A 57,232-nucleotide genomic window follows, 5' to 3' on the forward strand; every position below is an offset into this window, starting at 1 on the left:
CGGAAACTACGCTGTTGCCCCCTTCGCGCAGGTCAGCTCATCAAAGCCATCTTCGCTCTCCAAGCCCGCGAATCAGGATGAAATACGTTCAGTGACGGTGACGGTGAGGGTGAATGCCGAGCCTCGTTGGCCAGGGTTCCATCCCTGTGCGACGGCCCGCCGGACGCATCCGGTGACGAGGGCGGGGCGGACCGCGATCGTCCGTTCTCCGAGCCAGTTGTCCGGCCGGGCGCAGGGGAGTGACACCGCGAGAACACGCCTCGGTTCCTCGGCCCGCTCAACGGTGACGGTGAGAGGACTCCAGCCGTTGCCCTGGTGGTAGGTGGGCTTGTGCCGGACGCGCCAGCGGAAGGCGGTGCTGTCGACGCTGATGAGCAGTGAGCCCTTTCTGGGCATCGCCATGGGCGCCTCCAGTTATTTTGCGCATGATAACGTTCCTTCGAAAACAGCGTACTCGTAGGTCCATTAATTTGCCGTGGATAATGCACCTGACGAGTGTTGGGGTTATGTCGTTCCGGATGCCACGATCGGCTCGGCGGGTCGCGTCCGTACGGAAAAACGGCAATGTCGAACCTGTTGAAATCGTTCGTGAGACCCTTGTCGGGTCCTGTGGCGGCCATGGTTCACCGTGAGTGCATGCGGAGTTGACGCCGGAGTCGGGAGTCTGACATCGCGCCGCTGGTGTGCGAGCCGCTGGGGACCTCGCGGGCGATGGCTCACCGCCCGACGGGTGCGACGGATGAAAGTTTCACAACATCTCATCGCGACGGTGAGGGCGCACCGCGGAAGAGTCCAGGTAATGCGCCGACGGCACTCGGATGTCCGAGAAATCCGATCCACTGTCTTGACACGAAGGTCGCCGTTGAATGTACTCCACAGTATCTTCAGCCGCTAATCGCTGTCAGGCGAGCCATTTATGTTAGCGCTAACATCACGACCTGGCCTGTCGTCCCGGCGCTGTCCGATCGCGATTTCTTCATCGAGAGAAGAAGGCATGATGCTTTTCGGGACCCTGAGAAGGTCGCTCGCGATCGGTGCGAGCGTGCTGATCGCCATGACGTGGCCGGTCGGCGCCGGTACGGCCAAGGCCGCGGCGGCGCAGTCATGCGACATCTACGCCGCGGGCGGCACGCCGTGTGTGGCGGCGCACAGCACGACCCGGGCGCTGTACGGCGCGTACAACGGCCCGTTGTACCAGGTCAGGCGTGCCTCGGACAACACCACCCGCGACATCGGCGTGCTGAGCGCAGGCGGAGCCGTCAACGCCGCCACCCAGGACTCGTTCTGCGCCAACACGACCTGCGTCATCACGATCATCTACGACCAGTCGGGCCGCAACAACCGTCTCACCCAGGCGCCACCCGGCTACTGGCCTGGCCCGGGACCCGGCGGATGGGACAACCTCGCCGACGCGAAGGCGGCCCCGATCACCATCGGCGGCCAGAAGGCGTACGGCGTCCGCGTGGAGCCCGGCACCGGCTACCGCAACAACAACACCAACGGCGTCGCGACCGGTGACCAGCCCGAGGGCATCTACGCCGTCGTCGACGGCACGCACTACAACCAGTGGTGCTGCTTCGACTACGGCAACGCGCAGACGGACGGTCAGGCCGACGCCCGCGGCATCATGGAGACCGTCTACTTCGGCGCCAACAAACAGTGGGGCTACGGGGCCGGAGCCGGTCCCTGGATCATGGCCGACATGGAGTGGGGACTCTTCTCCGGGGTGAACGCGGGCTACAACAACCTCCCGTCGATCAACCACCGCTTCGTCACGGCCATCGTCAAGGGCGAGCCGAACCACTGGGCGATCCGGGGTGGGAACGCGCAGTCGGGCGGTCTGACGACCTACTTCGACGGGCCGCGCCCCCAGGGCTATCACCCGATGAAGAAGGAGGGCGCCATCCTGCTCGGTATCGGCGGCGACAACAGCGTCTCCGCCCGCGGCACCTTCTTCGAGGGCGTGTTGACCTCCGGTTATCCGACGGCCGCCACCGAGGACGCCGTACAGGCCAACATCGCCGCCGCCGGCTACGCGCCTGCGGGCGGCGGCAACCCGCAGCAGAACGTCCAGATCGTCGGCGGCCAGTCGGGTCGCTGCGTCGAGGTGCCGAACTCCAGCACCGCCAACGGCACCCAGACGCAGATCTGGGACTGTGGCAGCGGCACCAACCAGCGCTGGACCTACACCTCGGGCAAGCAGTTGCAGGTGTACGGCAACAAGTGTCTGGACGCCTACGGGCAGGGCACCGCCAACGGCACCCAGGTGATCATCTGGGACTGCAACGGCCAGGCCAACCAGCAGTGGAACGTCAACGCCAACGGCACCGTCACCGGCGTGCAGTCCGGCCTGTGTCTCGACGCGAACGCCGCCGCCACAGCGAACGGCACGAAGATCATCCTTTGGTCCTGCAACGGCCAGGCCAACCAGCGATGGACCCTGCGCAGCTGACGCCGACCAGCCGGTTCGGCGCATGAGAGCGATCGGGTGAAGCGCCTCGGGCGGAGGTCCGGACACCTGGGAGGGCTACGGCTCCCCGGGACGGGCCTTCGCCCGCTGTCGTGAATACGCGGCCGGGACGGTTTCGAGGTCGGTGAGTGGTCTCACGGTCGGAACGTGCGGCGGTAGGCGTCCGGCGGTACGCCGATCGTGCGGTGGAAGTGGCGGCGCAGGGTCGTCGCCGTGCCCATGCCCGCGGCCGAGGCGATGGTCTCGACGCTGTCGTCCGTGCTCTCCAACAGCTCCTGCGCGCGGCGGATCCGCTGTGTCAACAGCCACTGCAGCGGGGTGGTGCCGACCACCGAGCGGAAGTGGCGGGCCAGGTGGCGCGAGCTCATGTTCGCCTGACGGGCCAGGTCCTCAACGGTGAGAGGCTGGTCCAGTCGCCGCATCACCCAGGTGAGCAGCTCGGCCAGGGGGTGGCCGTCCTGGGCGGGCACCGGTGTGGTGACGAACTGGGCCTGGCCGCCGGCCCGGTGGGGCGGTACGACCAGGCGGCGGGCGACCACGTTGGCGATCGCGGAGCCGTGGTCGCGGCGTACCAGGTGCAGGCACAGGTCCATCGCCGCGGCCTTGCCCGCGGATGTGAGCACGCTGCCGTTGTCGACGTAGAGCACATCCGGGTCGACCTCCACCCGGGGGTAGCGCGCGGCCAGTTCCTCGGTGTGAGCCCAGTGCGTGGTCGCGCGCAGCCCGTCCAGCAGGCCGGCGGCGGCGAGCACGAACGCGCCCGTGCACAGGGAGACCACCCGCGCGCCCGACGCGTGGGCCGTGCGCACCGCCTCGACCAGGTCGGCCGGCGGGTCCTCGTCGACGTCCGCCAGGGCGGGGACGATCACGGTGTCGGCGTGCGCCAGCTGGTCGAGACCGCAGTCCGGCTCCAGCAGGAACCGGCCGACCCGGACGGCGTGCGTGCCGCACACCTGGACGTCGTACCAGGGGCCGGGCAGAGCGGCGGGGGCGGAGCCGAAGACCTCGTAGGCGAGGGCCAGTTCGAAGTGGAGCATCCCGTCGGTGGCGGCGACCGCGACGGAGCGCGGGACAGAACTCATGTCGGGAATTGTACGGGTCATGTCATTCCAGACACTGGCCTCGATGGGGCAACGAGGACAGGATTTCGGCGGTGGATCACTTCGAGTACGGGGGAGCAGGCATGGAAATGGGTCGGAACGTGGCGGTGTTCGGCGCCTACGGGCACACCGGGCGGTTCGTGGTCGCGGAGTTGCGCGAGCGCGGGTACGTCCCGCTGCTGCTCGGCCGTGATCAGGACAAGCTGACGGTGCTGGCGGAGGCCCACCCCGGAGTTGAGACGCGGCGGGCGTCGGTCGACGATCCGGCCTCGCTCGACCGCGCGCTGAAAGGCGCGGTCGCCGTGATCAACTGCGCCGGGCCCTTCGCCACGACCGCCGCCCCGCTCATCGAGGCGGCATTGCGCGCCGGCATTCCGTATGTCGACGTGGCCGCCGAGATCGAGGCGAACGTCGACACGTTTGCGCGCTTCGCGGAGCGCGCCCGCGCCGCGGGCACCCTGGTGGTCCCGGCGATGGCCTTCTTCGGCGGGCTCGGCGATCTCCTGGTCACCACCGCGATGGGCGACTGGACGGCGGCGGACGAGGCGCACATCGCCTACGGCCTGAGCAGCTGGCACCCCACCGGCGGAACGCTCGCCTCGGGCGTGGTCTCGGGGCAGCGGCGAGGTGGTCGCCGTGTTCGCTTCACCGGTGGACGGCTGGAGTATCACGACGACGCCCTGCCGACCCTGGAGTGGCCCTTCCCTGCTCCGCTCGGCTCCCAGAGCGTGATCGGAGAGTTCACCATGGCCGACGTCGTCACCGTTCCCAGCCACCTGGCGGTCCCGGAGGTGCGCACCTACATGACCGCCAAGGCGGCCTCGGACCTGTCCGCTCCCGACGCCCCGGCTCCGACCGCCGTCGACGAGCGTGGCCGTTCCGCGCAGACCTTCGTCGTCGACGTCCTCGTCCGCTCCGGCGGCACGGAACGCCGGGTGACCGCCGCCGGTCAGGACATCTACGCCATCAGTGCGCCGCTCGCGGTGGAGGCCGTCGACCGTATCCTCAGCGGCCGGACCAGGGGTGTCGGCAGCGCCGGGACCAGCGGAGGTACCGGAGGCGTCGGCGGCGCTGAGAGTTCCGGCGATGCCAAGGGCAGAGGGAGCACCGGCGGCACCGGGAGCGCTGGGAGTGCGGGCGTCGCCTCCGCGGGCGCGGTCTTCGATGCCCCGGACTTCCTCCGCGCCCTGTCCCCGCATCTCTCGCTGTACGCCCCGCTCGACGGTCGTCGCTGAGGTTTCGCGCGGCTGCGGCCACGGGTGCGGGTGCGGGTGCGGTCAGCGGGTCGGAGGCCGGGGGCGGTTCCACCAGAGGGAGAGGGCGAGGGCCGCGGCGACGAGGAGGCCGCCGCCGGTGGCGAAGGCGGCGGCGGTGTCGACCTGTTGGCGGATGACGGTGAAGGTGCCGGGGAGGGCGTCGAGGGCGCTTTGGAGCTGGTCGGCGTTCTCGGCGCGGTGGTAGGAGCCGCCGGTGGTCTGGGCCATCTGTTTGAGGGCGGGCTCGTCGATGGTGCGGGGGTTGCGGCCCCTGTCGAATCCGCCACGGCCGCCTCCCCAGCCGCCACCGCCCCAGCCGCCGAAGCCGCGGCCGTCGAACTGCGAGTTCTCGCAGACCATCGGGGCCGGGTCCGTGGTGCCGAAGCCGATGGTGAAGACGCGGACGCGGCGCAGGGCCGCCTCCTGGGCGGCGACCTGCGGGTCGACGCCCTGGATGTTGGCGCCGTCGGTGAGTACGACGATCGCGGCACCGGCGTAGCCCGACCCGCTGTCGCCGGGGTCCGCCCCGGTGGGGGCGACCGACGGGTCGACCTCCGCGATCGCGTCGATCGAGGTGAGCACGGCCTGCCCGATCGCGGTGCCACGGGACACGGTGAGATCGTCCAGCGCCTCGATCAGCGAGTCGGTGTCGTCGGTGGGTGGGACGAGCAGGCCCGCGGTGCCCGCGAAGGTGACCAGGCCGATGCGCGGCCCGTCCCGCTGTGACTCGATGAACTCGGCGGCGGCCTTCCTCGCGGCGGTGATGCGGTTGGGGTCGACGTCCGTCGAGCACATGGAGCCGGAGGTGTCGAGCGCGAGCAGGATCGTCGCCGAGGTCTGCGGCACCGGGACCGACGCCTGCGGTCGCGCGGCCCCGACCGCGAGCAGCGCGAGCCCGACCGCGAACAGTGCCGTGGGGATCTTCCGCGTCCAGAGCGTACGGCCGGGCAGGGCGCCGCGTACGAGCGCGATGGAGGTGACGCGCACGGCGGCCCGCCGACGGCGGCGGCGCGCCCACTCGCGGACGGCGAAGATCAGCGGGATGACGAGGAGGGAGAGCAGCGCCCACGGCCACGAGAACGACATTCAGATCACCCGTCCGGTTCGGAGTACGGTGAGCGTCGCGCCCGCGGTGAGCAGGGCGAGGGCGAGCCCGATCAGCCCGCCGGCGAGGGGCAGGGGTTCGTCGGAGACGGTGACCCGCAGGTCGATCGTGTCGGCGATCCCGTCGAGTCGCGCGGTGTCGGAGGCCGGGTGGTAGGCGCCCCCGGTTGTCTGCGCGATCAGGGTGAGGGTGTCCTCCTCAAGCGAGGTCTGCAGATGGTAGCCGTCGACCTTCACCGTCGCCCCGGCCGTGGTGCCGACCCCGACGGTGTGGATGTGGACGCCCGCCCGCTGGGCCACCGCGGCGGCCTGTTCGACGTCCCCGCCCCCGTTCTGGCCGTCGGAGAACATCACGATCGTCGCGGACGGCCAGTAGCCGATGTCGGGCGCGGGGCCGTCGCGGCCGACGGTCACCTGTTTGCCGGTGATCGCCGACAGGGAGGCCGTGATGGCCGTTCCCAGCGAGGTGCCACCGACGACCTTCAGCCGGTCGATGGCCTTGAGCGCGACGGAGTGGTCGGCGTCGGGCCGCGCGGTGGTGAGCGCACCGCGTTCGAACGCGACGACTCCGATGTCGACGCTGTCGGGTTGCGCCGCCACGAACGCGCGGGCCGCCCGTTGCGCGGCCGCGAGCCGGGTGGGCGCGACGTCGTCGGCCCCCATGCTGTTGGAGACGTCGACGGCGAGGATGACGGTGCCCGCGGTCCGCGGGACCGGCACCATCGCCGCGGGTCCGGCCGCGGCGACCGCGAGTATCCCGACGCCGGCGATCACCAGGCCGACGCCGAGGTACGCCTGGCGGCCGCAGGGCACCGCGACCCCGGCGGCGGTGAGGGCGGCCGTTCTGCGGCGTGCCGAGACGACGGCCGCCCAGGCGAGCGCCGCGGTGAGGAGCAGTCCGACGGCGAGCAGCGGCGGGAAGGACAGCGTCACGAGGCCTCCTTCGCCGGTCTCGGGCGTCCGTTGACGGACTCTCGGTTCCCGGTCATGGCGACCGGTCCTTGGTCCGGGCGACGACCTCGACGAGCGCCTCGCCGAGGTCGCGGTCGGTGTCGATGCGGTGGACGGGCACCCCCGCCCGGCGCATGCCCGCCTTGAGCCGGGCGTCGCGGGCGTCGACGGCGGCGCGGAGGCGGACCCGTAGCAGCGGGTCGGCGGAGTCGACGACGAGTTGCTCACCGGTCTCGGCGTCCTCGACCACGATCAGCCCGGCCTCGGGCAGTACGTCGTCGGCCGTGTCGACGATCCGCAGGGCGACCACCTCGTGCCGTCGGGCCAGGCGTTGGAGTGAACGCTCCCAGTCGCCGTCGCCGATGAAGTCGGACAGGACGACGATGAGCGCGCGGCGGCGCGCGAGTCGTCCGGCCGCGTCGAGCATCTCGGCCAGGTCGGTGGTGGTGCCGGAGTGGGTCGTGAAAGCGCGTTTCGGCTCGGCGTCGGCGCGTACCTTGAAGGCGCGTTTCAGCGTGGCGCCGACGCCGAGCCTGGGAGGACGTTCCGGTTCCGCGTCGATGCCGTTCTTGGGAGGACGTTCCGGTCCGGTGCCGCCGTGCGTCGTGGAGGCGCGTTCCGATTTCGCGCCGTCGCGCACTCCGGAGGTGCGTTTCGGTCCTGCGCCGTCGCGCACTCCGGAGGTGCGTTCCAGTTCGGCGCCGATCCGCAGCGCGTGCCGCCGGGAGGTGCCGGGTGGCACGACGCGCGGCTTCCCGGTGTCGAAGAGCAGGGCGCCGACGCGGTTGCCGCCCCGGCCGAACAGCCGGGCGAGGACGAGCGCGAGTTCGGCGAGTACGTCGTGCTTGCCGCGTCCCGGTCGGCCGGCCGTCATCGACGCCGACCGGTCGAGGACGAGCCACACCGTCAGTTCGCGGTCTTCGGTGAACACTCGCAGGTGCGGCTCGTCCAGCCGTGCGGTCACGTTCCAGTCGATGTGCCGGGCGTCGTCGCCTTCGCTGTAGGCGCGCAACCCGGTGAAGTCGATTCCCGAGCCGCGGTGCGCGGTGCGGTGGGCGCCCTGGAGCCGGCCGTCGAGCCTGCGGACGACCTTCCACTCCAGGCGGAGCAGGAGTTTCTCGGGGGCGGTGGCCATGGCGGGTCAGCGGTTCTGCAGGACGACGTCGGGCGCACGGACGGCCCCGAGCACCGCGGTGATGATCGCGTCGGTGTCGACGTCGTCCGCGAGGGCCTCGTAGGACAGCACGAGGCGGTGGCGCAGCACGTCGAGCGCGATCTCGGACAGGTCGTGCGGCAGGACGTAGTCGCGGCCGCGCAGGAACGCCAGAGCCCGGGCGCCCGTGACGAGCGCGATGGACGCCCGCGGGCTCGCGCCGTGGGTGACGTACCGTTTCAGCTCGCCGAGCCCGGCCATCCCCGGGGAACGGGTCACGGAGACGAGCCGTACCGCGTAGTCGACGATCGCCAGGTCGACGTACACCTGCTGGGCGCGGGCCCGCATCGCGATCAGGTCCTCGGCCGTCACCGTCGGCTGCGGCGGCTCGGGCGGGCGCAGCGCTCGTTCGACGATCGCCCGCTCCTCGACCTGGGTCGGATAGTCGACGACCACCTTCATCATGAAACGGTCGACCTGCGCCTCGGGCAGCGGGTAGGTGCCCTCCGACTCGATCGGGTTCTCCGTCGCCATGACCAGGAACGGCTCGGGCACCCGGAACGTCTCGCGGCCGATCGTCACCTGGTGCTCCTGCATCACCTCCAGCAGGGCGCTCTGCACCTTGGCGGGGGCACGGTTGATCTCGTCGGCGAGCAGCAGGTTCGCGAACACCGGGCCGAGTTCGGTTTTGAACTCCCCGGAGTGCTGGTGGTAGACCCGCGTGCCCACGAGGTCGGCCGGTACCAGGTCGGGGGTGAACTGGACGCGCTGGAAACTGCCGGCGATCGCGGCGGCCATCGACCTCACCGCGAGCGTCTTGGCGAGGCCGGGTACGCCTTCGACGAGCAGGTGGCCACCGGCGATCAACGCGACGGCCATGCGTTCCAGCAGGACGTCCTGCCCGACGATCGTGCGTTTGACCTCGAACAGCACCTGTTCGAGCGGGTGGGCCGACTCGGAGAACCTGGTCGAGGTCATCGTGTTCCTTCCGGCGTGGAGGCCCCTGCCTTGAGGTGCGGGGAGGACGCGAATGGTGTTCCTTCTCGTGGCGTCGCGGTCAGATCTGGGGTCCGTCACCTGGCGGCCCGTCGCCTTCGCCGCCGCCCAGGGCCGTACCGATCGGCACCGCGAACGCGATGCCGGCGAACGCCTCGTCGTTTCCCGGGTCGGCGATCGAGACGACGACCCCGATGACCAGGCCGCGGGCGTCGAGGAGGGGGCCGCCGGAGCTGCCGGGGTTCACGGAGGCGTCGAACTGGATGAGCCCGTCCGGGCCGCCGTCCTTGGCGGTCCGGTTCAGGCCCGATACGACGCCGGTGGAGACGCTGTAGGTGAGGCCCAGCGGATTGCCGATCGCCACGACGGGCGCGCCCACGGCCGCGGTGCCGCCGAGCGTCGCCGGGACGACGATCTCGGGCAGCTTCTCGGGTTTGAGGGTGGCGACGTCGAGCTTGGGGTTCGACGACGCGACGACGGCCTTCGTCCTGGTGCCGTCGGCGAACGTCACGGTGACCTTTCCGGCGTCTTCGCCGGAGCCGCCTTTTCCTGAGGCGCCTTTGACGACGTGGTGCGCCGTCAGGATCGTGCCGTCCTCGGCGGCGATCACCCCGGTGCCGAGCGACTTATCGGCCTGGATGACCACCACCGACGGCCCGACCCTCTTGAAGACGTCGTTCACCGTGAGCGTCGCGCTGGGCGTCGGTGTCGCGCTCGGCCCGGACGCGGCCTCCTCGCCGTTCCCGCCGCCGCTTCCCAGCCAGTACGCGAGCAGCGCGACGACGACGAGCGCGCCACCTCCGACGACGAACCGCCCGGTCCTTCCGGCCACGGCTTTTCGAGCCCCGGCCGCGTCGGTCTCCTGCGGCATGGGCTCCATCTACCCATACTCATTAATCTCAGTCGAAAGTGCTACAAACTCTGCCTGGGAACTCCATGGGAACCGGGCCGGACGGAGGGCCGGCAGATCCTGTTGAAGACACCACGGTCGGCCGGACGGCGAGCCAGACCTCACCGGGAGGCGTTCACCTCCATCCTCACGGTCAGAGGGCGCCGACGGTGAGAGCTTTCTGGGGGAACAGGTTGTCGAACACCGCGGCCCGGTCGAACGTCATCGCGCGGGTGCGGGCGCGCTGTTCCAGCTCCTGGCGCTCGGCGGCGGACATCTCCAGGACCACCCGGTCCACGGCCGCGGCGAGGCCGCCGATGTCCCTGGGCTCGACGATGACGGCGGTGTCGCCGACCGCCTCCAGGGTCCCGCCCGTCCTGGTCGTGACGATCGGTCCGCCTCCGGCCAGCATCTTCTCGGCGAGGGCGATGCCGAACGTCTCGACGAAGTCGGGCTCGGGCTTGGTGGGCAGGACGTAGGCCGCGCAGCCGCGCATGAGCAGTGGCTTCTCGTTGTCGTCCACATCGGTGAGGATCGTCACCCGGTCGTCATCCTTGGCCAGCGCCCGGATCTCCTCCAGCGCGGGCCCGGTGCCGGCGACGACCAGCTTCACCCGCGACCGACAGCGCATCCGGCCGTAGGCGGCCATCAGGTCGTGGATGCCCTTCGCCTGGGTCACCCGGGACAGGAACAGGATGTATCCGTCGCGCTCCAGACCGCGTTTCGCGAGCGCGGCGTCCACGTCGGCCGGATCCGGGTCGAGGAAGGCGGCGGAGTCGATCGGCGGATAACTGACGGTCACGCGACGCCGGCACTGCTCGGCGAACGTGGTGCCGCAGTGCGCGTCCACCTGCTCGGCCGAGGCGACGATCTCCTCCCGGGTGTACTCGGAGACCGCGACGACCTCGTCGTTGGCGAGGAACGTGGTGAACAGCACGGTCGCCGCGCCGAACCGGCCCTCCCGCAGGCACGACCGGATCACGTTGGTCACGTCGGAGCCGACCGCCTTCGCGACGGTGTGCACGTCGGGCGCGAACCCGGCGGCGCGCGCGGAGGTGACCGCGTCCATGACCACCGAGGTGTGCGGCACGAGATACATGGACAGGCAGGTCGTGGGCACCGGTTCGGCGAGCAGTTCGACGAGACGTCCGGTGAGTCCCGCCTGGTGGCGCCCGTCGGGCACCCGGTAGTCGCCGACCGCCTCGGGACGCTCCACGGTGATCCCGGCGCTGTACGGCAGCAGCCGGTCGAGCGGCTTGAGCGGCAGCCCGGCCGCCTGCAGCGCGGGGATCGGCCAGGTCAGCAGGCGTACGTCGTCGAACCCGCGGGTCAGCGCCACCTCGGCGAGGTTACGGGCCTCGCCGGAATGGCCGCAGATGACCGGGTCGGCCCTGACAACGATGACGAGACGGCGGCGGGGGTTGGTCATCGTGCTTCCTTCGTTCTGGCGGGCGGATCTGAAAGAGACGGGGGGCGGACCTCCCGCCCCCACCCGGACGGTTCCGGGCCCAGCCGCAGGTGCAACACGCCGCCCCGATGCACGGTGGCGGCGCTCAGATGCGTCGCGTTCATGGGTTCGCCGTTGAGGGTCGCCGACTGGACGTACTGCGCCGACGGGTCACGGTCGACGCCGTCGACACCGATCGGCGTCTCGCGGTGCCCACTGGTCTCGATGACGAACTCGTTGCCGCCGGCCTTGAGCACGGCCCCGGAGAACGCGGGCGCGTTGATCAGGAACAGGTTCTGGCCGGCGATCGGGAACAGTCCCAGCGACGCCCAGACGTACCAGGAACTCAGGCCGCCGGAGTCGTCGTTGCCGGGCAGCCCGCCGGAGCCGGTGCCGAACTGCCAGGTCAGCGCCGCCTGGACCACCTCGGCCGTACGGTCGGGCCGTCCCGCGTAGTGATACGCCCACGGCGCTTCCATGTCGGGCTCGTTGTTCAGCCCCTCGAACCGGTTCAGGGCGTATCCGGCCGCCATCTCCGCAGCCTGGGGGCGCAGCCCCGGCTGTGTCACCGGTGCGGCGTCGAAGCCGAAGAACCTGTCCAGCATGCCGATGAAGGCCCGGTCGCCGCCCGCCAGGGCGATCCTCGCGGCCATGTCGTGCAGCAGCCGGAACGAGTAGTTCCACTTGCCGCCCTCGTAGAACTCCGAGTCGCGCAGCAGTCCCGTACTCGGGTCGAAGGCGTTCACCCACCGGCGGCTGCGGTCGTCGAGGTCGTCGGCGAGGCGCCGGTCGTTCATCGCCCGGGCGACCTGCGCCGTGCAGTGGTGGCCGTAGGCGAGGTCGAGGGTGTGGGTGATCGGGTGCACCACCCCGTGCTCGAAGAACTCCTCGCCGTACAGGCGACGCAGGTCGTCGACCATGTGCACGAGCGCCCAGTTCCAGTCCAGGCCCGCCCGGCCGAGAGCGTGGGCGTCGGCCAGCGCGGTGTGCGCGAGCGCGCTCGCCTGGCGGTAGAACCGGTCGGCGCCGCGAGCCATCCGGTAGCCGATGGGGAAGTTGCCCTCCTCCTCACAGACCCGGATCAGCGACTCCAGCAGATGCGCGGCCCGGTCGGGGACGATGGCCGCGAGCAGCGGCAACTGCGTCTTGTAGATGTCCCACATGGTGCACACGTCGAACGCGAACGGTCCGGAGGTCGGCCAGAACGGGCTCTCGTCGTCGGCGAAGCACGGCTTGATCAGCGAGTGGTAGAGCGCCGTCGCGAACACGGTGCGGCGGGCCGGCGTGCCGCCCTCGACCTGGACGCGGTCGAGATGGTCGCCCCAGCGGACCCTGGTCTTGGACCGCACCACGTCGAACGCCGGCCGGGTCCCGCACTCGCGCTCCAGGTTCTCCCGCGCCTGGTCGCACCCGCGCAGCGAGAACCCGAGCCGCACCTCGATCGTCTGCCCGGGCTCGGTGGGACCCATGAAGAGCATGCCGAAGGGACGCAACGTGGTGTGCCGGATGCTGTCGAAGTCCAGGCGGGTGCCGCCGTCGATGAGCCGCCGGTCGTACCAGAGCATCTGCCGCCAGCCGGGAGCGTCGACGTCCAGGTACACCGAGAGCGGGACGCCCTCCATCGCCACCGTGCCCTGGGCCCGGCCGTGGCCCATGCTCTCCACCTGCGCCCGCAACGGCACGGTGCGGCCGTGCTCGATGGCGAGGCCGCCGCAGGACAGGTCGACCACCACGCGGGCGCTGCTGTGCCCGGGGAACGTGTATCGGTGCACGGCGACCTTGGTGCCCACGGTGAGCTCGCAGCGGATCCCGGTGTCGAGGGTGGCCGCGTAGTAGCCCGCCTCCGCCACCTCGTCGTGCAGCGGCCAGGCCTCGCCCAGCGCGTCCAGTGGCTGCACCATCGGGGTGACCCGGACGTAGTTGTAGTACTTGCGGATCGCGCCGGTGCCCGACTGCTGGAAGTGGGTGAACCCGGACGCCTGCAGCCGCTCGAACATCTCCTCGGGGACGCCCTCGGTGTTCTTGGTGTATCTGCCGTAGCCCGTCGGGTACGCGCCGGAGTAGGCGCAGGCCGACACCATGCCCAGCGGTGACGTGGCGCCCGGATGGGTGTTGCCCACCTGCGGTTTCGGCCACCACCAAGTAGCGGCCAGACCGTGTGCCCGAGGCAGGTCGGTGGCCGCTGTGCCGATGAAGGGATCAACATTGTCGAGGATGGCGGGACTCTACCCAGACGCGATACCGCCGTAGGTTTCGGTGAGGTGAAATCCTGTGTCCGGAGTCACAAAAGGCCTGGATCGGCCGATGATTTCCGTGATCTTCCGCGACGCTCGGGAGCACCGCGACGGTGCGCGGGTCCGCTCGGCGAACCCGCGCCTTCCCCGGCCCGGGACACGCTCGGCGAACCGGCGCTCCTCACCCGGCCCTGGACGCGCTCGGCGAACCGGCGTCTCTCACCTCGGCCCGGGCATGCTCGGGATCACGTGTCTTCGGGATCCTTGGGCCTCATGACGGTGGACAGCTTGGAAAGGCCCTCGACGGCGGCGTTCGAGACCCCGACGATCTCGGCGAGGGAGGGGCCGCGCCCGGAGAGGCTCCCCATCACCGCCTCGAACGGTCCGTCGAGGTCAGGGGGCGAGGCGCTCGCGGCGGTCACCCTGACGTCGTCCTGACGCCCCGAGATCTCGTACACGCCGTCGGGGCTGCCCACGAGCTGGAAGGACACCTGTGGGAGGTCACCGATCAGCGCGGCGACACCTCCGGCGAACAGCAGGCCGTACAGGGCGGCGAGGCGCTGAACGGTGACGTCCGGCGGGCCGTCCGTCCGCAGGGTCCGCGACAGGTCGCGCTCGTGGAGCCAGGTGTCCCACAGCACATGCAGGGACCGCACCGACCACAGGGTCTCGCGACCCGCGACGTTGCGCTCCAGGGAGGCGTCGCCCTTCTCGATTCGGGCACCGAGGCTGTCGTACTCGTCCTCCGTCACCCTCAGGAACGCCTCGACCGTCTGCTCGGGGGACCGGCCCGCGGAGTCCTGGAGCCACAGGTCGGGAGTCGAGGCGGGATCGAACGATCCGAGCCCGTTGAAGCGGGTGTACCCCGACTGGCCGGTGAGCTCGGCGACGTGATACTCCGCCACATCGACGATGTGGCGGACGACGTCGTGAACGGACCACTCCGTGCAGTGCGTCGGAGCCGCCCAGTCGGACGGCGTCAACTCGGCGAGGCGACCGGCGAGGCTCCTGCGCTGCGTGTACAGCGCCTCGCGCATCACCTCTGGGCCGCAGCTCAAGCCCGCCCTCTCGGTGAGTGTCAGCCGGGTCGAATCAACGCTCACGAAGACTCCGCTCATTTCCTCGGGGGTGCGCAGGCTATCCGGGGGGATTCGCGCCTGTCGAGGATCTTCGCGGTCATCCGCTCCTCGAACGCGTCACCCGGGGAAGGCCACTGGTTCGGCCTTCCGCCGCCGTCGAGCCGCCTCCCCGATCAGCCGCCTCCCCGATCACCGGTGGACGCGACGCCGCCGGCCGCCGAGCGTGATCGTCAGTCCAGGACCGCGCCGCAGGTGATGTTGAGCGCCGTCCCCGTCAAGGTGCGTCCCCGGTCGGAGGCGGCGAAGACGGCCACGTCGCCGACATCCTCCAGCGACGCCGCCCGCCCGATCAGGGTCTGCCCGACGATGTCCCGCACGATGTCCCCGCGCTCGTCGAAGTGGGCGGGGATCGTCTCCGGCAGGCCACCGGTCCGCAGGGTGACGACGCGAATCCCGTGAGGCCCGAGCTCGACGGCGAGCTGGCGTCGCATGGACTCGACCGCGTCGAACGAGGTGAGCAGACCTCCCAGGTGGTAGCGGCGCGTCGCGTTGTGGTCGCCCGCCCCGCCGAAGAACATGATCACGCCAGACCGCTGCCCGATCATGTGCCGGGCGGCCGCGCGCGAGGTGAGGAACTTCGAACGTACGGCGGTCACGACCGGGCTCAGGTAGTCCTCCAGGGACATGTCGACCATCGGCGTCCCCTGCACGTCCGTGTCCGCGATCACGTTGAGGGAGACGTCGATGCCTCCCGCCTCCGCCACGACGGCGGCCGCGTGCTCGTCGACCGACCTCTCGTCCAGCGCGTCGACCTCGGCGACCTCGGCCGCGCCTCCCGCGGCCCGGATTCGGTCGGCGACCCTCTCCAGGGTCGTCAGGGTCCGTCCGGCGAGAAAGACGCGTGCGCCTTCGCGGCCGAACGCGCGGGCGACGGCACCCCCGACCGAGCCGCCTCCGCCGTAGATGATCGCGTTCTTGCCCTTGAGCGACATGGTCCGCCTCCTGTGGGTCGAATGGGTCGTGTCGCCGCGTACAACCCGTGGAGGGCGCCGAACTCATCGCCCGGCACCGAGGCCGCCCGGCACCGAGACCGTCCGGCACCGAGACCGTCCGGCGTCGAGGCCGCCTCATGAGGGGATCATCCGGCGCCGAAAACGCTTCACCCGAGATCGCTGCACACCGAGCTCGCCGCACGCCGGAAGCGATGGGTGCCGGATCAGTCCGCGATCTCGTCGGGGAGGCCGAACATGGGGAAGATCTCCGGCGTCAGGAACGAGACGACCTCGGCGATCCTCGTACCTCGCGGTGTGAGCAGGTCGAGCCCGGTCGCGACGTGGACCTTCCTGCCCTCGTCCCACATGTAGGTGCCGAACGCGAGCTGCCCGTTCGCGGACGTCGGCAGGAAACGCCACCGGCCGGCCAGCGGCCCCTCGATCAGGAAGGCCCTGATCCTCTCGCGGCCCTCGTACCATTCCGGCAGCGGTGGCATCGCGTATCTGGCGTCGTCGGTCAGCATCGCCACGATGGCCTCGACGTCTCCCGCCTCCCACGCGGCGGCGTACCGATCCGCGATCTCCCGGAGCTCTTTCCCGTCCGGGGAACGCCGGTCGATGTCGGGAAGCCGTGGGCCGAGGGCCTTGCGGGCGCGCTGCAGCGCGCTGTTGACCGACGCGACCGTGCTCTCCAGCAGGTCCGCGACCTCGCGCGCCGAGAACCCGAGGACCTCACGCAGGACCAGGACGGCCCGCTGGTGGGCCGACAGGTGCTGGAGCGCGGCGACGAAGGCGAGTTCCATGCCTTCGCGGGCCATGTAGCGGGCCTCGGGGCCCGGTCGCCCGTCGGGGTACGGCTCGATCCACGAGGTCTCGGCGAGCGGCGCGGCACCCGGGCCGAAATCGGTGGGGAGCTCCCGGCGGCCCCGGCGTTCGATCAGCGTGAGGCACCGGTTGGTCGCGATCTTGTACAGCCACGACCGGATCGAGCCTCGGTCCTCGAACCGCCCCAGGCTCCGCCAGGCACGCACCAGCGTCTCCTGCACGGTGTCCTCGGCGTCGTGGACCGATCCGAGCATCCGGTAACAGTGCGCGTGCAGCTCACCGCGGAACGGCTCGACCAGCTGCCCGAACGCGTCGGGGTCCCCTTTCCTCGCGGCGTCCAGAAGCCGTGCTCCGGGCGCGTCCGGCCCGGACTTCCCCTCGATCTCGCTCATCTCGCGGAACCTACCGGCGAGCCCTGACAGTTCGCCGGGCGGTGCTGCGAGGGGTCAGCAACGGTCGCGTTTGACGCAGGTGGTCGAGGCGTTGAAGAACTGCCAGATGCTGAACCTTCGTACGTAGAGGGGGGCGGAGGCCCGGCCAAGCACCTTGATCCGCCTGATGCCGGTCTGCTTGTTCATCGTGACCTTCACGCACGTCAGGCACGCCCCGTGGTATCCCGGCAGGACGAAGCGGGAGATGGTCGCGGCGCGGTGCCCCAGCCCTCGGTTGGAGAGTCCCAGCCCCACCTCCCGGTAGATGCGCCTCGACCCCTTGAGGTTGAACGCGCCGGAGCCGATGATCGCGTGGTTCGAGTTCGGGGGGCAGTGTACGAATATCCGGACGCTGCTGGCCTGGCGGGGCCACGTGGGGACGACGCGGAGCGAAGGGACTTTTTTCAGCCACGGGGGGATGGTGTTCCTGCCGCCGAAGGGAGGCAGCCAGACCGTGCTCTTGGTCTTGCTCTTGATGGTCGCGGTCGCGGTCGCGGTCGAAGTGGCGTTCACGGTCGCGGTGGCGCTGGCGGTGGCACTGGGGGTTGCCGTGGCGAGGGGGGTGGGGGTGAGCGTGGGAGTCGGGGTGGGCGCGGCCTTGGCGCCGGCCGTGGCGACCGGGGTGGGGACGGCTCTGACGCCGTTCGTGGCGACGGGTGCGGGGGTGGGGGCGGCGTTGGCCGCGACGGTCGGGGTGGGGAGGGCCTTGACGTCGACCCTGGCGGCCGGCGCGGAAGTGGGCGGGGCGACCGGCTCGGCAGGGGCGCTCGGGGCGGCCATGAGAGTGGTGGCCACTCCGATCCGGATGGCGAGACGCATGCGCTCCTCCTGTCTGACGCCCGGGTCGCTGTACGGTCGTCACGTGGCGTGACGTGGGTGTCGGTGGAGGGGATCCGCCCGGCGGTACGAACCGGATGGGAGCATCGCGCGTGCGCCCTGACCAGGCTGATCGTCTCGATTATGCCGGTTGTGACGCAGGGTGGGGGGAGCCACGCTGGTACGGACCCGATCGTGGTCGTACGCGGGTATGGTCCGCTTCCCCGGCGGGCGACGTCTCCCGTGCCGGATGATCCGTACGACCCGGGTGGACGCACCGCTTTCCCGGCGGCGACGTGTCCCGCGTCAGCCGGACACCGCGCGCAGCGCGCCCGGCCGGCGGCCGGTGAGGCGGTCGAGTGCGGCGGCGGTGGCGTCGTCGGCGGGGAGATGGACGATGAGGCGCTGGTCGTCGTCGACGGGTAGTTCGAGGGTTTCGTACGCCAGGCGCAGCTCACCGGCGTCGGGGTGGACCAGCCGCGTGACGCCGCTGGACTTCGGGAGACCGGGCAGGGTGTCCACCCGCCCGGCGAAATCCGCCCCGGCGGTGACGGCGAGCTCGTCGGCGAGCGCGGCGATGTGCCAGTCCGCCCTGAACGGTCCCTGCTTGAGCGCGGCGACCTGTTCGTCGGCGACATGCTCCCAGCCGGGGTAGGCGGTCCGAGCCCGGCTGTCGGTGAACACGAAGCGGGCGAGGTTCGGCGGATCGCCGTCCAGCAGGCCGACCGGCCGCGCCAGCCGGTCGTACCCCGTCGTCCAGGCGAGGATCTCGCTCAGCCGGTTGAGCAGCAGGGCGGGGGCGGGCTCCAGCCGGTCGAGCAGTGCCCGTACGGTGGGGCGGACCGCGCGGGCCGGCGTCGGCGCGTCCATGCAGGTGAAGCCGCCGTCGGTCGACTTGGAGAGCCGGTGCAGGTGGACGCGTTCGCTCGTGGTCAGCCGTAGCGCGGTGGCGAGCGCGGAGAGTACGGGGGTGGACGGGCGGCGGTCTCGTCCCTGTTCGAGCCGGGTGAGGTATTCGACGCTGACTCCGGCGAGCGTGGCGAGCTCGGCCCTGCGCAGGCCCGGCGTGCGGCGGCGGGGTCCGGTGGGCAGCCCCACCTCGGCGGGGGTGACGGCTTCACGGCGGATGCGCAGGAACATGCCCAGCTCGTTGTCGCTCACGTTTCGAACGTAACAGGCCGTGGCCGCCGTGGTCGTGGCCCTGCCACTACCAGTCTCGGCCCGGTCTTCCTGGTCTCCGCGCCGCCCGGCAGGTTGGGGGACGTGACCCTTCCGGTCACCCATGAACCCGTATCTCCAGCAGGGAGCACAGCCATGCCCAGTGAGACCCTCGACCTCGCAGTGATCATCGGTAGCGTGCGGCAGGAACGGTTCGGCCCCGTGGTCGCGAACTGGTTCGTCGAGCGGGCCGAGCGGCACGGCCGGTTCGCGGTGGACCTCGTCGATCTGGCGGACACGCACCTGCCGCTGGAACTGCCGCCCCTGCCGCCGGCGCTCGAACCCGACATGCCCCGTCCCGCCGAGATGGCGGACCTCACCCGGCGGATCGACGCGGCCGACGCGATCGTCGTGGTGACGCCGGACTACAACCGCAGCTTCCCGGCCTCGCTGAAGGCCGCGATCGACTGGCACTACACCGAGTGGGAGGCGAAGGCGGTCGGCTTCGTCGGCTACAGCGGGGGGAGCGGCGGCCTCCTCGCGATAGAGCAGTTGCGGCAGGTCTTCGGCGAGTTGCACGCCCACACGGTCCGCGACTACGTCAGCTTCCCCCGGTACTTCGAGCTGTTCGGCCCCGACGGCGACCTCAAGGAGCCCGAGAGGCACGACGCGAACGCGAAGACGATGCTCGACCAGCTTCACTGGTGGGGTTCGATCCTGCACGACGCCCGGCGCGACCGCCCGTACGGCGCCGAGGGGTAGGCCCCGCGCGAACAGCCGTCCGCCGGGGACCCCGGGGCCGGCCGATGGGGCGGGCCGGCCCCGGGGTCCCCGGGTGTCATCGGTGAAGCAGCTCGAAGAGCGTGAGCCACCGGTCGGGATGGACGAACGCCACCACGGTGTCGCGGTCGACCCGCGCCTCCGCGAACGCGGCGTCGACCCGGTGGGACGCGTACCGCATCCGCAGCGAGGCGTGCAGCGAACCGCCCAGCCCGGTGAAGCCGTACTCGACGAACTCCCGCCAGGCCGCGTCCCGGCCGCCGGGCAGCAGCGGGACGGGACGCGACTCGATCCGCAGGATCGCGGAGTCGACGGCGGGCACCGGCCGGAAACTCGCGCGGCCGACGTGGCCGAGCAGCTCCCAGGAGTGGCCGGGCCAGGTCAGCACGGTCAGCCTGCTCCAGCGGCCGAAGTCGCCGGAACGCTTGCGCGCGTACTCCAGCTGGGTGAGCAGGGTCGCCGAGGTGAGCGCCGGTGCGCGCAGGCACCAGTCGACGATCTTCGAGGTGATCGAGTACGGGATGTTCCCGGCGACCGCGAACGGCTCGCGCGGGACCCTGGCGGTCAGGAAGTCGCCCCTGACCACCTCGATCCGGTCGTCGTCGCGGGTACGGGCGGCGAGTTTGCCCGCGTGCAGCGGGTCGATCTCGTACGCCACCACCCTGGCGCAGCTTCCGGCGAGGGCGAGGGTGAGCGCACCCTCTCCCGCGCCGGGCTCCAGGACCAGCTCGTGCGATCCCGCCGCCTCGGCCATCCGCCGCACGGCGTGCGGATCGACGAGGAAGTTCTGCGAGAGGGTGCGTCTGGCGCGGTCGCGGTCACCGCGGCCACCGCCGTTTCTGACCTTTCTCTGGGTGTGTGAATGGTTTCCGTGCGCGAAGGAGTGCGCCACAGCTTTTCGCCCTTTCGGGTCCGAGGTGAAGGAAGGTCTCGGAGGCCCTGGGCGCGCTCAGGAAACGCGTGCAGAACAGAAAAAGAGGTGAACGCGGTCCCCTAGCGGGCCGAAGGCCGGCTGTGGCGGGGACGGATCACGTAGCCGGCCATCTGGCAGGCGAAGTACAGGCACATGGCCCTAGACGGTACGACCCGTCTCGTTTCGTCGCAACGGGTTTTCCTGCGGCGCGGCACACCGGGGTCGGCTCGTGAAAGGGCGCCCCGGCGCCTCGCGGGCGACGAGGGGATCCGGCGCGGGCGGTGCGGAGGTCGGCGTGGGCGGCGCGGCCGGGTGCGGTGAGGGGGCCGCCCGCGCCGTGCGTCACGACGGGGAGGGCGCGCCGCGCGAGATGCGGTCGCGCAGCCAGTGGTAGGAGGCCTTCGGGGTGCGCGTACCGGTGGGGAAGTCGACGTGCACGAGCCCGAAGCGCTGGCTGAAGCCCTCGGCCCACTCGAAGTTGTCCAGCAGGGACCAGACGTAGTAGCCGCGCACGTCCACCCCCTCGGCCCGCGCCCGCCCGAGGGCCTCGATGTGGCCGTCGAGGAAGGCGATCCTGCCCTGGTCGTCCACGGTCCCGCCGGGGCCGGGCTCGTCGGGCTGGGAACAGCCGTTCTCGGTGACGTAGACCGGCGGGAGCGCGTCACCGTACCGGGCCTTGAGACCGCAGAGCAGTTCGCGCAGGCCGTCGGGGACGACGGGCCAGCCGAAGGCGGTGGTGGGGTGGCCGGTGACGCCCACGTCCTCGAAGGGGAGGCCCTCACCGGTGGGCGCGCCGATCCGAGTGGGGTTGTAGTAGTTGATACCGATGCCGTCGAGGGGGGCGCTGATCAGGTCCAGGTCGCCGTCGCGCACACAGTCGAGGCTCACCCCGTACGCGGACAGGTCGGGATAGGCGCCGAGGAGTACGGGGTCGTTGAACAGGCGGTTGTGCAGGGTGTCGTAGGCGTCGGCGGCGGCGAGGTCGGCGGGGTCGGGGGAGGCGGGCCAGACCGGGGTGCAGTTGTTGGTGATCAGAACCTTCTCCGCGCCGCGTGCCCTGAGCTCCCGCACGGCCAGGCCGTGCCCGAGCAACTGGTGGTGGACGGCGGGCAGCGCGTCCAGGACGAGGGTCCTGCCGGGGGCGTGGGTGCCCAGGGCGTAGCCGAAGACCATGTGGATGAAGGGCTCGTTCAGGGTGATCCACAGGGGGACCCGGTCGGCGAGCCTGTCGGCCACGGCCGCGGCGTACTCGGCGAAACGGTGGGCGGTGTCGCGGTTCAGCCAGCCGCCCTCGTCCTCCAGGGGCTGGGGCAGGTCCCAGTGAAAGAGCGTGGCCGCGGGGACGATGTCCTTCTCGTGGAGCGCGTCGACGAGCCGGTCGTAGAAGTCGAGGCCCGCCCGGTTGATCGCGCCCTTGCCGTCCGGCTGGACGCGAGGCCAGGCGATGGAGAAGCGGTAGGAGTTCACCCCGAGATCGGACATCAGCCCGATGTCCTCCGGCCAGCGGTGGTAGTGGTCGCAGGTCACGTCGCCGGTGTCGCCGTCGCGGACGCGGCCGGGCTCGTGGGAGAAGGTGTCCCAGATCGAGACACCTCGTCCGTCCTCGGCGACACCGCCCTCGATCTGGTAGGACGCGGTCGCCGTACCCCACAGAAACATCCCGACCTCCAGATAGCGCGAGTCTGGCTCATGTTAATCCCTCGGTCTGTCCGTGGGGGATGATGGGGAGATGACGAACGTCTCCGGGGGAACGCTTCGCCGTCGGCCCGCCCAGCGCCGCAGCCTGGAACGGGTGGAGCGCATGCTGGACGAGTGCGCGCGACTGCTGGACGAGGTCGGCTACGAGGCACTGACCACCAAGGAGGTCGCGCGCCGCGCGGAGGTGCCCATCGGCACCTTCTACCAGTTCTTCCCCGACAAACAAGGACTTGTGCGCGCGCTGGCGCTGCGCAACCTGGAGGCGTTCCTCGGCCGGGTCACGGCCAGGCTCTCCGAGGTGCGGCTGTCGGAGTGGACGGAGATGGTCGACCTCGCGATCGACGAGTTCGTCGCGATGAAGCGGTCCACGCCGGGCTTCGGGGTCGTCGACTTCGGGGAGGTGCTCGCCACCCCCGGTGGTCCCGCCGTCAAGGGGACCAATCGCATGCTCGACGCCGCGCTGGAGAACAACGCCATCGTGGCCGACCGGCTCCGTACGATCATCGTCGAGGTGGTCGGTGCCCCGATCGGACCCGAGCTGGACCGGGTGCTCTTCGTCGCGGTGGAGGCCGCCGACGCGGTGCTCAAGCTCGCCTTCCGCTCCCTGCCCGACGGGGATCCCGACCTGATCGTCGAGTGCAAGCACCTGGTCCGCCGCTACCTGTCGGCGCACCTGCCCCAGGACTGACCCGCCCTTCCCCCTGCAGACGACGGCCGGTTCCGCCGGCCCGTCAGCGGGGCCGGCCGGCGAAACCGTCCGTCGTCGGCGGGTGCCGTCAGCGGGCGGCATCCAGGCGGGCGCGGTGCTCGTCGTCGAGCTTGAGGTCCAGGGCGCCCAGGGCCTCCTCCAGCTGGGCGATGGAGGTCACGCCGACGATCGGGATCGTCCTCACGTCACCGCCGATCAGCCAGGCCAGCACCACCTGGTTGACGGTCGCGTTCAGCTCACCCGCGATCTCCCGCAGCACGGCGAGCCCGCGCGTGGTGCCCGGGTGATCATAGATGTCCTGGATCGGGCGATCCTCGCGGGTGTAGGCGCCGAACATGAGCGTGTTGTACGCCCACAGGGTGAGGTCGGACTCCGAGCGCAGATAGTCGAGCATGTCGTCCTGGGCCAGGACGTGGCCCCCCTCCCGCAGCGACACCCCGGGCCGGGGACGCAGGTAGGTGTGACGGAGCTGCACGTTCGTATAGGACGGCCAGCCGTTCGCCCGCGAGACGGCGCGGGCGCGCTCCAGGCGCCAGGCCGGTACGTTGCTCGCGCCGATCTCGCGGACCTTGCCCGCCTGGGCGAGCTCGGCGAAGGCGCCCAGGGTCTCCTCCAGGGGAACGGAACGGTCTTCGAGGTGTGCCCAGTACACGTCGACGTGGTCGGTGCCCAGCCGGCGCAGGCTGCCCTCGGCGGCGGCGGCGATCACCGGGGCGGACAGGCCCTCGGCGGAGTCCAGGGTCCGGTCACCGGGGACGGTCGGCCGTCCGCCGCACTTGGTGCTCAGCAGTATCCGGTCGCGGTTGCCCCGGGCGGCCAGCCAGCGGCCGATGGCGAGTTCGCTCTCGTCGCCGGTGGCGCCCTCGTTCCAGAACGGGTAGTTGTTCGCGGTGTCCAGCAGGGCGCCTCCGGCGTCGACGAACCGGTCGAGAATCGCGAAGACGGTCTTGTCGTCGACCGTCGTGCCGAAGGGGATGGTGCCCAGAGCGAGGGGGATGTGAGTCATGGGCACCACCTTGAATGCTGGAGTGAACTCCAGGGCAAGTGGATGGCCGGGAAATGATGGAGAAAAACTGTTTGTGAGGGCCGGGAGGGCATAGGTAGGGTTATGCGTGGTTTATCCCCTGGACTCTCTGCAGGTGGATATGACAAGGCTCTGAGCCGGTGTGGGCACACCGGATCGGGGCCGTTTTTGGTTGTGCCGATTCGTCGGTGGCGACAGGTCGGCAGGGGCGACTTTTCGGTTAGGCGGTTATTCGATGGGGGCCACGAGTGTGAGTGTGTACACACCGAGACAGGTGGTGGAGGAGACCGGCTTCAGCCTCGACACGCTCCGCTACTACGAGCGGATCGGGTTGCTTGAGTCGATCGACCGCAACGCGGCCGGGCAGCGCAGGTTCACCGAGAAGGACGTCGGCTGGCTCGGTATGGTCCGCTGCCTGCGCGACACCGGCATGCCGGTCGCGGAGATGATCCGCTTCGCGGAGATGATCAGGGAGGGCGACCACACGGTCCACGACCGGATCGCGCTGCTCGAAGCCCACGACCGGCGGGTGCAGGAGCAGGTCGAGAACCTGCGCGAGCGGCAGCGGGCGATCCGGAACAAGATCGCGTACTACCGCTCGGTGGCCGACTAGAAACCGCGAGGCCCGCCCTGGCGGGAGGTCGGGGGCCGCGCGGCCCACGCCGATGGTGGGCGATAGGCCGCGCGGCCCGCTTTGGTGGCAGGCGGGGGATCGCGCGGTCCGAGTCGATCCGCCCTCCCCCGAGAAGCACGCGGCCCGCGTCGATCCGCGCCGTCGGCGGCCGCGTGTCCAGGTCGGTGGGGAAGGGGGCGGCCGCGCGGTTCGTATCGGCGTGACCCCTGAGGTATATGGCCGTTCAGAAGTCGTACGACGGCTTTGCCCCCGGCCGAGGTGCCCTTTTCGGTCCGGCTGTTAAACCGGTATCGAGGTCGGGTGTCCGGGGAGGGGTAATGATCGCACCGCGGGCACGCCGGATCAACATTCCGCTGCGTCACGTCGCTCTGATGTGCGGGGGGATGATGTTCGCCCTTCTCGCCAATGTGACCTACCTCCAGGCGCTGGACTCCGAACGGCTCAACGAGGACCCGCGCAACCGGCGGACGATGATCGCGCGCATGGAGAACCCCCGGGGTGGGATCCTGCTCCGCGACGGCACGGTCGTCGCCACCAGCCGCAAAGCAGGGAAGGCCGCCTACCGGTACCGAAGGGTCTATCCCGGCGGTCCGCTCTACGCCACGATCACCGGGCACTTCTCGCTCCGCGGCACCGGCGGCGTCGAGCAGGCCGAGGAGGCACTGCTGTCGGGCAAGGACCCCAGGGTGAAGGTGCACGGGCTGGTCGAGGGCACCCGCGACGGCGCCACACTCAGGCTCACCGTCGACGGCGCTGCCCAGCGGGCCGCGTACGACGGGCTGCGCGCCACGGGAAGGCCCGGCGCCGTCGTCGCGATCGATCCTCGCACCGGCGCGATCCTCGCCATGGTCTCGCTGCCCTCCTACGACCCGAACCTCTACGCGAGCTTCGACGCGGCCATGCTCGACATGACGGACAAGCGGCTGCGGGGCGACCCCGCGGACCCGCTGCTGAACCGGGCGATCCAGCGGACCTACCCGCTGGGATCGGCCTTCAAGGTCATCACCAGTGCGGCGGCGCTCGGCTCGGGACGCTACGACCTCGGCACCCACGTCGGCACCCCGCCCTCCTTCCATCTCCCCGGCGCCGGCACCCACCTGCGCGACGGCCGCGCCGCCTGCGGCGACGTCGACCTTCCGCTGCTCCAGGCGTTCAGGCTCTCCTGCGACACCCCCTTCGCGAAGATCGGGATCGACCTCGGCCAGGACGCGCTGCGCGAGCGCGCGGAGGCCTTCGGGTTCGACACCGACGACCTGGAGGTGCCCATGCCGGTGACCAGAAGCGTCTATCCCGCCGAACTGGACGACGCGCGGACCGCGATGTCGGCCCTGGGACGGTCCGACGTCCGGGCGACCCCGCTCATGATCGCGATGATCGCGGCGGCGGTGGCCAACGACGGCTCGCTGATGCGTCCCCATCTCGTGGACGAGGTCCGCCTCGCCGACGGCACGGTGATCGACGTGACCGAGCCCTCGCCGTACCGCCGCGCGGTCGGCGCCGAGGAGGCGGAACGGCTCACCGAGATGATGATCGCCACCACCGGCAAGGAGGGAACCGGTGCCGCCGCGGCCTTCCGGAGGACGAAGGGTGCGGGGAGGACCGGCACGGAGGAGAACGTCCCCGCAGGGGAGGACCACGCCGTCTTCAGCGGCTTCGCCCCCACGGTCTCCCCGCGGATCGCCGTCGGAGTGCTGGTCGAGGGCGGCGGCCCCGACCGGCGGGCGGCCTCGATCGCGAAGGGCGTGATCGAGGCGTTCCTCGGTGGTCAGGCCGAGTAGGTTCCGGCCAAGGGCTGACGCCGGACCGAGAGCTCCTCGATCCGGGGATGGTTCTCACGGCGATCACCGGGCGGACGCGGGTGGTCAGGCCGAGTAGGCCCTCGCCTGGAGGCCGTAGAGGTCGGCGTAGAGGCCGTCCAGATCCATGAGCTCCTCATGGGTGCCGTGCTCGACGACCTCGCCGTGGTCGAGGACGTAGATCCGGTCGGCGTAGCGGACGCTCGCCAGCCGGTGGGTGATGAGCAGCACGGTGCGCCCGTCGGCGTGCCGCCGGATGCGTTCGAACAGGGCGTGCTCGGCGCGGGCGTCCAGGGCGGCGGTGGGCTCGTCGCAGATCAGCAGCGGAGCGTCCCTGTGGAACCCCCGGGCTATGGCGATCCGCTGCCACTGGCCGCCCGACAGCTCCTGGCCGTCCTTGAACCGCCGGTCGAGCAGGGTGCCGTAGCCGTGCGGCAACTCGGCCACCACCCGGTCGGCGCCCGCGACCTCGGCCGCCGCGACGAGCGCCGGCTCCCCCTTGTCGGTACCCATGCTGATGTTGTAACGGGCGGTCAGCGGCCAGCGCGTGTGGTCCTGGGCGATGACCGCGATGCGAGTGCGCAGCTCGTCGGGATCGACGTCCGCCAGGTTCGTGCCGTCCCAGCTGACCCGGCCGCTGTCCGGTTCGTACAGCCCCGACAGGATCTTGGCCAGGGTGGTCTTGCCGGAACCGTTCTCCCCGACGAGGGCGATCACCTCCCCCCTGCCGATGGTGACCGTGAGCCCTCGGAGCGCGGGCTCCGTGGCTCCCGGGTAGGTGAAGACGACGTCCTCGGCGGTGATCCGCTCGAAATCCTCCGGCGCCCGCGCCGGGCGTCCGGTGGGCAGCCCGCTCTCGGTCTCGACGCAGAAGTCGAGGAAGTCGGTGAAGTACAGGCCCTCCTCGTAGAGGCGGTTCGTGGCGTGCATCAGGTTGGCGAGGTAGGTCTGGCCGGAACGGATCGCGAGCACCGCGGTGCCCGCGACCGCGAGGGGGACCGCGCCCATCGCGAGCAGCACGCCCAGGGCGACGTAGACCACGGCCGTGCCGACGCCGCCCAGCGCCTCGCCCACCACCCGCGCGAGGGCCTGGCGCCGTGCCAGTCCGAGCATCACGTTCTGCTCGGCCGTCGCCACCGCGTCGTACATCCGCATCAGGAAGCCGCGCATGGTGAACGAGCGCACCTCCGCGGCCGGCTCACGATCGGCCAGCAGCTCCGCGATGATCCATTTACGGCGCCTGGCCGGGATCAGGGCGTACATCGTCGTGTAGCGCATGCGCGCCGCGCGGACCGCCGCCCACGCGTCGGGGAGCACAGCGAGCACCAGCAGCGGCAGCAGGACCGGGTGCAGCACCCCCAGCACGCTCGCCGCGGCGACGATGCCGATGAGCGCGGTCAGCGTGTTGATCGCGGTGCTAACCACCTCGTCCGCGACGTCGACCCCACGCCCCCTGGCCCGCTGGAGCGCGTCGTGGAATTCGGGGTCGTCGAAGGACGCGAGGCCGACCCGGCTGGTCAGCCCGTACAGACGTTCCTCGGCGATCCGGCCGACCTGGGGTTCCAGTCGCGACTGTGCCCAGCCCGCGCCCGCCTGCGTGAGGGTACGCAGGGTCGCGGCCACCCCCACCAGGATCAGGCTGGGCAGGGCGGCCCGCACCCGCTCGGGGGTCGGTCCCGCCTCGAACAGCGCCGACAGCACCCCCGTCGTGGCGAACAGCCCGAACGCGGTGAAGATCCCGCCCAGCAGGCTCAGGGTGATCGCGACGACGGTGTCACGGGGGTCGGCCAGCCACGCCAGCCTGACGGCCTGCGACACCAGCGCGGGAAGCCTGCGAGCGATGGTGAGGAAGCCGACCTTCGCCATCTTGTCGGTGTGGGCGTACCAGCCGGAGACGCTGATCTCGCCGATCTCGGGAGCTTGGTCGGCAGGGGAGTCTGTCATGGGAGCAGTGTGAGTCGACGCGTCGGTGATGGCCATCGGATGGCCGGGGGCGGCCAAGGCCGGGCGGGACGATCCACGCGGGCGGCCTGACGAGAAGCCCTTCCCTTCGAGGAAGGAGGAGTCGCAGGCGAGAAAAGGTGCTAAGAGTTGGGCATGGTTCGGTAATTGATGTCACACTTTCTGTGACGGTTCTATCCGCGACCTCGTTAAGAGCCGATGACCCAGGACACCGCACACGCCTCCCTCACCGGAGGCAACCTCCCCCTCGAACCCAACGGTTTCGTGGGGCGTGAAGCCGACGTGGAAGAGCTCATCGACCTGCTGGGGGTCGCCCGGGTGGTGACGCTCTGCGGTGCGGGCGGCATCGGCAAGAGCAGGCTCGCGGTCCGGGTCGCGCGCCAGGTGGCGGAGGATTTCCCCGGTGGCGTCTGGCTGGTCGAGCTGGCCGACGCGGTGCGCGGCGACCAGATCGAACCCCGGGTGGCCGCCGTGCTCGGGGTGAAGGCCGAGCCGTCCCGTGCGCTGGCCGACACCCTGATCGACGCGCTCGGCGACCGGCGGCTGCTGCTCGTCATGGACAACTGCGAGTCGCTCATCGAGGAGGCAGCGAGGTTCTGCCGCGCCGTGCTCACCGTCTGTCCCGACGTGCGCGTGATCACGACCAGCCGCGAGCCGCTCAGGGTGGCGGGGGAGACCGTGTGGCGGGTGCCACCGCTCACCCTGCCCAGGGGGGGCGACCACGACCTCGGCACCGGCGAGGCGGTGCACCTCCTCCTCAACACCAGCGAGGCGGTGCGCCTCTTCGCCGACCGCGCCACCGCCGCCTCGCGGGCCTTCTCCGTCACCGAGCAGAACGCGGCCGACATCGTCGGGCTCTGCGAGGCGCTCGACGGGATGCCGCTCGCGATCGAACTCGCCGCGGCCCTGTGCAGGGTGCTGACCGTGGAGCAGATCAACGCCAGGATCAGGGACAGGTTCCGGCTGCTGTCCGCGGGCGACCGGACGGCCCCGGCCAGGCAGCAGACGCTCAGGGCCACCGTCGACTGGAGCTACCAGCAGCTCAACGAGCCCGAGCGGATCCTGCTGCGCCGGCTGGCGGTCTTCACCGGCGGGTGGACGCTCGACATGGCCGAGCAGGTCTGCGCGGGCAACGCGCTGTGGGCCGAGGACGTCCTGGGGGTGCTCTGCGACCTGGTCGACAAGTCGCTGGTCCTGGCCGACGCCCAGGTGGCCGGCGAGACGCGTTACCGCATGCTGGAGACGATCCGCGAGTACGCCGTCGAACAGCTCGACGCCTCGGGCGAGGAGCCCGAGTTCCGGCGGCTGCACCGCGACCACATGATCGAGGTCGCCGCCAGGATCCACCGGACGATCGTCCGGCGCCCCCGCCCGACCTGGCCGGAGATCTGCCCGATGCTGGTCATGCTCGACGAACTCCAGGCCAACGTGTGGGCGGCGGTGCGCTGGTCGGTCGAGTCCGCGGGCGACCCGGAGAGCGCGCTGCGCCTCCTCGTCCTGCTGCGCTGGCCGATCATCGCCGGAGGGAGGTTCACCCCGGCCGACAAGTGGCTCGACCGCCTGCTCGACGCCGCACCCGAGGAGCTGACGCCGTGCGTGCGCGGCGACGCCCTCGCGTTGCGCGGGCAGGTGGCCTTCGGGCAGGGCGACCCCGACACCGCGCAGATCGCCTGCACCGCCGCGGTCGGCCTGTGCCGCGAGGCGGGCCTGTACGGGCCGCTCAGCGGCGCGCTCGCCATCCTCGCCTGGGTGGCCATCTATCAGCGGCGCCCCGAGAGGGTCAGGTCCCTGCTCGACGAGGCGCTGGAAGCCGTACGCACGGTCGACGACCCCTGGCACGAGACGGTCATCCGTTCCATGGAGGGCACGTTCGCGCTGTCCGAGGGCAGGGCGAAGGAGTCACAGCGATCCTTCGAGGCCGCGCTCGCCATCGCCCACGAACTCGACAACCACTGGGCCGCGCCGGTCGCCCTCATCGGCCTCGCCCAGGTCGCCTGGCTCCGCGGCGACCTCGTGGAGGCACGCGTCCGCTACGAGCGCGCCCTCGACATGCTCCAGGACATCACCGCCCACTGGCAGGCGATCACCTGCCTGTCGGGGCTCGGCCGGATCGCGCTGGCCCAGGGAGACCTCCCCACCGCGCGGGTCAGGCTGATCGAGAGCCTGAGACTCTGCATCGGGACCGGACAGCGGCTCGGCGTGGCCCGCCGCATCGAGACGCTCGCACAACTCGCGCTCGCCGAGGAGGACGACCGCCGGGCGGTGCGCCTGGCCGGGGCCTCCGCCGCGATCAGGAGCGCGATGAGCGGCGCCGTACTGCCACCCGGGTTCGGGGCGCGGATGGAGGAACTGCTCCAGCCCGCCCGCGCGCGCCTCGGTGACGCGCTCGTCGCCCAGCTGTGGGCGCACGGCCAGGAGATGTCCCAGGAACAGGCGGTCCGCTACGCGCTGCAGTTCGACGAGCCGTCCGAGGCGCCCCTGCTGCTCGGCAAGCATCCGGTCGCGGCCCCGCTGACCACGCTCACCTGCCGCGAATGGGAGATCGCCGAGCTGATCGCGAGGGGGATGAGCAACAAGGCCATCGCCGACGAGCTGGTGATCAGCCCCGCCACCGCCGCCAGGCACGTCGCCAACATCCTGGGCAAGCTCGGCTTCTCCTCCCGCACCCAGGTGGCCACCTGGGTCATCGAGCAGAACCGCCCTTAGTGCTGTGACCGGAAAGGTTCACCGGGTCGCTGCTCGCGGTGGCCAGGCTCGGGCGGGTTGGATGTGAGTCATCAGATTTTCGTCTGGAAACGGGCGGGGTCGAAGCCCGGCGTCAAAGGCCCTGTAAGAAGGGGAGCGCCCCCCTGGCCGCCCAGCGCCGCGAACGCGCCCGGATCCGCAGCGAAAAGGGCATCCGCTTCGGCGGACGCCCTTTCCCACTCGCCGCGTGATCACCCAACCCGGTGAACGCATGTGGTCACAGCACTAGGTCGTTTCGTTCGGATCTCGCTTTGCTGCACGCCGGGTACGTGGTAAAGGCAGAAGTTCTGCGGTCCCGGGCCGATATGCCGAGCTAGCTAAAGTGGTCGCCATGAGTGATCATTCCGGACCTCAGGCCATATCGCCGGTGCTGCTCAGCGTGGGTAGTGGCGACTGGTTGCCTGTCACCGCGGGCGAGTCGGGAGCCGCTGTCTTTCGCAACGCGGACGCCACCCGATATGCCAAGTGCGTGCCTGCTGCGGATGCAGCCGACCTGAAGGCCGAGCGTGACCGGGTCGCATGGCTGAACGATCAGGGTGTACCTGGTCCCCGGGTGCTCGACTGGCACTCCGGTGACGTGGGCGCCTGCCTGATGACCAGTGCCGTTTCCGGCATATCTGCTGATCAGGTGCCCGCTGAGAAGCTACGGGTCGCCTGGGAACGCATCGCGGACGCGGTCCGCCGACTGCACGAGGTGCCGGTTCCGCAGTGCCCATTTCGCCGGGACCTGGACGCTATGGTCGCCGTGGCGCGCGGCGTCGTGGCCCGTGACGCCGTCAACCCGGAGTTTCTCCCCGTCGAGCAGCAGCACACGCCCCCTGGGGAGCTACTGGACCGCCTCACCCGGCAGGTGCCACGGCGACGGGAGCAGGAGGCCGCCGACACGGTCGTCTGCCACGGGGACCTGTGCCTGCCTAACATCATCCTCGATCCGCGGACCCTGGACGTGTCAGGCTTCATCGACCTGGGCCGCCTTGGACAGGCCGACCGCTACGCGGACTTGGCGCTGCTGCTCGCCAACGCACGAGAGACATGGAAAGACGAGGAGCGGGGGCGGGCCGCGGACATGGCGTTCGCCGAGAGGTACGGCATCGCCCTAGACCACGAGCGCCTGCGCTTTTACCTCCATCTCGACCCGCTCACCTGGGGCTAATCAATTTTTTAGGGATCATCAGGCGGACCAGAGGAAGATGCCGGCGATATGGAGTCCGGCCAGGTAGATGGTCGCGGTCTTCTCGTAGCGGGTGGCGATGCCGCGCCACTGCTTGAGGCGGTTGATGCACCGCTCGACGGTGTTGCGCTGCTTGTACGCCTCACGGTCGAAGGACAGCGGCCTGCCACCCCGGCCTCCCCGACGCAGTCGGTGGCCCCGCTGGTCGGCCGGAACTGGGATCACCGCCCGGATGCCGCGTCTGCGCAGGTGCTCACGGATCGCGCGGGAGGAGTACGCCTTATCGGCCAAGACAACCTCCGGCCTGCTCCGAGGCCGGCCGCGTCGGCGGGGAATGCGCAGGCGTGCCATCACCTCGGTGAAGGCGGGCGCGTCACCGGCTTGGCCGGCGGTGAGGTGGAAGGCTAGCGGCCGACAGCGATCGTCGGCGGCGAGGTGGATCTTCGTGGTCAGTCCACCTCGGGACCGGCCGATGGCATGGTCGCCCGGCTCGTGGGCTGGGGCCCCTTTTTTGCGGGCCCCAGCCGCGTGCTGATGAGCCCGCACGATCGTGGAGTCCACCGACAAGGTCCAGGTCAGGTCCTCGTCCGCGTCGGCTTGGGCCACCAAAGTGATGAACACCCGCTCCCACGTGCCATCGACGGCCCACATCCTCAGCCGGTTGTAGACACCTCGCCAGTTGCCATACCTGTCGGGCAGGTGGACCCACTGGGTCCCGGTCTGGAACTTGAAGGCGATCGCACCGATCACCTGCCGGTGCTCCCTCCACCGGCCGCCTCGCTTCGGCGGCCGGTCCGGAAGCAACGGCTCAATCCGCGCCCACTGCGCGTCAGTCAACGGCACGCCCGGGCCAACGACCGGCTGATCCAAACGAAACTGCCTAGGTCGCGCGTCCTGTGCGGCGGGTGTGAGGTTCTACATACCTCGGGCTACACATTCGTGGGCGTGAAGATACATCTCCGGATACGCAGTCCGGTGCATGTGTCGTGCTCACCGCGCGCCGTACGTTTTCCTGGTGTTCGACCGATGACGTCCAGCCTTCCGCACCGTGCCGGTCACAGTTCCGGTCCGGGACGGCAGGTCCACACCATCCCGGGCGTCTCGGTCGAGCACGCCGCGGACGTCGCGTGTCCCCGTTGATGGCCCGGGTCTCCTCGGAGGGGTGGAGACCTGGGTCATGGGCCATGCGACAGCGGGCTCGAGTCGCGCAGGGCTCGGGCCCGCCCATCGCGTCTCCGTTTTCGGGGAGGCCACGGAGGTTCGCGGAGGCCGGGGAGTCGGCGGACAGGTCGCATCGGGGGTTTCGAGCGCGAGGAGCGGTTTCAGGGGTTTCGTCGATTTCGTTGGTTTCGTCGAAGGGCGGAGCCCGTGGCCCCGACGCCCGCCGGGGATGCAGGGGATTCGATGCGGAGGCACGTTTTCAACGGGGATTCGGAGCACGGGGAGCGGTTTCGTCGAGGGTGCGGGACCCGCCGACCGGGTGCACACCGGGGGGCGAGGCCCGCCGACCCGGTGTGCGCCGGGGCAGGAGGCCGAATACACAGTCATCTACATACATCTACGGATGCCCGCGCGGATGGAACGGCCCTACCGTCATGCGGCATGAGACCCACCTCCCCGTCAACCAGCTGCACCCTCACCGAGGCGGTGTTCGGCTACGCACACGGTCGAGGTGATCGACCCGCGCTGATCGATCTCGGTGCCGGGGTGGTGTACGGCTATCGCCGGCTGGCCGCGGAGGTGACGCGGGGGGCGTCGGGCCTGGTGAGGCGGGGGGCCAGACGGCGCCAGGTGGCCGGGATCCACGTGGACAGCGCGGTGGCCCAGACACTGGCGGTGCACACGGTCATCGCGGCGGGAGGGGTGGCGGCACCGATCACCTCCGGATGCGAGGAGATGGCCGACCTGCTGGCCGAGTGGGACGCGCGGCTGCTCATCACCACCCCGCGCCTGGCGGACGTGTCGTTGCGGGCCGTGGAGGACTCGCGGGTCCGGCAGGTGATCGCGTTCGGTCAGGCCCGTGACACCGTCGACTTCGCCGACCTGCTGCTCCTGGAGCCCGTCCCGCTGCCCTTCCTCGATCCGGCGGTGCAGCCCGCCCTCCTGATCGACGACGGGGGGGTGCTCACCCACCACGACCTGATCACGCGGATGAACACGCTCGACGAGGGTGCCGAGCTGGGCAAGTCCGACGTCCTGCTGGTGACCTGGCCCCTGGGGTGCAGTCTGGCCATGACGACACTGATCGGGCTGGCGCTGATGCGCGGTTCCCTGGTCGTCGTGGCCCCCGGCCTCTCGTCCGACGAGCTGTCGGCGACGATCCACGACTTCGGGGTCACCGTCGTGGCACTGTCCGACGGAGCCGTCCAGCGCGTCTGACGGCCTCCCCGAGGCGGCTTGCCGGCGTCGGCCGATCGAGGTCCCCCTCGGCCCGGACGCCGGCGGTGTGTCATCAGGCTCCAGGGGCCGGCGGCGTCCGACGTCCTCGCTGAGACGGCCTGCCGGTGTCGGCCGATCGGGTCCGGCCGACACCGGCAGGCTCCCCGAGATGGCCTGGCAGGGGTTTGACCTGGCCAGACCTCCGCCCGGCGGCGTGCGTTCCCGTTCCGCTGGGTAGTCAACGATCAGCCCGTTCGAAGAAGGGGATCGTTGTCATGGCGCGCATTCTGATCACCGGCTCCACCGACGGCCTCGGTCTCATGGCCGCCCGGCTGCTGGCCCACGACGGCCATGACGTCACCCTGCACGCGCGTAACGACACCCGCGCCGGTGACGCGCGCGACGCGCTGCCGGAGGCCGAAGCCGTCATCATCGGCGACCTGACCACCATCGAGGGAATGCGGTCGGTCGCCGTCCAGGCAGGCAGGATGGTCCGCTACGACGCGATCATCCACAACGCCGCCGTCGGATACCGCGAGCCGAGCAGGATCGAGACCGCCGACGGGCTCGCCCACGTGTTCGCGGTGAACGTGCTCGCCCCTTACCTGCTCACGGCACTCATCACCCCGCCCGATCGGCTGGTCTACCTGAGCTCGGGCATGCATCGCGGCGGGGACACCGGTCTGGACGACCTCCAGTGGACCGCCCGGCCCTGGGACGGCTCCCGGGCGTACGCCGACAGCAAGCTGCTGGACGTCGTCCTCGCGTTCGCGGTCGCCCGCCGATGGCCCGACGTGCTGTCCAACGCGCTCGAACCCGGCTGGGTCCCGACGAAGATGGGAGGTCCGGGCGCGCCGGACGACCTCTCCCAGGGGCCGGTGACGCAGGCGTGGCTGGCCGTGAGCCAGGACCCCGAGGCCACCGTGACCGGCGGCTACTTCCACCATCGGAAACCGTGTTTCGTTCATCCGGCCGCGCGGTCGCCCGAGTTGCAGGACGGCCTCCTCGCCGCGTGCGCCAAGCTGACCGGTGTCTCCCTCCCGTCGCACGCGGCGTGAGAGGCCGATCGGCGTTTCGTTCTCGTGCCCGTCACCGGGCGACCGGCCGCCGGCTCCTCAGGGCCTTCGCCCTGATGGGTTGACCAGGGAGTCGCCCAGCGCGGTGCGGTGGTACAGGACACCGCGACCGGTGCGGCTCCCGGTGACCAGGCCCGCCCTGCGCAGGGCGGAGATGTGCCCGCCCACGGTCCCCAGACTCAGCTCCAGCAGGATCACGAGCTGGGTGGTGGTCGCCGGGGTCGCCAGCTCCAGCAGGAGACGGCTCCTGGTCCTGCCGATCAGCCCTGCCAGGCCGTCCGGCGTCTCGGGCGGGATGCCGGTGCCCCTGGCCGGATAACTGATCGCGTACGGCCAGTGGGCCTCCAGATAGGAGGCGATCCCGGTGGGGAACACGGTCGGCACGAAGAGCAGCCCGCTTCCGTTGAGCCGGTGGGTCTCGTCCGCACCGTTGGAAAGCACCTCGATGACGCCGTCGGGACGCCAGCGGATCCGAGGGCTGAGGTCGTCGAGGGCCGAGGCCCAGCCGTAGGTCGCCAGACGTCCCGCCCGCTGGACCACGTCCCGCTCCAGGATCGCGTGGAAGCGCGGCCACGCGGGGGACACGATCTCCTTCCAGAGAGCCTCCAGTGCCTCGGCGAACAGTCGTACGACCTCCGGTGAGAACAGCACGTCCATGACGGGCGGGGGGAGGCGCGGCGCCCCCTCCAGGTTCCTGGCGATCTCGGCGTGCGCCCGTGCCACCGGGGTGGCCCGCACCACCGCGATCTCCGCCTCGAACGGGGTGTTCACCCCGGTCGGCGGCGGTGCGGGGAAGTCGGCGTTGTAGTGCCGCTCGCGGAACAGCGCCACCATGGCACCCAGGCCGGGGTGAGTGAGCAGCAGTCTCTCGTACGGCTCCCGCATCCTTCCGGCCCACGCCCGCCACTCACCGGCCTCCCGCCTGCCGGAGAGGGTCCAGAGCGCGTGATGGATCACGATGAGCGGGGAGATGGCGAACCTGCTCGCCATGATGTCGTGCGGGGTGACCTCGATACGGAAGACCACTGGGCGACCTTTCGGATATGTCCGAAAGCTTAGTCAGCCGTTCAAGCGTCTTCCACCATCGTCTCCATGACCACACAAGAGCGCGGCGCGACCTATACGGAGGTCTTCGCGAGCCGGGAGTTCCGTGTCCTGTTCGGAAGCTTCACCCTCCTGGTGGCGGGGGAGCAGGTCAAGATGCTCGCTCTGTCGGCGCTGGTGTACGCGCGGACCGGTTCGCCGGGACTGTCGGCGGCGGCGTACATGGTGGGTTTCCTCCCCTACATCGTCGGCGGGACGTTCCTGCTCTCGCTGGCCGACCGGCTCCGCCCGCGTGCGCTGATGATCGCCGGTGAGCTGCTGCGGATGGTGACCTGCCTGCTCCTGGCCTTCGCCGGGCTGCCCGTCTGGGCGATGCTCGTCCTCGTTCTCGCCACCGGTCTGTTCTCGCCGGTCTTCGGGGCGGCGCGCAGCGCACTCCTGCCCGACCTGCTGCCCGGCGACGCGTTCGTCCTGGCCAGGTCGGTGCTGAACGTGACGGCGGCCGGGGCCCAGATCGGCGGCCTCGCGGCGGGCGGCGCCATCCTCGCCTTCACCGGACCCGAAGGAGCACTCACCGTCACCGCGGTCCTGTCCCTTCTGGCGGCCGCGGTGCTGCGCTACGGCCTGCCCGACCTCCCGGCCAGGAACGCGACGGGCGCCGGCTCCCCCGGCGACGACACGAAGGACGGTGGCCTTCCCGACGAAGACCTCTCCGGCGCCGACCTTCCTGACGCCTGTCTTCCAGGCGGCGGCTCCCTCACCGAGGAGAAGAGCAAGGCGAGTGCCCGGACCGTCGCGGGTGGCGGCGCCGTACGGGAGACGCTGCGCGTCAACCGGGCCCTGCTGACGGACCGCCGCGTACGCGGACTGCTGCTCACGCAGTGGTTGCCGGTCTCGCTCGTGGTGGGTGCCGAGGCGATGATGGTCCCCTACCTGGGAAACACCGCGGGGTTCGCGCTCGCCGCCGCCTCCCTCGGCCTGGCGGTCGGAAACTTCGTCATCGCCCGGTTCGTCTCGCCCGCCGGAAGGGAACGACTGGCGTTCTCCTTCGCGATCGTGTCGGGCATCCCCCTGCTCGCCTTCGCCCTCCAGCCGGGACTCGCCGGAGCCGCGCTGATCGTGATGCTCGCCACCGCGGCGTCGAGCGCCTGCCAACTGGGGTTGCAGCGGTGGTTCGTGGACGCGGTGCCGGAAGCCGTGAGGGGGCAGGCCTTCGGCCTGGCCGCCGCGGGAATGATGACCGGCCAGGCCGTGGGCGGCGCCCTCGCCGGCGTCGCCGCCGAGCTGACCTCCCCGCACACGGCGATCGTCCTCATGGGAGCCGTGACCGTCCTCAGCTCCCTCGCCCTGCACCGCCCCCTGAGAACCGGCGGACAGCCGCCCGCATGACGATGCTCCGCCCCAGGAGACCGGGCATGGTTCGTCATCAACAGGAGATCAGGGGGTCAGAGGTCGACGCTCTCGCCGGGGGTGAGGCGCCGGATGTCGGCCCCGAGCCGTTCGGCCTCGCCGGCGAGCACGCTCTCCAGCACCTTGACGCCCCAGTCGTTGATCAACCCGTCGTGGATCGCGTACGCGCGCCGGGGTGCCATCGTCCGCAGGTAGACGATCATGTCGGGAACCGTCATCCAGGGAGCCTGGCCGGGCACCAGCAACGTCGGCACGTCGACGACGGTGAGCGCGTCGCCGGGGTGGAAGACCTCCCCGTCGACGACGAACCCGACGTTGTCCACCGGCGGCACGTCGGGATGGCTGAAGTGGTGTTTCTCCCCCACGACGGTCACCTCGAACCCGGCGGCCGCCAGCACGTCCCCCGCACGCACGACCCGTACGCTGTCGCCCAACTCGGTCAGGTGCCGGGCCACGCCGGGACAGGTGTGGACGACGAGACGCGGATTCTCGGCGACGGCCGCGCGCAGACGGTCGGGTTCGAAGTGGTCGAAGTGCTCGTGGGTGACGAGCACGGCCTCGGCCCCGGTGATGGCATCGGTCTCGGGAGTCATCGCACCGGGATCGATGACGAGGCTCCGCCCTTCTTTCTCCAGCCGTACGCATGCGTGTCCGAGTTTGGTGAGTCTTATCGTCATGCGCCCATCCTGCTCACCCGCAGCGCCTCCTTGATCGGATCCGCCGAGGGCGAACAGGCACCGACGGGTCGTACGCGGAGACGGACGCCGGGTGGGTCAGGGGCGGGTCAGACGGTCGTACACGGTCGCGGCCGTCAGGCCGTAGGCCAGGTGCGGGACGATGTCGGAGACCCAGGACGAGGCGTCCCACTCGCGCGGATCGGTCAGGCCCAGTGTGGTGAGGGGGGCCACGCTCGCGGCCATCGCCATCGCCGACAGCCCCAGGGCGGCCAACGGCGGCGGAACGCGACGGTCTTCGGTGAGCAGGCCGTACAGCCCGCCGACACCCAGGCCCGTCGCGTACCCGAGCAGCGCGCCCATGCCCTCGCGCCTGCTGTCGGCGGCCTCCCCCGAGCCGAGGTCGGCACCCGCGCGCTCGGCCAGCTTGCCCGCGGCCTCGGCCGGCAACCCGCTCGCGGCCCGGCCACGTACGACCATGTCCAGGTAACCGGCGATGTTCAGCGCGGTGGTGCCCGCCGCGCCGGCGAGGATCCCCGCCACCGGGCTCACGCCCGTCGCCTTCCCGCCGGGCGCGGGCAGGCCGGATCGTGGATGTGCCCTGACCCCGTGGCGGTCCTGGCCCGTGGCCGTCGCCGCGGAACGGCTGTCCTCCACCCCTGCGACATGCGTTCTCCCCCGAGTCGGCAACGAGGTCGGTATGCCCGCCGTCGTCACGGCCAACCCCGCGCCGACCTGCGCCTTCGCGGGGCCGGAGGCAGCGGGGAGACAGCGGGGGACAGGGGCAGCGGTGGGACAGGGGTCAGCGGTGGGAGAGGGAACCGCTCCTGACGCCAGAGGCGTGCAGGTCGGTCTCCACCCGCGCGGCGGTGGCGAGCAGCGGCGGGAGCAGATCGCGACGGGCGGACTCCGGGGTCGTCCGGCTCGCGTGCGAGGAGATGTTGATCGCGGCGCTCACCCGTCCCGAACGTTCCCTGACGGGGACGGCGATCGAGCGCAGGCCCTCCTCCAACTCCTGGTCGACCATGGCCCAGCCCTGGGCGCGGACCTTCTCCAACTCGGTCCTGAGGGCGGCGGGGGAGGTGATCGTGTTGGGGGTGAACCGGTGGAACTCGACGCGCCCTAGGTAGGCGTCGAGGTCGTCGGGCGGCAGCCAGGCGAGCAGCACCCTGCCCATCGAGGTGCAGTGGGCCGGGAAGCGGGTGCCGATGTTGATGGTCACCCGCATGATCCTGCTGGTGGCCACCCGGGCCACGTAGACGACGTCCTCGCCGTCGAGCACCGCCACCGACGCCGACTCGCGCACCTCGGCGACGAGGCGTTCGAGGTGCGGCTCGGCCACCTCGGGCAGCGAGAGACCGGACAGGTAGGCGTACCCGAGATCCAGGACGCGGGGGGAGAGCGCGAACAGCCGCCCGTCGGTCCTGACGTAGCCGAGGTTGACGAGCGTCAGCAGGAACCGCCGGGCCGCGGCCCTGGTCAGGCCGGTCGCGCGGGCCACCTCGCTGAGCGTCAGCTCGGGGCTCGTCGCGCTGAACGCCTTGATCACCGAGAGCCCGCGTGCCAGTGACTGCACATGCTCCGAGCCACGGTCAATCGGTTCCGTCATCCCCGCCCTCCCCGTTTCCCTCGGAGCCCAGCACCGCCCGTGCCACCGCGAACGCCCGGTTGGCGGCGGGCACGCCCGCGTAGATCGCGGTCTGCAGCAGGACCTCCTTGATCTCCTCCTCGGTCAGGCCGATGCGGAGCGCGGCCCTCACGTGCATGGCCAGCTCGTTCTCGTGCCCGAGCGCGGCGAGCATGGCCAGCGTGACACAGCTGCGGGTGCGCCGGTCCAGGCCGGGGCGGGTCCAGATCTCGCCCCAGGCGTACCTGGTGATGAACTCCTGGAAGTCCGCGGTGAACGGGGTGGTCGTCGCGACGGCGCGATCCACGTGCTCGTCGCCGAGCACGGCCCGGCGCGTCGCGTCCCCGGCCTCCCACCTCTTCGTGTCGCTCATCTCTCCGGTCTCCCCGGGCCTCCGCGCATCCACGTCGCTCATTCTTCGGGCCTCCCGCGCTTCTGTCCGTCCAAGCCGCTCATTCGTCCGGCCGCCCCGCCCGTGCCCCGGCTTCCCGCCCGCCCGTGCCGCTCATTTTCCGGTCTCCCGTCCGTCCATGCCACTCGTCCGCAGTCGGTCCGCTCAGGTACGGGCTCATGTGATGTTCTCGTGGGCGGCGAGCGCCCGGTCGACGAAGACGGCGGCGGAGCCGAGGGCGCCCGCCGGATCGAGGGCCGCGTCGATCTCCTCGGCGCTCAGACGGACACCGGGATCGGCGAGCAGGACCTCCCGCAGCTGCGAGCCCTCTCCGGTGGCGCGGGCGCAGGCGGCGTCCACCAGTCGCCGGGCCTCGGGGGTGCCTCCGAGGCGTACGACGACCTGCTCGGCCATGAGCAGCCCGCGGGTCGCGCCGAGGTTGGCGCGCATCCTCGCGACGTCCACGGTGAGGCCCTCCAGCACCTCACGGAGCCAGGAGGCGGCGCTGCCGACGAGCCTGAACAGTTCGCCCAGCGTCTCCCACTCGGCCTGCCAGGGGCCGGCCGCGCACTCGTGCTCCTGGACCATGCCGTCGAGGATCGAGGCGACCAGCCCGGGGACGCGCTGGACGCAGGCGAGTACGGACATCGAACCCACCGGGTTGCGCTTGTGCGGCATCGCGCTGGAGGTGCCCCGGCCGGGCCCCGTCGGCTCGGCGACCTCCGCCACCTCGGTCTGGGCGAGCAGCTTCACGTCGTTCGCGGTCTTGCCGAGTGTCCCGGCGGCGGTGCCGAGTGCGCAGGCGAGCCGGGCCACCGGGGTCCGGTCGGTGTGCCAGGGGACGACCGGCTCGGCGAGTCCCAGCTCGGCCGCGAGGAGTGGCGGCACCTCATGGCCCCGCGCGCCGAGGACCGAGAGGGTGCCCGCCGCCCCTCCGTACTGGACCGGCAGCGGCACCCGCGCGAGGCCGGTCCTGGCGTGGTCCAGCGCGCTCAGCCAGCCCGCCGCCTTCAGCCCGAACGTGATGGGTACGGCGTGCTGCAGCACGGTACGTCCGGCCATGACGGTGTCGCGGTGTTCGGACGCCAGTCGCGCGCAGGCGTCCGCGCAGGCCGACAGGTCGGTGAGGACCGGTGCGAGGGCGCGACGGGCGATCAGCATGGCCGCGGTGTCGTTGACGTCCTGGCTGGTGGCGCCGTAGTGGACAAACCGCCGCAGCTCCGGCTCGATCCGTTCTCGCAGGGCGGCGACCAGGGGGATGACGGGGTTGCCGGTCCGTGCGGCCTCGCGGCCCAGTTCGGCGACGTCGTACAGCTCGGGACGGCAGGCCGCGGCCAGCGCGGCGGGCACCTCGGCGGGGACGAGGCCGACCCCGGCCTGCGCGCCGGCGAGCGCGGCCTCGACGTCCAGCATGGCGGCGAGCCAGGCGACGTCCGACACCCGCGCCGACGCCTCGCCCCTGGCGAACATCCCTGAGAACAGACCGGTGGAGGGGCCTGAAGACGCGCCGGACGCGCCGGACGGGTTGGGCGGGTTGGGCGGGCCGGGATGCGGATCGGAGAACAGGCCGGGAGAAAGGTCGTCGGGAGAGGGGCCGGAGGACGGGCCGCCGGTCGCGGGAGAGATCATGTCCACCTCCGGGTGGTTCGGACGCCGCTCAGGAGCCCGTTCCCTCAAGGACGACGGCGAGGCCCTGGCCCACGCCGATGCAGATCGCGGCCAGACCGTACCCGCCGCCCCTGCGGTGCAGTTCGTGGGCGAGGGCGCCGAGGATGCGCGCCCCCGAGGAGCCGAGGGGGTGACCGAGGGCGATGGCGCCGCCGTTGACGTTCACGATCTCGGGGTCGAGGTCGGGCCACTCGGCGAGGCAGGCCAGCGACTGGGCGGCGAACGCCTCGTTGAGCTCGACCACACTCAGGTCGGACCAGCCGATGCCCGCCCGCTTGAGTGCCGTACGGGCCGCGTCGACGGGTCCGATGCCGAACAGGTGCGGCTCGACGCCGATCACCGCGCGGGAGACGATCCTGGCCAGCGGGTCCCGCCCGGATCGGGCGGCACCCGCCTCGTCGCCGATGAGCAGCGCGGCGGCGCCGTCGTTGAGGGGGGAGGCGTTGCCCGCGGTGACGGTGCCGTCGGGGCGGAAGACCGGCTTCAGGCCGGACAGGGACTCCTGGGTCGAGTCGGCCCTGACGGACTCGTCGTGGTCGAGGGCGTCGAGCGGGACCACCTCGCGCTGGAAGACGCCGCGCTCCCAGGCCGCCGCCGCGAGCCGGTGGCTGCGCAGCGCGAACCGGTCCTGGGCCTCGCGGCCGATGGCGTAGCGGTTGGCGAGGATCTCGGCGCCCTCGCCCAGGGCGACCGTCCACTCGGCGGGCATCCGGGGGTTGACCATGCGCCAGCCGAGGGCCGTGTCGTGCAGGGACCGCTCTCCCCGCTCGAAGCCCCTCGCGGGCTTGGGCATCACCCACGGCGCCCGGCTCATCGACTCGGAGCCTCCGGCGACCACCAGGGACGCGTCGCCCACGGCCACCGCGCGGGAGGCGGCGATCGCCGCCTCCAGGCCGGAGCCGCACAGCCGGTTGAGGGTCGTGCCGGGCACCGTCACCGGCAGCCCGGCGAGGAGCACGGCCATCCGTGCGACGTCCCGGTTGTCCTCGCCCGCGCCGTTGGCCGCGCCGAAGAACACATCCTCGATCGCGGCCGGGTCGAGGGCGGGGGCGCGGTCGGCCAGCGCGCGGACGACGTGGGCGGCGAGGTCGTCGGGGCGGACGCCCGACAGGGCCCCGCCGTACCGGCCGATGGGCGTGCGGACCGCGTCGAGGATGTAGACGTCGTTCACGGTGGAGGGCTCCTGTCTGGGAGTGCTCGGAGGTCGCGGCCGCCGGTCTGAGGGTGCGCGAAGGTCGTGGTCGCGGCGGACCTCGCCGCCGCTGTCCGCGGGGTCGATCCCTCGATGATCGTTCCTTGACATATCCGACATAAGCGGCGTAGCTTCCGCGATACGTCTCGTTCGTTCAGGGAATCATTGTTCGCATAACGAACATTACCCCTTAGTCCTTTCCCTCGGGAGGTCCCGTGCCCCGTACGACCCTCATGGATGCGAAGACGTGGGCCGGGCAGGTCTTCGGGAACGGCTGGGTCACCTCGCACGCGGGAGACGCGGCCGTGGTCGAGCCCGCCACCGGAGCCGAACTCGGCAGGGTCGGCGTGGCGGGGGCCGAGGACGTGGCGGCGGCGGCCGTGCTCGCCGTACGGGCGCAGCGGGAGTGGGCGGCGGCCTCCTTCGAGGAGCGGGCGGCCGTGCTGCGACGGGCCGGGAGGCTGTTCGAGGATCACGCGGAGGAGATCCAGGACTGGATCGTTCGCGAGGCCGGGTCGATCCGCCCCAAGGCGGGTGTGGAGACACACGTCGCCGCCCAGGAGTGCTACGAGGCCGCCGCGCTGGCGTCCCAGCCGCCGGGAGAGATCCTGCCGACCGTCAAGCAGCGGCTCAGCCTGGCCAGGCGCGTACCGGTGGGGGTGGTCGGCGTGATCGCGCCGTTCAACTTCCCGCTCATCCTCGCCATCCGTTCGGTCGCCCCTGCGCTCGCCCTGGGCAACGCGGTGATCCTCAAGCCCGACCCGCGCACCGCCGTCTCCGGGGGTGTCGCCATCGCCCGCGTCTTCGAGGAGGCGGGGCTGCCGTCCGGCCTGCTTCAGGTGCTGCCGGGAGGGGTGGAGGCGGGGCAGGCGCTCGTCGGCGATCCGCTGGTACGGGTGATCTCCTTCACCGGCTCGACCTCGGCGGGACGCGCGGTCGGCGAGGCGTGCGGGCGGCTGCTCAAGCGGGTGCATCTGGAACTCGGCGGGAACAGCGCGCTCATCGTCCTGGACGACGCGGACCTGGACCTCGCGGTCTCCGCGGGCGCGTGGGGCTCCTTCCTGCACCAGGGACAGATCTGCATGACCACCGGACGCCACCTGGTGCACTCCTCGATCGCGGAGGAGTATGTGGCCCGGCTCGCGGAGAAGGCCGACCACCTGCCGGTCGGCGATCCCGCGAGCGGGCAGGTCGCGCTCGGCCCGCTCATCGACTCGGGCCAGCGGGACAAGGTTCACAACCTGGTCACCGCGAGCGTCGACGCCGGGGCGCGGCTGGCGGCGGGCGGCACCTACGAAGGGCTCTTCTACCGGCCCACGGTCCTGGCGGACCTGCCCGAGCGCGCTCCCGCCTACGTCCAGGAGGTGTTCGGCCCGGTGGCGCCCGTCGTGCCGTTCTCCACGATCGAGGAGGCCGCCGCGCTGGCGTCCGACAGCGAGTACGGCCTGTCGCTGGGCATCCTCACCCGCGACGCGATGCGGGGCCTCGCGCTGGCCGACCTCGTTCCCACCGGGATCGTGCACGTCAACGACCAGACGGTGGACGACGAGCCGGTGGCCCCGTTCGGCGGGGTCGGGGCCTCGGGCACCGGCTCGCGTTTCGGCGGGGGACGGGCCAACATCGAGGCTTTCACCGAGACCCGCTGGGTGACGATGCAAGGAAATATCGCGACCTACCCCTTCTGATCGCCTGACCCGACTTCCCCCGACGGTGCGCCGTGACGGCGGCAGGCCGGGTCCTGACACCCATTTGTGATGACCCAACTGCCCCTGACGGTGCGCCGTGAGGCTTATGGGAGAGTTGGGCAATGTCCGAACGGGGAGTCAGTGTGTCGCGGGCGTCGGGGACGCCGTTGATGCCGCCGGTGTCGTCTGCGTCGCGGGTTCTGCTCATCGCGGGTTTCGTGCTCGCGTCGCTCAACCTGCGGCCCGCGCTCGCGGGCTTCTCACCGGTGCTGGACGAGATCATGAACGATCTCGGGCTGAACGCCGCCGGGGGAGGGGCGATCACCACGGTCATGGTGGTCTGCCTGGGCGTCCTCGGCCCGCTCGCCCCCCTGCTCGCCCGCCGCTTCGGCCTGGACCGCACACTTCTGGCCGGGCTGCTGATCCTGGCGGCCGGGGTGACACTGCGCGCCGCGGGAAGCGTCCCGGCCCTCTACGCGGGCGCCGCCGTCGCCGGTACGGCCATCGCGGTGATGAACGTCGCGATGCCCGGCGTGGTCAAGCAGCACTTCCCCTCGCGGGTCGGGCCGTTCACCGCGATCTACGTCTCCGGCCTGGTGCTGGGCGCCGCCCTGGCGTCGGGTTCCGTGGTGCCGATCGAGCGGGCCACCGGGCTCGGCTGGCGCGAGGTGACCGCGATGACCGCGATCCCCGCACTGGCCGCGGCGGTGCTCTGGCTGCCACAGGCGCTGCGCCGCCCCGCTCGCCAGGAGGCCGCGCCCAGGCCGTTCGCCCTGCTGCTCCGCAGCCGGGTGACCTGGTACGTCACCGCCTACATGGGCATACAGTCGCTCACCTTCTACATCATGCTGGCCTGGATACCGACGATCTTCAAGGACGCGGGACTCCCCGCCGACCAGGCCGGATACATGCTCAGCCTCACCAACCTGGCCCAGGTCGCGGCCACGCTGACCGTCCCGGTGCTCGCGGGACGCGCCCGGTCACAGGTGCCGTACGTCACCGCCGCGACCGTTCTCACGATCGCCGGATACCTCGGGGTGCTGTTCGCGCCGGCCGCTCTGCCGTGGCTGTGGATGATCGTCCTTGGGGTGGGGCAGGGCGCCTCGATCGCGCTCGCCCTGCTCATCATCACGCTCCGCGCGCCCGACCCGGTCTCGGTGACCGCGCTGTCGGCCGTCGCCCAGTCCGTCGGCTACACGCTGGCCGCGCTCGGACCGCTCCTGATCGGAGCTCTCCACCAGCTCTCGGGCGGCTGGACACTGCCGCTGCTGGCGGGGCTCGGCGCGTGCGCCCTGCAACTGGGAGCCGGATTCCTGGCGGGCCGTCCGGTCACGGTGGTCGGCACGGACGGCTCACACCCGGCAGAGGGCTCACCCTCCTCGGCCTGAGCGGACGGCTCACGCCCGGCCGAGGACTCGCCCTCCCGGAACGCACGCCCCCGCCGGGCCGAAGACCCGTCCTCCCCGGGACGGCTCACGCCCCGCCGGGGACTCGTTCGTCCCGGCCCGACACCCGCTCCGGCTTCTCTCCGGCTCAGAAACCGTACCTTTACGAGTCGCTGTCCCCACGACCCGTTTCCTTTGCGAGTCGTTGTCCCACCGGCCATCTGGGCCTTCTAGCGTCCTGAACATGATCCGTAGGCTTCTGTCCGCGGCGCTGGCGGTCCTCGCGACCGGTACCGTCGCCGTTGTGCTGCAGCAACCCGAACCCGCCACCGCCGAGCCCCGTGGCCGCGAACCCGTCGTCATCGGCCACCGGGGCGCCAGCGCGTACCGGCCCGAGCACACCCTGCTCTCGTACGAGACCGCGATCGCGCTGGGTGCCGACTACATCGAGCCCGACCTTGTCTCGACGAAGGACCACGTGCTGGTGGCCAGGCACGAGAACGAGATCGGCGGCACCACGGACGTCGAGAGCCACCCCGAGTTCGCGGGGCGCCGGACGACCAAGACGATCGACGGGGTCTCGATCACCGGCTGGTTCACCGAGGACTTCACGCTCGCCGAGTTGAAGACGCTCAGGGCCGAGGAGCGCATCCCCGACCTGCGTCCGAACAACACCGCCTTCAACGGACTCGCGGAGATCCCGACCTTCGACGAGGTCGTCGCGCTCGCCAAGCGGAGCGGGGTCGGCGTCTACCCCGAGACCAAGCACCCGAGCTACTTCGACTCCATCGGGCTCTCCCTGGAGGAGCCGCTGCTCGAGGTGCTCGGCCGCCACGGCTGGCGCGGGAGCCGCGACCCGGTCTTCATCCAGTCCTTCGAGACCGCCAACCTGCGCGAGCTGAGGAAGAAGACCAGGTTGCCGCTGATCCAGCTCATCACCGCCACCGGCGCCCCGTACGACTGGGTCGCCGCCGGAGACCCGCGCACCTACGACACGATGGTCACCCTCGAGGGGCTCCGTGACGTGGCGGGCTACGCGGACGGTATCGGCGTCGACACCAGGCGGATCGTGCCCGCCGGTCCCGACGGCCGCCTCCTGCCGCCCACCACGCTCGTCCGCGACGCCCACCGCGCCGGTCTGAAGGTCCACACCTGGACCGTGCGGAACGAGAACACGCAGCTCCCGGTGGACTTCCGGCTCGGTGACCCGGCGAGCCCGGCCTACCCGCGCGCCACCGGCAACGTGATGGGCTGGCTGGAGAGGCTCTACTCCCTCGGCGTCGACGGTGTCTTCGCCGACGACCCGGGCATGGCCAACGCCGTCAGGGCGCGCGTCTTCTAGAGCGTCAAGCCGCCGTGACGAACGTATGAGCCCGTGATGAGGTGTCCGGCCGCCGCACCCGTGAACGACGGGTGCGGCGGCGAGGACGGGGGCACTCGGCACCGAGTCGGGCGGCGAGGGCAGCCCCGGTGGCTCCTGTCAGGCGACGCCGGCCATCTGCTCGGCGTCGTCCATGGGACGCAGCTCGTCGGCGTAGCTGACCGAGACGCGGCGCATCACGCCGCTGTCGCTGATGGAGTACTGGCCCAGGCGCCACAGCGGCGGCGAGTACGCGTGGATCGAGACGCTGCCGTGAACCGCGCCGGTCAGCCGGTGGATGTGGTCGGGACCGAAGGAGAAGGACTCGCCCTCCGAGATCACGGTCTCCAGGTGCTCGCCGCCGATGCGGGGGTTGCACTCCAGAAGCGTTCCGGCCACCACGCGGACCGCCCCCGAGGAGGTGTCGTGGTCGTGCCAGCCGGTGTCGTCCTCGGGCCGCCAGCACAGCAGCCAGACGTCCACGTGGGAGTCGCGGTAGAGGGAGGCGAAGTGGCGTCCGCCCTCCTCGGGGAACTCCACCTGCTCCTCCCACCGGGACGGGTCGGCGGCCAGCTCGTTGACCAGGTCGAGGAGTTCGCGCCGGTCGAGGGCGCGAGCGGGCAGGGCCTCGTAGTTCATGGGGTCTCACCGCCGACCGGTCCGGAGACCGCGATGTCCACTCGTCCGGTGTGAATGGCGTGACCGGCGCGGTCGGCGGGCCGGGCGGCTCGTGCGCGCGGCGGGCTCGCGGCTCCGGTCGCCGGGAGCGCACAGCTCTCGCGGCCCTGGTACTGGTTCACTTGCGCGACTCCTTTCCGTTCAGCAGGCGGTTCGGGTTGGTGACCGCGATGGCGTGCCAGGCGGCGTCGCCGAGCGCGGGGTCGGGTGCGATGGCGTAGGGCTGGTCGGAGCCGCTCACCACGACGTCGACGCCGAGTTCGCGGACGATCGCGTCGATGGCGCGCGGGCCGTAGGAGGAGGTCTCCAGGAACAGGTCGGGATCGACCTGTCCCCGGCCCTCGCCGCCCCGGTTGGCCAGGCGCTCGGAGTGGAGCGGTGCCAGCCCGGCGAGCAGCGAGAAGCAGACCCGCAGGCGGGGGTGGCGGGACCGTCCGAAGGCGGTGAAGGCGTACCACGCGGCGTGCATCTGCTGCACGTACGGCACGACGGCGGGCCACCAGCCGGGCCCCTCCGGCTCGGTGGCGGGTCCCGGGTGCACGAAGAGCGGCAGGTCGCGCTCGGTGAGGACGTCCAGCAGCGGGGCGACCCTCGCCAGACCCGCGGCGTCGCGCACCGCGGTCGCGGGCAGTTGGAGCCCGACGAGTCCGGGTCGCGCGTCCGTCCTGCCGTTCTCGACGCCACTCTCCGTGCCGCTCTTCGCGGCACTCTCCGTGCCGCCCGCCGTGTCGCGGTCCTTCGCGTCGTCTCGTACGCCGTTGCGGATGTCGTCTCCCGTCGCGTTCCGTACACCGTGCCGGGCGTCGCCTCGTGTGTCGAGGGTCTTGGCGAGCCTGGCGGGGTCGATCTCGCTGAGGCAGGTCGCCGCCCAGGCGCCGAAGGGCGCGGGCAGGGCGAGGGCGTCCTCGTGGTAGGCGTCGATGATCGGCCAGGCGTCCTCGGGGGGCAGGGACTCGATGCCGAGCGGGCTGGACAGCGACACGAGGGCGAGGTCGAGATCCGTGTTCAGCGCGAGGCGTCCGGCGAGGTCATGATCGGCGGGGTCGACCTCGTAGGTGGGCTCGCCGTCCAGGTGGAGGGTCCAGCCGTCGAGCCGGGGCGCGGCCGTACGCCGTCTGAGCGCGTCCACGAACGCGGGCGTCCACAGATGCTGGTGAACGTCGACGGTCACGACGGATCTCCTCCTTCCACGCTTCGCGGCATTCCCTACCTAGAATAGGGGTAAACGCTCTCACCTTGCCACATCCAACAGTGACACGGTTCAGTGAACCGTTTCAGTGAACCGCTTCACCCTGCATCGTGTCAATACCTCCCGACACCTCCCGACTTCCTTCGGCGCCTCTGATCGCGCGGGGAACGCGCCCTCGAAGGTCCCGGGGAATAGGCTGGACCGATGCCCCAGCCCCGGAAACGAGCGACCATCCGTGAGGTGGCGAAGGCCACCGGTCTGTCACCGGCCTCTGTCTCCTACGCCCTGCGTGGCATGCAGGTGTCGGAGGAGACCATCGAGCGGGTGCGCCGGGCCGCGGCCGAGCTCGGCTACGAGGCCGACCCGATCGCCCGGGCTCTGGCCAGCGGCAGGACCGGCATGATCGGACTGCTCTGCGGCTCCCTGGAGGATCTCTGGCAGCAGGCGCTCGCCGTGGGCATCGGCCGCGCGCTCAAGGACAACGACCGGTACGCCCTCATCCTGGACGCCGCCGGAGACCCCGCCAGGGAGAAGACGCTCGCCAGACAACTCCGCGACCAGCGGGTGGACGCGCTGATCGTGCAGCCGGTCGATCCCGCGGCGCCGCTCTGGGCCGAGCTGTGCGAGGGGCTGCCGGTGGTGTCGATCGGTGACGCCCTGGCCGGGGCACGCGCCGCGGGCGAGGTCGTCTTCGACAACCGGGCCGGGGTGACCCTCGCCCTGGAGCACCTGCGCAAGCGGGGGCACCGGCGCCTGGCCGTCCTCACCTCGACCCGGGCCAGCACTCCCGACCGGCCCGCGGACGTGCACGTCATGGCCGAGGCCGGGAGGCTGGGACTCGACATCGAGATGGTCACCGCCTCGCAGTCGCTGGGACCGGCCACCCGGGTCGCGGGCGAGATGCTCGACGCCGGACACCGGGCGTTCTTCTGCTTCGCCGACTCGATCGCCTACGGCGTCTACGCGGCCTCGGCCGAGCGGAAGCTCGCCATACCGTTCGAGGTGTCCGTGATGGGCTACGACGACCACCCCATGTCGGGCCTGCTCACCCCCGGCCTGACCACGGTCGACTGGGACATCGACGGCATCGTCCGCGCCGCCGTCCGTATCGTCGTGGCCGCCGCCGACGGCACCGCCGCGCGCCGCCGCCGTATCGTCCAGGCCCCCCAGCTCCGCGAACGCGGCTCGGTGAGCTGACCCGGCCACGTGAACCTCACGGGTCGTGAAGAACTCGGAGGTCTCAGGGGGCGAGACCGGGCAGGAGCCCGCGCGCCGCGTCGAGGTCGGCGTCCAGCGGGCGGTCGCGCATCGCCGGATCGAGCGGCAGGTCGCAGGGCAGGCCGCGCTGCCGCAGGGCTCGTACGGAGGCCACCAGCTCGCACGCCAGGACGATCTCCAGCGGTTCGGCGGCGGCGAGCGCGGAGCGGGCCGCCTGCGGGGTGAAGCTCGCGTGGTCCTCGGTGCCGAGGGAGAGCACGGCGCCGCCCAGGGTGACCGGGGCGGCCAGGTGGCGCAGCTCGGCCAGGGCGGAGTGCGCGACGTATTCGAGGATCATCACCCCGGACAGTCCGGGACGTTCGGCGAGGAAGGGGAGCAGTCCCGTGTGGGCCGGATCGTTCAGGGTGGCGAGCCTGGCCGCGCTCAGCGTCGCGGTCTGCACGAGCGCGGCCCGCAGGGCGTCGAGGGCGAGCGCGACCCGCGCGGAGTGGAAGTTGCCGTTGTGCCAGGCCCGGCCACCGGCGATCAGCGGGTTCTCGGGAGCCGCGTTCATCTCCTCGGTGATCGTTCGTTCCGCTCGTCCGAGGGCGTCGAGCACGGCTCCGTGGACCTGTGGAAAGGCCCGGTAGCCGTACGGGTCCTGGACGCGGCGCGGGCTGGTGGAGCCGACCAGGGCGCGCAGCCCGGCCGCCACCTCGGTCTGCTCGGCGCCGCGTTGCACGACGGGGGAGAGCGGTTCGAGCGAGGCATCGATCGCCCGGAAGGAACGGGCCGCGACCGCCGTGGCGGCGGACAGGAGGACCCCCAGACGGTGACAGGCCAGCGCCGCGTCCGCCAGGGTCGCCGCGCCCGAGCTGATGAACGGCAGCGCGTCGACGGAGGCGAGCGCGAACCGGGGTACGGGATCCCCCGGCCGCGTCCCCGGAGGGCCGCCTTCGGCTCGCTCCCAGGACCGGGTGTCCCCGGTCCCGGCTTCGGTTCCGGTCCCGGTTCTGGTTTCGGCCTCGGTCGGGGGATTCCGGGTGTCCCCGGCTGGTGCCTCGATCCGTACGGTGTCCGAGGGCCGGGTCCAGGGAAGCTCGCCGAGGAGACAGAGCGCGGTGGTGGCGAGGGCGGTGAGGTCGCCGGTGCCGATGGCGCCGTAGGTGCGGATCGGCGGGGTGAGGCCCAGGTTGACGGCGGCGGTGAGAACGGGAAGGAGGGCCGGGTCGACCCCCGAGCCGCCGGCCAGCAACTGGTTGAGACGGACGACGAGGGTGGCGCGGGCGCGGAACGCCTCGATCGTGGGCCCGGCGCCGCCCGCGTGGCTGCGGAGCAGGTCCAGGCCGGTGTCCTCGGTCTCCACGTCCTTGTTGGCGCCCACCCCGGTGGTCCGGCCGTACACGGGCCCGTTGAGCAGGCCGGCCATCCGCCACGCCGCCTGCGCGCGGGCGGTGGAGCCCAGCGCGATCCCGGAGCCGTGGGCCGCCCGGTCGACCTGCTCGCAGGTCAGGTGGGCGCCGTCAAGGACGAAGGTCATCCGCTCAGTCGCCGACGATCGCGTCGAAGATCAGGTCGAGCAGCCAGCTGACCAGGGCGATGACGATCGCTCCCCAGAACGCGGCCCAGAAGCCGTCGACGTGGAAGGGTACCCGGAGCTGTTCGGCGATCCAACTGGTCAGCAGCAGCAGACCGGCGTTGACCACCAGGGCGAACAGGCCGAGTGTGAGGATGTAGAAGGCGCAGCCGAGCGTCGCGATGATCGGCTTCAGGACCGCGTTGACGACCCCGAAGATGAGGGCGACGACGACGAGCGTGCCGATCTCCTTGGCCGGGCTCGCCGCGGACACGGCGATACCGCTCACGAGTTGGGTCGCCGCCCATAGAGCGGCTGCTACGACCACTATTTTGATGAGTATTTTCACGTTTCGGCATCCTCGCATGGATGGTTGGACGGGCGATAGGTCCACATCTTGAGAGTGGATATATGCGTATAACAGGGAGTCTGCTGTATCGCCCCGGCATCTGCGGCTCCGATCGTCACCGGGTGACACGGAGGCACCGGTCGCCCCGATCGGCGGGACGGCGAGCCGCCCCCGGCTCCCGTGGAGAGTTTCGCATCCGTGACCGTATGCGGTCATGAAAGTGGCGAGATCCTGTCAGGCGTGCCGTTCCTCGGCGGGAAGGGCCTCCGCCGGATGGGAGAGTCCCAGGTGAGGAGCACGAATCGCCGAGGAGGGCCGCATCATGTCCGATAACCGATCGTCCGCCGACCGACAGGGGGAGCCGTCCGCGCGAGCCGGGAGGAGCCCCGGGGTGGAACCCGGGAGGGGGCTCGGGACGGGGGCCGGGAGGAGTCCCGAGGAGGGAGCCGGAACGAAACCCGGTGCGGAACCCGGGACCGAATCACGTCCTGTCCCCAAGCCGGGACCTCCGCCCAGGCCGGGGCCGGTTCCCAAGCCGGGGCCTCCGCCGAAGCCGGGCCCTCCACCCAAGTCCGGTCCCGGGACCGGCGCGGGGACGGAAGCCGGGCCGGGGACGGAAGCCAGGTCGGCGGACATGATCGACGAAGTGGCCCCATGACTCTGCGAGACCAAGATCATCTTAGCTGGGGCCGTGGTCGACGGGCGGAGAACGCCCTTCGGACGTTCATCGACATGCTTTCGCGGCGCCACCACGGGAAAAACGCCGCCCCGGCCGACGCGCTGACGGTGCATACCGTCAATTGCGCATGATGGTCATATTCTCGGGGCAGAAGGGGCGTGAGGGGGTGGGTCTGTTGGAAACGGACGAGCTTGAGACGCTGTCGGCCCAGGAACTGCATGATCGCGCGGTGCACTACGCCGTGCACCACGGAGATCTCGGCTTTCTGTGGGAGTTGCTCACGTTGATCCCCGCGGCGAACGCGTCCACGGGCAGCGAGACTGAGACGACCAACGACCTCAGCAAGGTCTCGGCCCTGCTCAGCGACGCGATGGCCTCGGGCCACGGAGAGCTGGGAGAGGCGTTGCGGCCGTTCTACATCGAATACCTCTCCAAACATCCCGAAGCCTGAGGCGAGTCCCGTTCCCGCCTCAACCCGGACGTTCCTCCGCCTGCGAGCCTCTGTAGGGTGATCGGCAGGTTCTCAGGGGAGGGACGCCATGGCACAGGTGAGAGTGGAGCGGACCGAGGACGGGTTCGTGGCGCGCAACGACCGCGGAGCCGAGGTCGCGATGGGCGGCGGTGACGAGCAGGGGGTGTTCACCCCTGTCGAGCTGCTGCTCGCCGCGCTCGGCGGCTGCAACATCGTCACCGTGGAGCCGCTCACTGCCCAGCGCGGCCATCGCCTGGTCCGCCTCGCCATGACCGTCCAGGCCGAGAAGATCGAGACGTCCAGGCTGGGGCCGATCACCATCACCTACGACGTGGAACTGCCCGAGGGCGACGAGAAGGCCGCCGAGGTCCTCCGCGCCGTGGCCCACCGCGTCGAGGAGAAGTACTGCACGGTGAGCCGCGCTCTGAAGGACAATACCGAGATCAACCTCGAACTCCCCTGACGACCCCCGCCGGGTGCCCCAACCGATGCGCCACCGACCCCGAACCAATGCGATCGCCTCCCTCGATGGCACGTTTCCCCGTGCCCGCAGGGCTGACGGCGCTTCGGTGATACCGGGTCAAGGTTGGGTGTAGGCGCAAAATCAACCTTTGGATGACGCGCCCGTTGCATTTGACTAGGTAGTGTTGTTGCAGGTCGAGGGGTCTGCGAAGCCCGGGGGGAGCGTTGCAGAGACTTTTCACCGGATAAGAACGCGAGGGGGATCGCGTTCCTGAGCGGAGCCGCCCGAGTCTTGGGGGAGACAACGGCAAAGCCCGCGAAGAGGCCGGGGCCGGACAGTTGGGGGACTGTCCGGCCCCGCGTCTGTTCAGCGGCGGGTCCGGATCCCGGGCGACTCACGGGCGGATCCGCACAGGGTCCGACCGGGATCAACCGGGGTGCGAGCGCGCTGAGGCTGCTGCTAGAGTTACCTCCGTCGCAAGCGCCGCTAGCTCAGTTGGTTAGAGCAGCTGACTCTTAATCAGCGGGTCCGGGGTTCGAGTCCCTGGCGGCGCACCACCGGCTCAAGCCGATGACCTGGGCACCTTCCGCATCGCGGAGGTGCCCTCAGTCATTTCCGGCCTCGCCTGGCGCCACCGGGCCTTCATCCGGCCGTCGTCCGGTGCTTATCCGGCTTCCACCAGACCTTCACCCGGTCCTCACCCGGCCGTCGTCCGGCGGTCACCTCCGGCCACCACCCGGGTTTTCCGGAGGTGCCCCTCCCCCGCGCGGCCGTTGCTCCCTCGGCGGACGCAGGTGGCGCAGGACCTGAGCGCGTACGGCGTCGTCGAGCCCGTTGAGCAGGCGGTCGGCACGGCCGTCGGAGGAGGATCTGAGTAGTCCGGCGATGATGGCCGGGGGCAGGTAGCCGAGCACGTCGCACGCCCTTTTCGCCGGCATCGTCTCGATCAGGCGGATGGCGAGCGGGCCCGCCGAGAGGGCTCGGACGATTCCGGCCGTGGTCCGCGTGTCCGTACGCGCGAGGATCTTCGCGGCCTCACCGGGAGGAACGGCGCCCAGCAGGGCGCCGCCCCGCCCGGGGTCGACGTGGCTCAGTGCCTGGCCGGCGCGGGCCGTTCCCATCGCTCGCAGTATCGCGGCGGCCTCCTGAGGCTTGGCCGCCATCACGTTCAGCACGGCGCCGCCGGTCCTCGCCGGAGCCGCGCCGAGGATCGAGGCGGCCCTCGCCGCGGACAGTTCCAGCAGGATCGCCGCCGCGACGCCCGGTTCCATCCGGATCAGCACCCGCTGGACGGCCTCCGTGGGAAGGCGGGCGAGCAGCCGTGCCGCGGATGAGGTCGCCATGGCGCCGAGAACCCGTGCGGTTTCCGCCGGATCCAGCCCTCCGAGGTCCACGGACCTCTCCGGCGTGCGATCCGCGACCGCGGGCACGGGGCGGCGCGAGGGGGAGTGGGCGAGGTGGGGGGAGGGAGGTGAGGGGATCGCTTCGCGACGGTGCGGCGGAGGCGAGGGGGTGAGGTCGGGTGGGGGAGACGCGGGGGGCGCCTGGTGACGGTGCGGTGGAGGTGGGGGAGAGGCGGGGGGCGCCTCGCGGCGAGGCGGTGGAGGCGAGGGCGTGAAGCCGGGAGAAGGGGATGCGGGAGCGGACCGGGATCGGTGCTGCGCGGGGTGACCCCGAGGGGCGTCGACGATCGACCTCAGAACCTCCCTGAGCTCCCGGGCGTCCATCCGCCGCTCGGGTGCCTTACGCAGCAGCCTGACGACCGCGTCGGACAGTGCCCCCGTAAGGGTGAGGGGGGGAGGGGCGTCGAAGGCGATGGCCTTCATGGTGGCCGGCACGCTGCCGCGGAGGAACGGGGAGTGGCCCTCCAGGGCGTGGAAGAGGGTGACGCCCAGGGACCACAGGTCGGCGGGCGGTCCCGAAGGGAGGTCGTTGATCCGTTCGGGCGCCATGTACTCCAGGGTGCCCGCGAAGGTGTTCTGCGAGGTGAGGCGGCCCTCACCGACGATGTGGGCGATGCCGAAGTCGACGAGGAACACCTCGCCCTCCTCGCCGAGGAGGATGTTGGCGGGCTTCACGTCACGGTGAAGCACGTCGGCCCGGTGCGCGGCGGTCAACGCGGCCAGCACCCGCCCGCCGATCTCGGCGGTCCGGCGCTCGTCGAGGGGGCCGCGCTCGATCAGGTCCTGGAGCGAGTGGCCCTTGACGTAGGCCATCACGATCCAGGAGAGGTCGTCCTGCACGACCACGTCGTAGACCTCGACGATGCCGGGGTGCCTGATCCGCGCCGCGGCCCGCGCCTCGCGCAGCACGCGCCGGCGGCGCACGGACAGGGACTCTCCGTTCGGTGACAGGACGAGCTCCTTGAGCGCGACGCGGCGGCCGAGCATCTCGTCCTCGGCGAG

The 57,232-nt window shown here is 71.1% G+C and carries 48 protein-coding genes and 1 tRNA gene (1 of these 49 cut by a window edge); 18 read left to right on the top strand and 31 right to left on the bottom strand.

Annotated elements, in window-relative coordinates; all coding sequences use genetic code 11:
- Positions 1–72: 72 nt before the first annotated feature.
- A complete protein-coding gene (locus tag AB0B96_RS32545; protein WP_362904932.1) occupies positions 73–402 on the bottom strand; it encodes a hypothetical protein in 330 nt (109 codons plus the stop codon).
- Positions 403–994: 592 nt separating this feature from the next.
- On the opposite strand from AB0B96_RS32545, the gene AB0B96_RS32550 reads away from it, so the two are divergent.
- Positions 995–2,452 carry an arabinofuranosidase catalytic domain-containing protein gene (locus AB0B96_RS32550; RefSeq protein WP_362904934.1) on the top strand — a complete coding sequence of 486 codons (1,458 nt, stop codon included), beginning with the start codon at positions 995–997 and terminating at the stop codon, positions 2,450–2,452.
- A 152-nt stretch (positions 2,453–2,604) separates the two neighbouring features.
- Here the strand turns inward: AB0B96_RS32550 and AB0B96_RS32555 are convergent, their stop codons facing one another.
- Positions 2,605–3,552 (bottom strand): helix-turn-helix domain-containing protein, encoded by a 948-nt coding sequence (locus AB0B96_RS32555; RefSeq protein WP_362904936.1) that lies wholly within the window; start codon positions 3,550–3,552, stop codon positions 2,605–2,607.
- A gap of 101 nt (positions 3,553–3,653) precedes the next feature.
- Between AB0B96_RS32555 and AB0B96_RS32560 the strand changes: the two genes are divergently transcribed.
- The gene (locus AB0B96_RS32560) at positions 3,654–4,805 is read left to right on the top strand and encodes a saccharopine dehydrogenase NADP-binding domain-containing protein (protein WP_362904939.1); all 1,152 of its coding nucleotides are present in this window, start codon (positions 3,654–3,656) and stop codon (positions 4,803–4,805) included.
- Between the two features lie 42 nt (positions 4,806–4,847).
- Here AB0B96_RS32560 and AB0B96_RS32565 read toward each other — a convergent pair whose 3' ends face one another.
- From AB0B96_RS32565 to AB0B96_RS32620, 12 genes are all read right to left on the bottom strand, one after another.
- Positions 4,848–5,912, bottom strand: a complete 1,065-nt coding sequence (locus AB0B96_RS32565; protein ID WP_362904941.1) for a VWA domain-containing protein — start codon at positions 5,910–5,912, stop codon at positions 4,848–4,850.
- Complete coding sequence (locus AB0B96_RS32570) at positions 5,913–6,863, bottom strand: VWA domain-containing protein (protein WP_362904943.1); 951 nt, start codon at positions 6,861–6,863, stop codon at positions 5,913–5,915.
- A 52-nt stretch (positions 6,864–6,915) separates the two neighbouring features.
- Positions 6,916–8,016: a DUF58 domain-containing protein gene (locus tag AB0B96_RS32575; protein WP_362904945.1), complete on the bottom strand. Its 1,101-nt coding sequence runs from the start codon at positions 8,014–8,016 to the stop codon at positions 6,916–6,918.
- A gap of 6 nt (positions 8,017–8,022) precedes the next feature.
- The gene (locus tag AB0B96_RS32580; RefSeq protein WP_362904947.1) at positions 8,023–9,012 is read right to left on the bottom strand and encodes a MoxR family ATPase; all 990 of its coding nucleotides are present in this window, start codon (positions 9,010–9,012) and stop codon (positions 8,023–8,025) included.
- Positions 9,013–9,091: 79 nt separating this feature from the next.
- Positions 9,092–9,910, bottom strand: a complete 819-nt coding sequence (locus tag AB0B96_RS32585) for a trypsin-like peptidase domain-containing protein (RefSeq protein WP_362904949.1) — start codon at positions 9,908–9,910, stop codon at positions 9,092–9,094.
- A gap of 163 nt (positions 9,911–10,073) precedes the next feature.
- Positions 10,074–11,348, bottom strand: a complete 1,275-nt coding sequence (locus AB0B96_RS32590) for a glycosyltransferase (RefSeq protein ID WP_362904951.1) — start codon at positions 11,346–11,348, stop codon at positions 10,074–10,076.
- Positions 11,345–13,582, bottom strand: a complete 2,238-nt coding sequence (locus tag AB0B96_RS32595) for a glycoside hydrolase domain-containing protein (RefSeq protein ID WP_362905078.1) — start codon at positions 13,580–13,582, stop codon at positions 11,345–11,347. Before AB0B96_RS32595 ends, AB0B96_RS32590 begins: the two co-directional genes overlap by 4 nt.
- Positions 13,583–13,845: 263 nt before the next feature.
- Positions 13,846–14,703 (bottom strand): maleylpyruvate isomerase family mycothiol-dependent enzyme, encoded by an 858-nt coding sequence (locus AB0B96_RS32600; protein ID WP_362904953.1) that lies wholly within the window; start codon positions 14,701–14,703, stop codon positions 13,846–13,848.
- 206 nt (positions 14,704–14,909) lie between these two features.
- Positions 14,910–15,671, bottom strand: a complete 762-nt coding sequence (locus AB0B96_RS32605; RefSeq protein ID WP_362904955.1) for an SDR family oxidoreductase — start codon at positions 15,669–15,671, stop codon at positions 14,910–14,912.
- A gap of 224 nt (positions 15,672–15,895) precedes the next feature.
- Complete coding sequence (locus AB0B96_RS32610; protein ID WP_362904957.1) at positions 15,896–16,888, bottom strand: sigma-70 family RNA polymerase sigma factor; 993 nt, start codon at positions 16,886–16,888, stop codon at positions 15,896–15,898.
- 54 nt (positions 16,889–16,942) lie between these two features.
- Positions 16,943–17,746: a hypothetical protein gene (locus tag AB0B96_RS32615; protein WP_362904960.1), complete on the bottom strand. Its 804-nt coding sequence runs from the start codon at positions 17,744–17,746 to the stop codon at positions 16,943–16,945.
- Positions 17,747–18,049: 303 nt separating this feature from the next.
- A complete protein-coding gene (locus tag AB0B96_RS32620; RefSeq protein WP_362904962.1) occupies positions 18,050–18,904 on the bottom strand; it encodes a helix-turn-helix transcriptional regulator in 855 nt (284 codons plus the stop codon).
- A gap of 153 nt (positions 18,905–19,057) precedes the next feature.
- Here AB0B96_RS32620 and AB0B96_RS32625 point away from each other — a divergent pair, with 153 nt between their 5' ends.
- The gene (locus AB0B96_RS32625) at positions 19,058–19,663 is read left to right on the top strand and encodes an NAD(P)H-dependent oxidoreductase (protein ID WP_362904965.1); all 606 of its coding nucleotides are present in this window, start codon (positions 19,058–19,060) and stop codon (positions 19,661–19,663) included.
- A gap of 76 nt (positions 19,664–19,739) precedes the next feature.
- On the opposite strand, the gene erm is transcribed toward AB0B96_RS32625, so the two are convergent.
- Positions 19,740–20,573 (bottom strand): ErmE/ErmH/ErmO/ErmR family 23S rRNA (adenine(2058)-N(6))-methyltransferase, encoded by an 834-nt coding sequence (gene erm / locus AB0B96_RS32630; protein ID WP_362904967.1) that lies wholly within the window; start codon positions 20,571–20,573, stop codon positions 19,740–19,742.
- 363 nt (positions 20,574–20,936) lie between these two features.
- Complete coding sequence (locus AB0B96_RS32635) at positions 20,937–22,253, bottom strand: GH1 family beta-glucosidase (RefSeq protein ID WP_362904969.1); 1,317 nt, start codon at positions 22,251–22,253, stop codon at positions 20,937–20,939.
- A gap of 70 nt (positions 22,254–22,323) precedes the next feature.
- On the opposite strand from AB0B96_RS32635, the gene AB0B96_RS32640 reads away from it, so the two are divergent.
- The gene (locus AB0B96_RS32640; protein ID WP_350949292.1) at positions 22,324–22,980 is read left to right on the top strand and encodes a TetR/AcrR family transcriptional regulator; all 657 of its coding nucleotides are present in this window, start codon (positions 22,324–22,326) and stop codon (positions 22,978–22,980) included.
- A gap of 88 nt (positions 22,981–23,068) precedes the next feature.
- Here AB0B96_RS32640 and AB0B96_RS32645 read toward each other — a convergent pair whose 3' ends face one another.
- Entirely contained in the window at positions 23,069–24,007 is a 939-nt protein-coding gene (locus AB0B96_RS32645; protein ID WP_362904971.1) for an aldo/keto reductase, read from the bottom strand.
- A 274-nt stretch (positions 24,008–24,281) separates the two neighbouring features.
- Between AB0B96_RS32645 and AB0B96_RS32650 the strand changes: the two genes are divergently transcribed.
- Together AB0B96_RS32650 and AB0B96_RS32655 are read left to right on the top strand one after the other, a co-directional pair.
- The gene (locus AB0B96_RS32650; protein WP_362904973.1) at positions 24,282–24,638 is read left to right on the top strand and encodes a MerR family transcriptional regulator; all 357 of its coding nucleotides are present in this window, start codon (positions 24,282–24,284) and stop codon (positions 24,636–24,638) included.
- Between the two features lie 338 nt (positions 24,639–24,976).
- Positions 24,977–26,437 (top strand): penicillin-binding transpeptidase domain-containing protein, encoded by a 1,461-nt coding sequence (locus AB0B96_RS32655; RefSeq protein WP_362904975.1) that lies wholly within the window; start codon positions 24,977–24,979, stop codon positions 26,435–26,437.
- An 84-nt stretch (positions 26,438–26,521) separates the two neighbouring features.
- Here AB0B96_RS32655 and AB0B96_RS32660 read toward each other — a convergent pair whose 3' ends face one another.
- Positions 26,522–28,399 (bottom strand): ABC transporter ATP-binding protein, encoded by a 1,878-nt coding sequence (locus AB0B96_RS32660; protein WP_350949288.1) that lies wholly within the window; start codon positions 28,397–28,399, stop codon positions 26,522–26,524.
- Between the two features lie 216 nt (positions 28,400–28,615).
- Between AB0B96_RS32660 and AB0B96_RS32665 the strand changes: the two genes are divergently transcribed.
- Positions 28,616–31,123: a tetratricopeptide repeat protein gene (locus AB0B96_RS32665; RefSeq protein WP_350949287.1), complete on the top strand. Its 2,508-nt coding sequence runs from the start codon at positions 28,616–28,618 to the stop codon at positions 31,121–31,123.
- A 370-nt stretch (positions 31,124–31,493) separates the two neighbouring features.
- A complete protein-coding gene (locus AB0B96_RS32670; protein ID WP_362904978.1) occupies positions 31,494–32,315 on the top strand; it encodes an APH(3'') family aminoglycoside O-phosphotransferase in 822 nt (273 codons plus the stop codon).
- An 18-nt stretch (positions 32,316–32,333) separates the two neighbouring features.
- Here AB0B96_RS32670 and AB0B96_RS32675 read toward each other — a convergent pair whose 3' ends face one another.
- Positions 32,334–33,203, bottom strand: coding sequence for an IS5 family transposase (locus AB0B96_RS32675; RefSeq protein WP_362904980.1), 870 nt, complete (start codon positions 33,201–33,203; stop codon positions 32,334–32,336).
- A gap of 732 nt (positions 33,204–33,935) precedes the next feature.
- On the opposite strand from AB0B96_RS32675, the gene AB0B96_RS32680 reads away from it, so the two are divergent.
- Positions 33,936–34,712 carry an AMP-binding protein gene (locus AB0B96_RS32680; protein WP_362904982.1) on the top strand — a complete coding sequence of 259 codons (777 nt, stop codon included), beginning with the start codon at positions 33,936–33,938 and terminating at the stop codon, positions 34,710–34,712.
- Between the two features lie 275 nt (positions 34,713–34,987).
- Complete coding sequence (locus AB0B96_RS32685; protein WP_362904984.1) at positions 34,988–35,770, top strand: SDR family NAD(P)-dependent oxidoreductase; 783 nt, start codon at positions 34,988–34,990, stop codon at positions 35,768–35,770.
- A 57-nt stretch (positions 35,771–35,827) separates the two neighbouring features.
- On the opposite strand, the gene AB0B96_RS32690 is transcribed toward AB0B96_RS32685, so the two are convergent.
- Positions 35,828–36,814: an ArsR family transcriptional regulator gene (locus AB0B96_RS32690; RefSeq protein ID WP_362904986.1), complete on the bottom strand. Its 987-nt coding sequence runs from the start codon at positions 36,812–36,814 to the stop codon at positions 35,828–35,830.
- Between the two features lie 66 nt (positions 36,815–36,880).
- On the opposite strand from AB0B96_RS32690, the gene AB0B96_RS32695 reads away from it, so the two are divergent.
- Positions 36,881–38,221 carry an MFS transporter gene (locus AB0B96_RS32695; protein ID WP_362904988.1) on the top strand — a complete coding sequence of 447 codons (1,341 nt, stop codon included), beginning with the start codon at positions 36,881–36,883 and terminating at the stop codon, positions 38,219–38,221.
- Positions 38,222–38,277: 56 nt separating this feature from the next.
- Here the strand turns inward: AB0B96_RS32695 and AB0B96_RS32700 are convergent, their stop codons facing one another.
- The 6 genes from AB0B96_RS32700 to AB0B96_RS32725 all read right to left on the bottom strand — a co-directional run bounded on the left by AB0B96_RS32700 (position 38,278) and on the right by AB0B96_RS32725 (position 43,773).
- On the bottom strand, positions 38,278–38,919 hold the full coding sequence (locus AB0B96_RS32700; RefSeq protein ID WP_362904990.1) for an MBL fold metallo-hydrolase: 642 nt from the start codon (positions 38,917–38,919) through the stop codon (positions 38,278–38,280).
- Between the two features lie 96 nt (positions 38,920–39,015).
- A complete protein-coding gene (locus tag AB0B96_RS32705) occupies positions 39,016–39,468 on the bottom strand; it encodes a hypothetical protein (RefSeq protein WP_362904992.1) in 453 nt (150 codons plus the stop codon).
- A gap of 250 nt (positions 39,469–39,718) precedes the next feature.
- Positions 39,719–40,525: an IclR family transcriptional regulator gene (locus AB0B96_RS32710; RefSeq protein ID WP_362904994.1), complete on the bottom strand. Its 807-nt coding sequence runs from the start codon at positions 40,523–40,525 to the stop codon at positions 39,719–39,721.
- The gene (pcaC, locus tag AB0B96_RS32715) at positions 40,509–40,916 is read right to left on the bottom strand and encodes a 4-carboxymuconolactone decarboxylase (RefSeq protein WP_350944867.1); all 408 of its coding nucleotides are present in this window, start codon (positions 40,914–40,916) and stop codon (positions 40,509–40,511) included. Before pcaC ends, AB0B96_RS32710 begins: the two co-directional genes overlap by 17 nt.
- A gap of 195 nt (positions 40,917–41,111) precedes the next feature.
- On the bottom strand, positions 41,112–42,563 hold the full coding sequence (gene pcaB, locus AB0B96_RS32720) for a 3-carboxy-cis,cis-muconate cycloisomerase (protein WP_362904996.1): 1,452 nt from the start codon (positions 42,561–42,563) through the stop codon (positions 41,112–41,114).
- A gap of 28 nt (positions 42,564–42,591) precedes the next feature.
- The gene (locus AB0B96_RS32725) at positions 42,592–43,773 is read right to left on the bottom strand and encodes a thiolase family protein (RefSeq protein WP_362904998.1); all 1,182 of its coding nucleotides are present in this window, start codon (positions 43,771–43,773) and stop codon (positions 42,592–42,594) included.
- Between the two features lie 254 nt (positions 43,774–44,027).
- Here AB0B96_RS32725 and AB0B96_RS32730 point away from each other — a divergent pair, with 254 nt between their 5' ends.
- The 3 genes from AB0B96_RS32730 (at position 44,028) to AB0B96_RS32740 (ending at position 48,206) form a co-directional block, all read left to right on the top strand.
- Positions 44,028–45,479 (top strand): benzaldehyde dehydrogenase, encoded by a 1,452-nt coding sequence (locus AB0B96_RS32730; RefSeq protein ID WP_362905080.1) that lies wholly within the window; start codon positions 44,028–44,030, stop codon positions 45,477–45,479.
- A gap of 179 nt (positions 45,480–45,658) precedes the next feature.
- Entirely contained in the window at positions 45,659–46,867 is a 1,209-nt protein-coding gene (locus tag AB0B96_RS32735) for an MFS transporter (protein WP_362905000.1), read from the top strand.
- 241 nt (positions 46,868–47,108) lie between these two features.
- On the top strand, positions 47,109–48,206 hold the full coding sequence (locus AB0B96_RS32740; RefSeq protein WP_362905002.1) for a glycerophosphodiester phosphodiesterase: 1,098 nt from the start codon (positions 47,109–47,111) through the stop codon (positions 48,204–48,206).
- A 138-nt stretch (positions 48,207–48,344) separates the two neighbouring features.
- Here AB0B96_RS32740 and AB0B96_RS32745 read toward each other — a convergent pair whose 3' ends face one another.
- Both AB0B96_RS32745 and AB0B96_RS32750 read right to left on the bottom strand, forming a co-directional pair.
- A complete protein-coding gene (locus AB0B96_RS32745; RefSeq protein ID WP_362905004.1) occupies positions 48,345–48,863 on the bottom strand; it encodes a cysteine dioxygenase family protein in 519 nt (172 codons plus the stop codon).
- A 157-nt stretch (positions 48,864–49,020) separates the two neighbouring features.
- Positions 49,021–50,073, bottom strand: a complete 1,053-nt coding sequence (locus AB0B96_RS32750) for an amidohydrolase (protein WP_362905006.1) — start codon at positions 50,071–50,073, stop codon at positions 49,021–49,023.
- A gap of 222 nt (positions 50,074–50,295) precedes the next feature.
- On the opposite strand from AB0B96_RS32750, the gene AB0B96_RS32755 reads away from it, so the two are divergent.
- A complete protein-coding gene (locus AB0B96_RS32755; protein WP_362905008.1) occupies positions 50,296–51,288 on the top strand; it encodes a LacI family DNA-binding transcriptional regulator in 993 nt (330 codons plus the stop codon).
- Positions 51,289–51,331: 43 nt separating this feature from the next.
- Here the strand turns inward: AB0B96_RS32755 and AB0B96_RS32760 are convergent, their stop codons facing one another.
- Positions 51,332–52,828: an aromatic amino acid lyase gene (locus AB0B96_RS32760; RefSeq protein WP_362905010.1), complete on the bottom strand. Its 1,497-nt coding sequence runs from the start codon at positions 52,826–52,828 to the stop codon at positions 51,332–51,334.
- A gap of 4 nt (positions 52,829–52,832) precedes the next feature.
- On the bottom strand, positions 52,833–53,213 hold the full coding sequence (locus AB0B96_RS32765) for a phage holin family protein (protein ID WP_350944882.1): 381 nt from the start codon (positions 53,211–53,213) through the stop codon (positions 52,833–52,835).
- A gap of 806 nt (positions 53,214–54,019) precedes the next feature.
- On the opposite strand from AB0B96_RS32765, the gene AB0B96_RS32770 reads away from it, so the two are divergent.
- From AB0B96_RS32770 to AB0B96_RS32780, 3 genes are all read left to right on the top strand, one after another.
- Positions 54,020–54,343, top strand: a complete 324-nt coding sequence (locus AB0B96_RS32770) for a hypothetical protein (protein ID WP_362508139.1) — start codon at positions 54,020–54,022, stop codon at positions 54,341–54,343.
- Between the two features lie 88 nt (positions 54,344–54,431).
- Complete coding sequence (locus AB0B96_RS32775; RefSeq protein WP_362905013.1) at positions 54,432–54,827, top strand: OsmC family protein; 396 nt, start codon at positions 54,432–54,434, stop codon at positions 54,825–54,827.
- Positions 54,828–55,307: 480 nt separating this feature from the next.
- Positions 55,308–55,384: transfer RNA gene (locus tag AB0B96_RS32780), tRNA-Lys, on the top strand.
- A gap of 162 nt (positions 55,385–55,546) precedes the next feature.
- On the opposite strand, the gene AB0B96_RS32785 is transcribed toward AB0B96_RS32780, so the two are convergent.
- Positions 55,547–57,232, bottom strand: partial view of a protein kinase gene (locus tag AB0B96_RS32785; protein ID WP_362905015.1) — the 3' portion only. The gene runs 87 nt beyond the window's last position; only the last 1,686 of its 1,773 coding nucleotides appear in the window; its start codon lies off the right edge, out of view; its stop codon occupies positions 55,547–55,549.

Origin of the sequence: Streptosporangium sp. NPDC049046 (genome assembly GCF_040649155.1) — a bacterium.
Lineage (GTDB): Bacteria > Actinomycetota > Actinomycetes > Streptosporangiales > Streptosporangiaceae > Streptosporangium.

Excerpts from the sequence above, each read along its gene's own strand:
- AB0B96_RS32605 (WP_362904955.1), bottom strand. The coding sequence starts at position 15,671 with ATGTCGCTCAAGGGCAAGAACGCGATCATCTACGGCGGAGGCGGCTCG.
- AB0B96_RS32610 (WP_362904957.1), bottom strand. The coding sequence starts at position 16,888 with ATGAGCGAGATCGAGGGGAAGTCCGGGCCGGACGCGCCCGGAGCACGG.
- AB0B96_RS32645 (WP_362904971.1), bottom strand. The coding sequence starts at position 24,007 with ATGACTCACATCCCCCTCGCTCTGGGCACCATCCCCTTCGGCACGACG.
- AB0B96_RS32615 (WP_362904960.1), bottom strand. The coding sequence starts at position 17,746 with ATGCGTCTCGCCATCCGGATCGGAGTGGCCACCACTCTCATGGCCGCC.
- AB0B96_RS32550 (WP_362904934.1), top strand. The coding sequence starts at position 995 with ATGATGCTTTTCGGGACCCTGAGAAGGTCGCTCGCGATCGGTGCGAGC.
- AB0B96_RS32760 (WP_362905010.1), bottom strand. The coding sequence starts at position 52,828 with ATGACCTTCGTCCTTGACGGCGCCCACCTGACCTGCGAGCAGGTCGAC.
- AB0B96_RS32775 (WP_362905013.1), top strand. The coding sequence starts at position 54,432 with ATGGCACAGGTGAGAGTGGAGCGGACCGAGGACGGGTTCGTGGCGCGC.
- AB0B96_RS32665 (WP_350949287.1), top strand. The coding sequence starts at position 28,616 with ATGACCCAGGACACCGCACACGCCTCCCTCACCGGAGGCAACCTCCCC.
- AB0B96_RS32635 (WP_362904969.1), bottom strand. The coding sequence starts at position 22,253 with ATGTTTCTGTGGGGTACGGCGACCGCGTCCTACCAGATCGAGGGCGGT.
- pcaB (WP_362904996.1), bottom strand. The coding sequence starts at position 42,563 with ATGATCTCTCCCGCGACCGGCGGCCCGTCCTCCGGCCCCTCTCCCGAC.
- AB0B96_RS32660 (WP_350949288.1), bottom strand. The coding sequence starts at position 28,399 with ATGACAGACTCCCCTGCCGACCAAGCTCCCGAGATCGGCGAGATCAGC.
- AB0B96_RS32745 (WP_362905004.1), bottom strand. The coding sequence starts at position 48,863 with ATGAACTACGAGGCCCTGCCCGCTCGCGCCCTCGACCGGCGCGAACTC.
- AB0B96_RS32575 (WP_362904945.1), bottom strand. The coding sequence starts at position 8,016 with ATGGCCACCGCCCCCGAGAAACTCCTGCTCCGCCTGGAGTGGAAGGTC.
- AB0B96_RS32560 (WP_362904939.1), top strand. The coding sequence starts at position 3,654 with ATGGAAATGGGTCGGAACGTGGCGGTGTTCGGCGCCTACGGGCACACC.
- AB0B96_RS32755 (WP_362905008.1), top strand. The coding sequence starts at position 50,296 with ATGCCCCAGCCCCGGAAACGAGCGACCATCCGTGAGGTGGCGAAGGCC.
- AB0B96_RS32730 (WP_362905080.1), top strand. The coding sequence starts at position 44,028 with ATGGATGCGAAGACGTGGGCCGGGCAGGTCTTCGGGAACGGCTGGGTC.
- AB0B96_RS32625 (WP_362904965.1), top strand. The coding sequence starts at position 19,058 with ATGCCCAGTGAGACCCTCGACCTCGCAGTGATCATCGGTAGCGTGCGG.
- AB0B96_RS32545 (WP_362904932.1), bottom strand. The coding sequence starts at position 402 with ATGGCGATGCCCAGAAAGGGCTCACTGCTCATCAGCGTCGACAGCACC.
- AB0B96_RS32565 (WP_362904941.1), bottom strand. The coding sequence starts at position 5,912 with ATGTCGTTCTCGTGGCCGTGGGCGCTGCTCTCCCTCCTCGTCATCCCG.
- AB0B96_RS32555 (WP_362904936.1), bottom strand. The coding sequence starts at position 3,552 with ATGAGTTCTGTCCCGCGCTCCGTCGCGGTCGCCGCCACCGACGGGATG.
- AB0B96_RS32685 (WP_362904984.1), top strand. The coding sequence starts at position 34,988 with ATGGCGCGCATTCTGATCACCGGCTCCACCGACGGCCTCGGTCTCATG.
- AB0B96_RS32670 (WP_362904978.1), top strand. The coding sequence starts at position 31,494 with ATGAGTGATCATTCCGGACCTCAGGCCATATCGCCGGTGCTGCTCAGC.
- AB0B96_RS32770 (WP_362508139.1), top strand. The coding sequence starts at position 54,020 with ATGATGGTCATATTCTCGGGGCAGAAGGGGCGTGAGGGGGTGGGTCTG.
- AB0B96_RS32710 (WP_362904994.1), bottom strand. The coding sequence starts at position 40,525 with ATGACGGAACCGATTGACCGTGGCTCGGAGCATGTGCAGTCACTGGCA.
- AB0B96_RS32640 (WP_350949292.1), top strand. The coding sequence starts at position 22,324 with ATGACGAACGTCTCCGGGGGAACGCTTCGCCGTCGGCCCGCCCAGCGC.
- AB0B96_RS32580 (WP_362904947.1), bottom strand. The coding sequence starts at position 9,012 with ATGACCTCGACCAGGTTCTCCGAGTCGGCCCACCCGCTCGAACAGGTG.
- AB0B96_RS32700 (WP_362904990.1), bottom strand. The coding sequence starts at position 38,919 with ATGACGATAAGACTCACCAAACTCGGACACGCATGCGTACGGCTGGAG.
- AB0B96_RS32655 (WP_362904975.1), top strand. The coding sequence starts at position 24,977 with ATGATCGCACCGCGGGCACGCCGGATCAACATTCCGCTGCGTCACGTC.
- AB0B96_RS32740 (WP_362905002.1), top strand. The coding sequence starts at position 47,109 with ATGATCCGTAGGCTTCTGTCCGCGGCGCTGGCGGTCCTCGCGACCGGT.
- pcaC (WP_350944867.1), bottom strand. The coding sequence starts at position 40,916 with ATGAGCGACACGAAGAGGTGGGAGGCCGGGGACGCGACGCGCCGGGCC.
- AB0B96_RS32590 (WP_362904951.1), bottom strand. The coding sequence starts at position 11,348 with ATGACCAACCCCCGCCGCCGTCTCGTCATCGTTGTCAGGGCCGACCCG.
- AB0B96_RS32585 (WP_362904949.1), bottom strand. The coding sequence starts at position 9,910 with ATGGAGCCCATGCCGCAGGAGACCGACGCGGCCGGGGCTCGAAAAGCC.
- AB0B96_RS32680 (WP_362904982.1), top strand. The coding sequence starts at position 33,936 with ATGAGACCCACCTCCCCGTCAACCAGCTGCACCCTCACCGAGGCGGTG.
- AB0B96_RS32695 (WP_362904988.1), top strand. The coding sequence starts at position 36,881 with ATGACCACACAAGAGCGCGGCGCGACCTATACGGAGGTCTTCGCGAGC.